This window comes from Streptomyces sp. NPDC059989 (assembly GCF_042736975.1).
Taxonomy (GTDB): domain Bacteria; phylum Actinomycetota; class Actinomycetes; order Streptomycetales; family Streptomycetaceae; genus Streptomyces.
Map to the genome: position 1 here is coordinate 110,088 of NZ_JBHWUO010000007.1, position 56,451 is coordinate 166,538.

Sequence of the window (56,451 nt, forward strand, 5' to 3'; positions counted from 1 at the left end):
TTCGGCCAGATGACCACGGCGGATCCCAGCCGCTCACCGGCCGGCACGGAATCGGCGTGGGCCTACACCCACCTCCCGCAGCACATCACCTCCGACGCCGGCCCCGACCGCATCACCGGCCGCTGGGACGCCCGCGAGCAGGAAGCATTGGCCGACCGCATCGAAGCGCAGGTGGAACGGTTCGCACCCGGTTTCCGTGCGCTGATCGGCGCCCGTCGCATCCTGGCCCCCACCACCCTCCAGGCCATGAACGAGAACCTCCACAACGGAGCGATCAACAACGGCACCGCCGCCCTCCACCAACAGGCGATCTTCCGCCCCACCCCCGGCACCGGCAGGCCCGAGACGCCCGTCAAGCGCCTCTACCTCGCCTCCGCGGCCGCCCACCCCGGCGGCGGCGTCCACGGCGCCCCGGGCGCGAACGCGGCCCGAGCCGCCCTGCGACCCCACGGACTCCACACCCTCCTCCACCGCGCCCAACGCGTCTGAACCGCCCGACCTGGGACGCTTTCCCGCCGGGCCCGCTGCACACCCGCCGTACAGCCCCCCGTCGAGGCACGAGAGCGCTCTCAGACTCTTGACAGGGGCATGTCCGGAAGGTTTCACTCCCCCCAGGTCAGGTCTGGACCACAAGGTGAAGAGAGGCCCCATGCCCCCCACGTCGCCCCCCACCCGTATCCGAGGCTTACGCCTGGCGGCCCTCGCCACGGCCGCCCTGACCGCAGTCCTCGGCTGGGGGCCCGCCACCGCCGCCGAGGCGCCCGGATCGCCGCCCGCCGCCACTTCGGCCGCCATGGCTTCGGCCGTCACCTTCGAGGACACCTTCGACGGCCCGGCCGGGGCGTCGGTGGACCCGGGCAGATGGCAGATCGAGACCGGCGACAACGTCAACAACCACGAGCGCCAGTGGTACACGGCCGGTGCCGCCAACGCCGCGCTGGACGGCCAGGGCAACCTGGTGATCACTGCCCGACGCGAGAATCCGGGCAACTACCAGTGCTGGTACGGCCGCTGCGAGTACACATCGGCCCGACTGAACACCGCCGGCCGCTTCACCCAGACGTACGGGCACGTCGAGGCCAGGATGAAGGTGCCGCGCGGGCAGGGCATGTGGCCGGCGTTCTGGATGCTCGGCCACGACATCGGCCAGGTCGGCTGGCCGAACAGCGGCGAGATCGACGTCATGGAGAACGTCGGCTACGAACCCTCCACCGTCCATGGGACCATCCACGGCCCCGGCTACTCGGGTGCCGGCGGTATCGGCGCCGCGTACACCCTCCCCGGCGGCCGGGTCTTCGCCGACGACTTCCACACCTTCGCCGTCGACTGGGAGCCCGGCTCGATCACCTGGTCCGTGGACGGTCAGGTCTATCAGCGCAGGACCCCGGCCGACCTCGGTGACCGCCCGTGGGCGTTCGACAAGCCGTTCTTCCTCATCCTCAACCTCGCCGTGGGCGGCGACTGGCCGGGCAACCCGGACGGCTCGACCCCGTTCCCCAACAGCCTGGTCGTCGACTACGTCCGCGTCACCACCCCGGGCGGCGCAGGCGGCACCACCGGGGCCTTCGTCGGCCTGGCCGGCAAGTGCCTGGACGTGGCCGGGTCCCAGACCGCCAACGGCACCCAGGTCCAGCTCTACGCCTGCAACGGCACGCCGGCCCAACGCTGGACCCTGCCGGGCGACGGCACGATCCGGGCGCTGGGCAAATGCCTCGACGTGAACGGCGGTTCGACGGAGCCGGGCGCCAAGGTCCAACTGTGGGAGTGCAACGGCACCGGGGCGCAGAGGTTCAACTACAACGCGGTCACCCGCGACCTGGTGAACATCCCGGCCGACAAGTGCGTGGACGTACGCGACCACAGCTCGGCGGACGCGACGCCCGTTCTTCTATGGTGGTGCACGGGGAACGCGAACCAGAAGTGGAACCTGGTCGCCTGACCTGCCCGCCCGCCATCCCGCGTGTTCGTGGACCCGTCGGCGGCCTGCGCCCAGCGGCGCTGGCCGCCGACGGAGCCTCACCCACCGTCTGAGGTGGACTCCATGGACCGCATCGCGTCCTCGGACCGCTTCTCCATCTCCTCCGGCGAAACGTCCTCGATGTGCGTGGCGACGTTCCAGCGGTGGCCGAAGGGGTCCTCGAACTGCCCGGTGCGGTCACCGTAGAACTCGTTCTTGACCGGCCTGAGCTGTGTGGCCCCCCGGGCGAGGGCCTCGGCGAAGACGGCGTCGACGTCTTCGACGTACACGTGCAGGGTGACGGGCGTGCCGCCCACCGCCTTCGGTGAGCGGAACCCGATGTCCGGGTACTCGTCCGCGAGCATGACGACCGAGTTCCCGAGCTCCAGCTCGGCGTGCCCGATCCTGCCGCCGGGCGCGGGCATCCTCATCCGCTCGCGGGCGCCGAGCACGGAGACGTAGAAGTCGATGGCGGCTGCGGCTCCATCGATGCAGAGGTACGGCGTGACGCGCGGATATCCCTCGGGAACGGGCTGGACGGTCACCGGGCTCCTGCCTTTCCAGACACGGACGGTTACGGTCATGGCCGACCGCCACCTGCCACCACAGATATCCCGAACCCGCGGCACAGCCGCGGCGCCGCGCTGCTTCCGGCCGGCGGATGCCCCGAAGAGCCGGTCCGCCGCGTCCCCTGCCGGGCGACTCGCACAACCGCACCGCGGGAAGGGGCGACTTGTGCAGTCAAGGTCGCTGTTCGGAGAAACGCGGTTCGTCGAGACCTCTCGGGGTCACCTGCCGAACATGAAGAAGCGAGCTGGGACGAACACCTCGTGACCGGTCGGGAAGCGGACAGTTACTCCGGCCTCCGTCCACGCGGTGGATTCGATGCCCTTCGCGCCCAGGGTGGTGTCGATGTCCACCCAGTGTCCGTAGGACACGCCGGAGTACCTGCCGATCACCATCTTGTAGGAGTGTCGCCCGGACAGGTTGTGTTCGTGCACCAGCGTCAGGAAGTGCGGCGACTCGTCGGCATAGGCCACGGATGAGGGAGCACTGCTGCGGTACGTCACCTCGCTCTGTGGCCACCACAGAACTGTCAGGAGTGCGACGGTCAGCAGGACACCCCCCACGCCGCCCAGCAGCACCCTGCCGATTCCGGTCGCCCGGCGGGGCCGTGCGGGCTGGGTGGGCCGGTCAGGGGTGAATGTACCGATGATGCCCCTCCAGGGGTGGTGTTGCTCCGCGCGAGGTGAGCCGGAGGCGGACAGCGAGAGTGCCCCGGCGCTCCGCGTGCCGAGGGCCATGCGGAGGGCCGCTCGAACCCACAGCGTGAGGCGGGTGGGGGCCGGAGGTCAACACGCGGGGGACGAGCCCTTCTGGCCGGTGAGATCGCGGTTGTACAGCCACCCGGTGGCGTTCGTGCCGTCCACGCGCACGTACGTCCACTGGTTGCCGTACGAGTTGACGGTGTAGCAGTGGTACCAGAGCTTCGTGCCGTCCTTGACCAGGGCACCGGCGGGGCATTGCTGGTACGGCGCGGCCAGCAGGTGGTGGTCGCCGGAAATGTAGCCGTAGGTGCCCGGCTTCGGGTCCTTGTGGGTCCAGCCGGCGCAGCCCGTCGGTACGGAGCTCGGCTGGGCCGGGGTGGGCGAGGACGCCGTCGCGGAGGGCGGTGCCGTGCCGGGCTTCTTCGAAGCGGAGGCGGAGGCGGACGGCTTGGCCTTGGGCCCGGAGCCGGAGGGAGAAGGCCCCGGGCTGTCCGCGGCGCCCGGCCGGCCGTCGGCGGGCGGGGAGTCGCTGCCGGACACCGACGGCGTCGGCGCCACAGCCTGCACCTCGCCGCCGCCCCCCGTGGTCACGGCGTAGGCGACACCGCCGGCGGCGAGAACGGCGACGGCCGCCACGGTTATCGCGATACGGCTGCGGCGGCGCGCCCGGTCCGCGACCTCGGGGTTCCCTGCGGCGGTCGGCGGCTGGCCCAGCTGGGGGAATCCGTTGTCGGGATTCGGGACATGGGGCTGCGGAAACGATACGGCGCCCACGCCGCCACCGACGACGGGCGGCGGCCCGAAGCCGACCGGCGGCCCCACGACGACGGACGGCGCCGTCGGGGTCGGTACCCCGGCGACGGGAACCGGCTGCACGGGCTGCGCGCCGGCCCCGCCCGCCGCCACCCGCTCCAGCATCGCGCGGGCCTGATCGGCGGTGGGCCGGCGCTCCGGCTCCTTCGCCATCAGCGCCAGCAGCACGGGGGCGAGGGGCCCCGCCCGCCTGGGCTCGGGCAGCGGTTCGGCGACGATCGCGGCCAGCGTGGACCACACCGAAGTGCGGCGGAACGGCGATACGCCCTCCACCGCCGCGTACAGGGTCATCCCGAGCGACCAGATGTCCGAGGCGGGGCCGGGCTCCCTGCCCTGCGCGCGCTCCGGCGGCAGGTAGTCGAGCGAGCCGACCAGCTCACCGCTGCGGGTCAGCTTGGCCATGGCCTCGTCGCCGGAAGCCTCCATGGTGGCGATGCCGAAGTCGGTGAGCACGACCCGGCCGCCCCGCTCCAGCAGCACGTTTCCCGGCTTCACGTCCCGGTGCAGGACGCCCGCCCGGTGCGCGGCGTCGAGCGCGTCCATCAGCTTGGCGCCGATCGCGGCGGCCTCGTACGGGTCGAGCGCGCCGCGCTGCGCCACCACATCGTCGAGCGAGGGTCCGTCGACGAGTTCCATGACGATGACCGGCAGGCCCCGCTCCTGGGTCACGTCGTGCACGGTGACCACCCCGCTGTGCCGGATGCGGGCGGCGGCCTGCGCCTCGCGTTCCATCCGATTGCGCAGGTCGGCCAGTTCGGACTCGCTCGCGTCGGTGTAGGCCCGCAGGACCTTGACGGCGACCTCCCGGGCCAGCAGTTCGTCGACGGCTCGTGCGACCACACCCATGCCGCCGCGGCCGACCACGGAGGTCACCCGGTAGCGCCCCCCGAGTACCTTGCCGACCAGCTCTCCGTCGTTCTCTTGCCCCGCTTGGCCCGCTGGCACCACATGCTCCGTTCCGCGACCGGTCATCCGTCTCGACGACCTGATGGGGCACAAGCGTAGATGCCTGAACGACGGGCAGCCCGCGCGGCCGGCCACGCGAGTGCGGGGGCCGAAGTGAGGCGGTGGTCAGCCCAGTGTGATGGTCCGGGTGACGGACGGCGGGGAGCTGCGTTTGAAGATCCAGGTGAGCCAGCGGTCGCCGGGCGTGTGGATTTCGATCTCGGCGACCACGTTGAGCCGGACGCCGCCGGAGTGGGTCCGGGGGCGTGCCAGGACCGCCAGCAGGCCGTCGGTGGTCAGCGGTAGCTCGCGGGAGCTGGTCGCGGTCAGACGCCAGCCCGCCTCGGGGGTGCCGGTCCCGAAGCTCTCCAGTGACACCTCGGTCCTGGTGAGCCTGGACTCCTCCGTGCGGGGGGTCAGTTCGGCGCTCACCACGGAGAACAGGGGATCGGAGAGGGAAGCGCCGAGCGTCGCCTTCGCCCTGGTCACATCGATCGTGTGGATGCGTTCGGACGGCTCCAGGCGGACGAAGAGCGCTTCCCGCAGGTCTCCCTGCGCGGCTTCTGCCAGGTTGTCCTCCGGGCCTTCCTCCGGGCCTTCCTCTGCCGTCAGGACGAGGTCGGCGGAGACGAAACGGCAGTGGCGGTCCGGGAGCAGAGTGAGGGACAGGGGGAGGAGGGACAGCGTGTGCGCCGGCGGCGGGTAGGCGCGCTCGAGGGCGGTCGCCGTCGCGGGGTCAAGGCGTCCGGCTGGGTCCGCGAGGGGCGCGTGGCCGATGGAGATGCGGTTGCGCTTGCCGCGGACGGTCTCCCAGATGGCCGTGCCCTCGCCCGAGCGCAGGGCTGCCTGGTCGATCGGTTCCAGGACGATCTCTTCGCCGTTCATGCCTTCCTTCCGTCGAACAGCTCCGGGCGGCCCACCAAGCGGAACGCCGCCCACTCCTGTGCGGGCCGCGTCCTTGCCCACTTGCGTTGGGTGCGGCTGAGCGCGCCTGCCGGTTCGAGGTGTCCGTTGTCTGCCGCGCGCCACAGTTCGCGGTAGAAGTCGAGCATGAACCGTTGGGTGGCCAAGTCGTCGATCTTCCACAGGGAGACCAGGACGGCCGCCGCGCCCGCTGCCAGCAGCCCGCGCGCCAGACCGAGGTAGTCGGTGGGCGAGGGACGGCCGAGGCCCGTCTCGCAGGCGCTGAGCACGATGAGCTGCGTGGTGATCCGCCGACTGGCGAAGTCCCGTAGCGACAGGACCCCGTGACGGTCGGGCACACCGGGCCCCGATGTCAGCAGCAACCCCGAGTCGAGTGGCCGTTCGACGTCGAAGAAGCCGTGGCAGGCGAAGTGCACGACGTCGGCGTCGGCCATCGCCCGGTGGATCCTCTCCTTGGGCAGTGTGCGACCGGACAGGCAGAGCCCGCCGTGCGCGATCGCCAGGGCGCGAGCCTCGTCGGGGAAGGCCACGCCTACGGTCAACAGGCTCGGCCACGCGCCCTCCGGGTGGGCTCGTGCTCGCCCGCGCAGTGCCGTGAATCCGGTGAGGTTCGGTGCGTGCACCACGTTGAACCGGCTCGCGAGGGTCCCGCCGCCGGGCAGTGGAACGGCGTGGACGGGCAGTTCCTGCACATCCGCGTCCAGTACCACGAGCAGCGTCCCCTCGTCCGGGAGGTGCGGCCCGACGGCGGCGAGGAGCGGCTGGGACAGCCGGATCCACGACCGGGATCCATGCCCGTGGAAGAGGTGGACCTCACGGCGGAAGACGCCCAGCAGCGCCTGCAGATCGACGGCGGACATGCCGGTCGGAACGGCGACGGGCTCTTCCTCGAACGGCCGCCGGTGGACGAAGCCGACGATCTCCCCTTCGATCTCGCCGAGGGCCAGTACGCCGTCGACCCCTTCGGCATCGATCGCGCGTCGGGCTTCCGGATGGTCCGGGGGCAGCAGGTCGCTGAACGCCGGGGCCTGGAGCGCGTCCCAGAGCTCGAAGGCCCGGGCGGTTTCGCCCCGCTGGAGGAGACGGGCGACCGCCACGCGCAGGTGCACGGTCATATGGTCGGCCAGCGCGATCCGCATCACGTCCGCCGACAGCTTGCGGCGCAGGTCCCGCCAGTCGGCGAGCAGTACCGGGATGAGCGCGTCGGCCCGATCGTCCCAGTTCTGGGCCAAGGCCATGTCGAGCTGGACCATGCGGCAGTCCGTGGCCAGCCGGGGCTGGGACGTGCGGTTCAGCGCCGCGGTGAGCGCCCGTTGCGCCAGGTCCCAGGCGTCCGCAGGGAAGGTCCCGGCGAGAATGCGGGCGGCCTCGACCTGTCCCACGACGGTGATCTCCGGGTTGCCCGCCCGTTCCAGGCCTGCGGCCATGGCCGACAGGAGGTCGCGAGCGAACTGGTGCTCACCGCCCTCGGCGAGCGACATCGCCAGGTGGAGATGCTCGAAGGTCCACGCGTTGCCGGCGAACTCCGAGGTCACCGTGGTACCGAGCGCGGTGAGTGCTGCCCGGATGTCGTCGGAGGGCGTCTGATCGCGCAGCCGTACCGCGAGCACCCGCAGGGCGAAGTCCGCGAGCTCGTCCAGGCCTTGGCCGACGAAGCCGCGGATGGCCTGCTCCATCACCGGGGTGGCCGCCTCCGGTCGGGCGAGCAGGATGAGGGACTGGGCCATGTTGAGCCGATTGAGCGCGGCGGTGGTGTGGTCCGCTCGCCTCTCGGCGACGTCGATCACGAACGTGTAGTGCTCCAGGGCCAGATCGGGGAGGTCGAGCAGGCGTAGGGTGACGGCCAGTCGGCCTCGGGCATCAGCCTCGCCGTCGATGTCGTGGAGCGCTCGGGCACAGGCCGCGCCGCGCTCGAAGTGGCCGCGCGCGGCTTCGAAGTCCCCGTCGAGTCGCACGAGCCGGCCGAGGCAGACGCTGGCGAGCCGCTCGGCGTCCAGCTCGCGAAACTTGCCGCTGGTCGCGATGTGCAGGGCGCGCCCGGCCAGGTCGATGGCGAGCGGGAGATCGCCGACGTAATCGGCGAGATCGGCGGCGACGAGTGCCGCCAACGCCCGCCGGCCCGGGGGGAGGATGAGCGGCAGGAGCCGGTCGACGTTCTCCAGGAAGTCGAGGATGTCCGCGGCGATCACCAGGCCGGGTGAGCGGGCGCGGTCGGCTTCGTCCACGGGGAGGAGGCGGCCTACCCGTTCCACCTCGGCCAGTGCCGCGGCCGATTCCCTGTCCCTGCGGCGCTGCCTCCGATACCGCAGGCGCCGCCAAACGGACGCCGTGCGCGGCGCGGGCTCCTCGGCCGGCCGGGTGCCGGCCCGGTCGCCGTGGTCGCCCGCCCGGTCGTTGGCGTGGTCGTCCCGCCTCTCGGCCGGGTTCTCGCCCCCCAACAGATCGAGGCTGCGGGTGACGGCGGCCACCGCCGTTTCGGGATCGTCCTCGACCCCGAGGATGCCGAGCTGGAGCAGCGCCAGGCCTTCACGCTCCGGGTCGTGCCGGGCCTGCTCCAGAGCGGACTCGTAGAACTCGCGGGCCGCCGTACGGTCCCCGGTGGCCATGCTGATGCGGCCCAGGCCCATGAGGATCGGCCACTGATCGGCCAGGCCGCTGGAGTACCGCGCGAGGAACAGCGCCGTCCGCCACGCCTCGGAGACCTGTGCGAGTTCGCCGCGGGAGGCGTGCGCGTTGCCGATCAGCACCCATTTCCTGATGGCCGAGGTGCTGTGGGCGGCGGGGACGAGTTCACGCAGCAGGGCCAGCGCCTCGTCCGTGCGCTCGTCCTCGATGAGCCGCTCTGCCCGGTCCAGGATGCCGCCCAGGTCGGCGGTGTCGGACTCCTCGACCGGGATGGAATCCAGGCGCCGCTCGACCGCGGCCGCCTCCGCGTGCCGGCCGAGCCTCTGGTGGACGACCACGAGTGAGACGAGGCCGTCGGCGAGCCAGGGATCGCCGTCCGCCAGTTCCTCCACGGCCGCGCCGAGCGTATCGGCGGCGGCCCCGAGGCGTCCGGTCCCGAACTGCGCGCGGCCGACGAGCAGCGCGGCGTGCGCCTCCCGTCCGACGGCGGCGAGCGCCGGACGCACCGTCTCCGCGATCACCAGGCCGGTGCCGGCGTCATTGCGGATGAACCGCCAGACCAGTTGGAGCAGCCTTTCCACGTCCCCCGCAGGGACCGGGATCCCGCCCGCGAGGAGGGCCGCCTCCGCGGCTCCCACCGATTGGTCCTGCCGCATCTCCGAGAGGTCGAGCAGCCGCTGGACGTGCGCGGCTCCTTGCGTCTCCCAGCCGGCGTCGCCGACGTCGGGATCGTCCAGCGCGATGTCCAGGATCACCCGGAGCCGAGCCGCCAGGAGGAACTTCCCCTGTCGTTGGAGGTTCTCGGCGACGAGCGCGATCATCTGGCCGGCGTCGTCGAGGGGCGCGTGCGTCCAGGCCTGCCGGATCTCCTCCGGCGAGCCCAGCGACAGAAGGTACTCGAAGAACTCGGTGGCACCGCCGGGCGGCTGTGCCGGCGCCCGGTCGTAGTCCGGATGGTCCTCCAGATCCCCGGCACTCATGATCTCCACATGCAGAGGGTCGAGCTCCACCGTCGGGTCGGACCGCTTGGCCAGGTGGTAGTGCAGTTTCGCCTCATGAGCCTTGCCCTGCCGCTGGAGCACGCGGCCGAGCATGTGGTGCAGGTCCGCCGACATGGACGTGTGTGAGTACAGCGCCAGCTGCATGTGGCGGGTGACGTAGCCGGGATCGTCGTTCAGCGCCCGCCGCAACCACTCCTCGGCCTCCGCCCAACGGCCGAGTTGCTCCAGGAGGAATCCGACCTGCCCCAGCGTGACCGGATTCTCGACTTCACGGACCAGCTCCAGCGCCTCTTCCAGCGCCTCGCCGAACCGCCCCTCGTCCGCCAGTTCCGCAATCCGCTCGACGCGCGAATGCCCCATCCCACCAATCTATGCGCGAGTGGGGGCGTTGTGGATGGGTACGGAGCAAGTCAACCGTGCCTCCTGCCCAGGTCGCTGATGGAGATACGGGAACCGGTGCCCGCCCTCGTCCACTTGGACAGCCCCCTTATCAACTTCCGTGACTTCGACTTCGACTTCGACTTCGCCGAGGGCTCCCACTGCTACCGCTGGGTCGACACCAAGCGCTTCCGACTGCAGGCCGATGTGCCCGCCTGAAGCCCAGGCATTCGTCTTCGCCGAGGACTGTTGACCTTGAGTTTCCGAGCCCTCGCAACCGGCTTGAACGTATTCCGATATAGGAATATGATGGCTGTCATGGCACGAGCAGCGACGACGTCGGACGCGTTCAACGCGATCGCCGAGCCGCAGCGCCGGGACATCCTGGCGCTGCTGCGGGCGGGCGAGTGGCCGGTGACCGACCTGGCCCAGGAGCTGGGGATGAGCCAGTCGGGAGCGTCCAAGCACCTGCGGGTGCTCCGGGAGGTGGGGCTGGTGCGGGTCCGCGGGGAGGGCAAACAGCGCCTCTACGGCCTGGACGCCCGCGGGCTGCGGCAGGTCCACGAGTGGGTCGGCGGATTCGAGCGGTTCTGGAACGAGAGTTTCGACCGGCTGGACACCTACGTGCAGGACCTCAAGCAGACACGGCAGGAGGAATGAGCGATGTCAGGGGCAAGGAGAGAAACGCGGCCGGAGCCAGCGACCGCCGACCGGGAGATCGTGATCTCCCGGGTCATCGACGCACCGCGGGAGCTGGTGTTCGAGGCGTTCACCGAGGTCCGGCACCTGTCGCGGTGGTGGGGTCCGGAGGGGTTCACCACCACCACGCGGTCCTTCGAGTTCCGCGAGGGCGGGGAGTGGGACTTCGTGCTGCACGGGCCGGACGGGACCGACTATTCCGAGTGGATCCGCTGGCTGCGGATCGTCCCGCCGGAGCGGATCGCGCTGCTGCACGGTGAGTCCCGCGACGACCCGAACGCCTTCGAGTCGGTCCTGACCTTCGCGCCGGACGGCGCGGCGACCCGGATCGTGATGCGCACGGTGTTCCCCACCAAGGAACTGCGCGACGAGGCGGTCGAGAAGTACCACGCGATCGAGGGCGGCCGGCAGACCCTGAGCAGCCTGGCGGCCTACGTCACCGAGCTCGCGAGGAAGGGGGCGGAGGGCTGATGGCCGGGAAAGTGTTCTTCAGCGTGTCGATGTCGCTGGACGGCTTCATCGCGCCCGAGTCCGTGCCCGTTGAGGACGAGCTCTTCGCGCCCGACAAGCAGGACGACCCGGACGTTCGGCGCTGGATGGCGCAGTGGATGGAGCTGCAGCAGTGGATGTTCCCGCTGCGGTTCATCCGGGAGAACCTGAAGCTGGGCGAGGGCGGCGAGGAAGGCCGCGACAACGAGGTGACGCGGGAGACGTTCGAGCGCACCGGCGCGAGCGTCATGGGCAAGCGCATGTTCGACCTCGGTGAGCAGGCATGGCCGGAGGAGGCGCCCTTCCACACCCCGGTTTTCGTCGTGACGCACACCAAGCGTGACCCCTGGGAGCGGCCCGGCGGCACCACGTTCCACTTCGTCAACGACGGCATCGAGCACGGCCTCGACCAGGCCCGCGAGGCCGCCGGCGACCGCGACGTCCGCATCGCCGGCGGCGGCGCGACGATCCTGGAACACCTGAACGCCGGCCTCGTCGACGAGTTCTCGATCACTCTGTCACCGGTGCTTTTCGGCGCCGGCACCCGCCTGTTCAACGGCGTGGACGCGTCCAGGGTCGCGCTGGAACAGGTCCGATCGCAGCCGTCGTCGCGGGTGACGCACCTGACCTACGCCGTCCACCGACGGTAGCCGCGCCACCACTCGCTCGAAGGTGGCGTCGGCGCGGGTCTGGGATGGAAGGTCGGCAGGACTGCACCGTCCCCTCACCGGGCTCCTCGGACACGGTGACGTGCCGACTGAGCGTTCTCGGGAGCCGCCGGCAGAGCCGATGAAGTCGGCTCCGCAGAGCAGACCGACTGCCTACCCGTTTCGCTGCCTCCGCTGCGGCAGGCCTGGCCTGCAGGCGTTGCCCCTTCCGCGTCCCCCGGTTCGCGACTCACCTAGCATCTTCTGTCATGAACGAATCGGAGCAGGCCCTCGGCTGGCTTCAGGACTGTTCCGCGCATGGGCGACCTCGAACCCCGCGTGAGCAGTCGCCTAGCCGCCGGACACCAGCCCGGTGAAGATCCGCTTCAGTTGCCGGCCGCTCGCTCCCAGGCCCGCGTGATCTCAGGAGGGATACGTCCGCGGTCCTCAACCGGGTAGCCGTTGTCGCGTGCCCAGGCGCGGATGAGCCGTGGGCTGGCGGAGCGCGGCGGTACGGACTCCGGGGCGGGTTCGCGGGCGGAAGCGGGGGTGAAGAAGAGGCCTCTGTCGAGGAGGCCCCCGGGGAAGATCGGGACCTGCGTGGTTCCGCTGAGGACGTGGAGGAGGAACGAGGTGAGGGAGCCGTCGTAGGTGAACCACGGTCGGCGCAGGGCCTCGTTGACAGCGACCTTCCATTCCTCGGGCTTGTCCTCGGGCCGGGTGACCCAGAAGAGGTAGTCGCCGTTCCCCGTGACACCCATGGAGAACAGGTGCGACGGATCGTGGGGTAGGGGCCAGGGGTTGCGGGCTGCCCGGCGGACCTCGTCGATCTGATCCCGGAGCCGGGCGGGCATGGGGCCGGTCAGATCCGCCCACTCGCGGCTGCCGTACGGCTGGTAGAGCGTGATGAAGCCGCAGAACTGGCCGGGTCCGTACGCCGTGATGCCGAGATCGGCCTCGACGGTGTCCCAATCCGGGCCTAGGGATGGGAATGCCGGAGGCGGGCAAAGCTTGGCGAGGGCGGTGAGAGCGGACACGGGCCTTCCAAGTGGCTGGGGGCGGCGGCGAGATCGGGGTTCGTGGTGGGGCGGGGTTGTCGAAGTAGTCCTCCTCGCCGATGATGCCCCGTTCGATCGCCTCCGACAGCTCGACTGCCGGGGTCGTTGGTCATCGACGCGATCTCCGGATCCTGGCCGTCCGCGCCCTTCTGTGGCCGGGGCGCAGCCAGGATCCGTGGGTCGCCGTCAGGTACAGCCGGAAGTCCGCCCGGATCCGCTGCTTGTCGAGGATCGCTGCCCAGGGCCGGCTTCCGGTCGCCGCTCAGAAGCGCTCCCACAGGGGTGGTAACAACTGTTACCATGCTGCTATGGCCAAAACGCAGCTGGGTGCACGGGTCGATCAGGATGTCGCAGAGCTTGCGAAGAAGCGTGCCGCCGATCTGGGGTTGAGCATCGGGGACTACCTTGCCCGCCTCGTTCAGGACGACGTGAGCGGTCTGCGGGCCCGCGCCGTGGACGCGGCCGCCCGGTTCCTTTCGGAGCACCAGGACGTCTTCGACGAGGCCGAGGACGCACAGGAAACTCGTCGCGGAGAGCGCGCCGCCTGATGGAACTGCACATCGACGTCCCCTGGATCCTGCAGGTCGCCCAGGCCGCCGGCGCCAACGATCCCGCCCCCGACGACTACGGCGTCCCCGTCTCGGCAGTCGCCCGCCACCGGGCCGAGCTCTTCGAGCAGCCGGTCTACAACGGCCCGTACGCCAAGGCAGCCGCCCTCGTGCACACCCTGGGGCGGTGCCACTGGCTGGAGCGCTCCAACCTCGCCGTCGCCGCCGCGACCGGCGTCATGTACCTCGAAGCCACCGGAATCGCGGTCAAGCCCACCCGCGACGACGCAGTCGCCCTGAGGGATCTCCTCCTGGACCCCACCTGCACCGCCGCGAAGATCGCCACGCTGCTGCGCTCCTGGCCCACTGCCAGCTGACGGGCGTGGGCTGCGCGGAGTGAGGCTTCTCCGAGCGCTACCGGGGCGGCCCCCTCCTCCCCCCGCCGGCACCGCGGCTGTGGACTCCCCGACCGCATCCACGGACCGCAGGCCCTCAGAGGGTGAGCCGCGTCTCATCGGGAGGCCGGGCGCTTGTTTATGCAACGAGTTGCATAGCAGTATCGGGGCATGGCGCTCGACCACGCGATCCTCGTCTCACTGCTGGAGATGCCCGGCTCAGGCTATGAACTGGCCCGGCGGTTCGACCGGTCCATCGGCTACTTCTGGACCGCCACACACCAGCAGATCTACCGAGTCCTGGGGCGCATGGAACGCGACGGCCTGCTCACCGTCCGCGAGGTCCCGCAGCAGGCGAGGCCGGACAAGAAGGAGTACTCCGTCGCCGCTCCCGGCCGCGAGGCCCTCGCCCGGTGGCTGCACGAGCCGATCGAACCCGAGAGCCTGCGTCACGACCTGGCCGTGAAGATCCGGGGCGCGGCCTTCGACGACCCGGCCGCACTGATCCGCGAGGTCGAACGGCACCACCAGGTGCACAGCGACCGGCTCGCGCACTACCTGGCCGGGGAACTGCGTGACTTCACCGGCCCCGATGCCCCTGCCCCGCTCGACGCAGGACAGGAGCTCCAGCACGTCGTGCTCCGCGGCGGCATCGCATTCGAACGGATGACGATCGCCTGGCTGGACGACGTCCTCGCCACCCTCCACCGCCTCGGCGTGACACCACCTTCAGCCTGAACCGCATCGCAGCGCGCCCCACCGGTCAGCGCACGCACCACCACACGACTCAGCTCTCACCTCTCCCCTCTACGTCTCCTCCGAAAGGTGAACTCCATGGCCGACTCCCTGCTGTTCAACCCGCACACCTACGACCCTGCACACTTCGACCCCGAGACCCGCAGGCTGCTCCGCGCGACCGTCGACTGGTTCGAGGAGCGCGGCAAGGGCAAGCTGATCGAGGACTACCGCTCCCGCGCCTGGCTCGGGGACTTCCTCGCCTTCGCCGCCAAGGAGGGCCTGTTCTCCACCTTCCTCACCCCGGCCTCCGCCGCCGGACAGGAGGACCAGCGCTGGGACACCGCGCGCATCGCAGCCCTCAACGAGATCTTCGGCTTCTACGGCCTCGACTACTGGTACGCGTGGCAGGTGACCATCCTCGGTCTCGGCCCGGTCTGGCAGAGCGACAACGCCACCGCCCGCAGCCGCGCGGCCGAACTCCTCTCGCAGGGAGAGGTCTTCGCCTTCGGGCTGTCCGAGCGGACCCACGGCGCCGACATCTACTCCACCGACATGCTGCTGGAGCCCGACGGCAACGGCGGCTTCCGCGCCACCGGCTCCAAGTACTACATCGGCAACGGCAACGCCGCCGGGCTGGTCTCCGTCTTCGGCCGGCGCACCGACATCGACGGCCCGGACGGGTACGTCTTCTTCGCGGCCGACAGCCGGCACCCGGCGTACCACCTGGTGCAGAACGTCGTCGACTCCTCCAAGTACGTCAGCGAGTTCCGCCTGGAGGACTACCCGGTGTCCCCGGACGATGTCCTGCACACCGGCCGCGCCGCCTTCGACGCGGCCCTGAACACCGTCAACGTCGGCAAGTTCAACCTCTGCACCGCCTCGATCGGCATCTGCGAGCACGCGATGTACGAGGCTGTCACCCACGCCCAGAACCGCATCCTCTACGGCCGCCCCGTCACCGCCTTCCCGCACGTGCGCCGTGAGCTGGCCGACGCGTACGTCCGCCTCGTCGGCATGAAGCTGTTCAGCGACCGCGCCGTCGACTACTTCCGGTCGGCCGGTCCCGAGGACCGCCGCTACCTCCTCTTCAACCCGATGACGAAGATGAAGGTGACCACGGAGGGCGAGAAGGTCATCGACCTGATGTGGGACGTCATCGCCGCCAAGGGCTTCGAGAAGGACACCTACTTCGCCGAGGCGGCCGTCGAGATCCGGAGCCTGCCCAAGCTCGAAGGCACGGTCCACGTCAACCTCGCGCTGATCCTCAAGTTCATGCGCAACCACCTGCTGGAGCCGGTCGAATACCCCGCGGTGCCGACCCGCCTCGACGCGGCCGACGACGCCTTCCTCTTCCGGCAGGGCCCCGCCCGCGGCCTCGGCTCGGTCCGCTTCCACGACTGGCGCCCCGCCTACGACGCGTACGCCGAACTGCCGAACGTCGCCCGCTTCCGGGAGCAGGCCGACGCCCTGAGCGAGTTCGTCGCCACCATGGCCCCCGACGAGGAGCAGAGCCGCGACCTCGACTTCCTGCTCTCCGTCGGCCAGCTGTTCGCGCTGGTGGTGCACGGTCAGCTGATCCTGGAACAGGCCCGCCTGACGGACCTGGACGAGTCGGTGCTCGACGAGCTCTTCTCCGTCCTCATACGCGACTTCTCCGGACACGCCGTCGAACTGCACGGCAAGGACTCCGCCACCGAAGCGCAGCAGGCCTGGGCGCTGGGCGCCGTACGCCGCCCCGTCGTCGATGAGGCCCGCGCGGCGCGGGTCTGGGAGCGTGTCGAAGCCCTGTCCGGGGCGTACGAGATGGCGCCGTAACAGCAGCGCTTGGATGCGGTGCGCGGCGGCTCCGCGATCCTGGAGCCGCCGCACTGCCCGGCCGGCAGAAGTCTCGCTCGGCTCGTTACCTCCCGCCGCCGGGGGAGGATCCCCAATCCAAGGTCACTTTGACGCGGTCGAACGATGTATCAACCGGTTCAAGCAGTGGCGCGGCCTGGCCATGCGAACGGACAAGCTCGCCGTCGCCTACCAGGCCGCACTCCACCTCGCCGCCATCCTTGTCTGGGCCCGGCGATAGCCCGCACCGTGGCGTTCAGCTGCGGGGATGGTTCACTTGCTGGACAGAGTGAGGCCGCAGGGGAGGGTGCGTGGAAGAGCCAGGATTCCGAGTCCTGCTCACGGAGTCAGGAGGTCGGAAGTCGGAGGCGATCCGTGCGATCCGAACGGTCACCGGCCTCAGCCTTTGGAACAGCAAGCTTCTGCTGGACAGTGCGCCCGTAGCGGTCACGGAACCCGACTGGCTCGAAGCCGCCCAGGACGCGGCCGGTGTCCTTGAGGCCGCAGGTGCCCACGTGACAGTGCTTTGCGACTGGTGCGACCGCACCATCACGCGAGTGGCCGGCCCGCTTGACCCCACCCCGTGTAGTGGGCCATGGCCCCCCGGGACCTGTCGAGCGAGTTGCCCACCGGCAACGGACTGGGTACGGCCACTGCTGACGGACTCACAGCCAGACCTGAAAGACACGCTCTAGTCCTGTGGTCGCCCGCCACTCGCCAGGACCGCATTTCAGAGACACCCGCGCTGTCAGCCGATGGTGAACACCGGCCCGACCGGACTCGACGATCACTACATTCGGGTCTCATGACGACGGTTACCACGCGCACGGTGGAGTACCCGGCCGACGACCTGACGATGATCGGGCACCTCGCGCTCCCTGCCGGTGTCGACCGCCGGCCTGCGGTCCTGATCGGGCCCGAGGGGCCGGGGCTGAACGACTTCCAGCGCCGCCGGGCCGACGCTCTCGCCGAACTGGGCTACGTGGCACTGGCCTTCGACCTCCATGGGGGGCACTGGTTCACCGACCCGCAGGAGATGCTGGCGCGTGTGGCCCCGCTGCTCGCCGACCCCGACCGGATGCGGGGTATCGGCCATGCGGCACTCGATGTGCTGCGCGCCGAACCGCGGACCGACCCCGACCGGATCGCCGCCATCGGCTACGGCACCGGGGGCGCGATCGTGCTGGAACTCGGGCGCGCCGGTGTCGACCTGCGCGCGATCGGGACGGTCAACGCACTGACCACGGGCCGACCGGGCGAGGCGGCCCGCATTCGCTGCCCCGTGTGGGCAGGGGTCGGGTCGGAAGACCCGATCATGCCGCCCGCGCAACGGGACGCGTTCACCGCCGAGATGCAGGCCGCGGGCGTCGACTGGCGCCTCGTGGTCTACGGCGGGGCATTGCACGCCTTCCACCACCCGCCGGTCGACCAGACCGTACTCCCCGGCGTCGGCTACCACCCGCGGCAGGCGCAGCGGGCCTGGCGCGACGTCACCGACCTGCTCGCCGAGTGCCTGCCCGTGCCGGAGTGACCGACCTGCCCAACCGCCACAGCAAACACCGTTGTTGCAGTACTAGGGCGCAGATCGTTTGGCCCCGTAGTAGCCGTGACGCATCCGGAATTTCATGGCGTCGGTGCCGACTGCTTGGACGTGCCTGATCAGTATCTTCTTCAGCGGCTTCGGCAGCTTTTTGCCGTGTGCTTTGGTCCACGCCAGTGAGCCGAACAGTTCGGCCGCACCGTCGAGTTGGCCCGGACTCGGGGGCTGTGTGGAGATCGCGGCGATGACGGAGTCGCGGTCTTCGCTCAGGAGCTGTTGTTGCACCGCGATGTCGTACCACATCAGGCCTCCAGCAGACTCCCTGGAGGGAATTCCTGCCCAGGCCAGAAGGGCGCGGATCCGCTCGGTCCTGACCGGATAGCGGCTTCGGGTGAGAGCGGCGAGCCGGTCTTTGGCGCCCTCCAAATGGCGCGACCATGCCGCATGGTCGCGCCCCGGCGGGTGGGCCACGGCTGCGGCCGCCTCCGACAGCCCAAGGGGCGCCGCCCGGACCCAACGCATCCGGCGCCGGTCGGCCTCGGCCTCTTGTGCGGCCAGCTCCGCCTGAACATCCCGGGACCGGGTCAGGCCCCTCTCCGCCAGCCACTCGGTGAGTGCGGGACCGTCTTGCAGATCGGCGTCGCAATCACCGAGCCCGCGGAGTCCGGATTGGTGATGCAGCGTCCAGCGGGTGATCTGTTCGCCGCTCGCGCCGTGCACCGTGATCGTCGGCCATCCGGTGCACCGGCACCGGTCGCCTGTGCCACCGTCGACGATGGCCAGCAGTTGGGCCAAGCCCGCGATTTCGGCACCGGTGACGACAATCCGCGCCAGGTCGGGGGAGTCGGCCATGGCCGGAGGCCCTTCGACGATCACGACGCGTGTGGCACGGTCCAGTACGTCCCACAGTCCAGCCGTTGTCGGGGCGTCCCCGCTCATGCCCATCGCTTCCTCGTCGATCATCTGCGCGAGCATACCCGGCAGGTCCGAAGGGGCTGAAGAGCGATCAGCCCGGCCTTCCACGTATGTCTTTCTGAGGACTCAGTTACTGCTCGGCTCCGGCCTCACCGACGGACCACTGCCGGATCAGCCACTTCTCCGTCTGCCCGGGACGCGCCGCCCGAGCCGGGCCCGAACCCCCTGACGATCAGCCACCCGGCCAGCCCCAACTCCCAGGCGAAGACCGGGAGCGCGGCGACCGACCCCGCCACGGAGAGCTGCGCATAGGCCCCGAACATCACGGCGACGGCCGAGGCGCAGATCAGCGGCCCGCCGACCAGCCCGAGAACGGCGATGAAGCGCGGCACGAGCCGTGCGCGGTACGCCAGGTACGCGAGCAGGACGGTGTTCAGACCGAGGGCGATGTTGGGCCCGAGCAGGAACGTCCAGTCATGCACGGCAGCCAGCGCGAGGTCGGCGCCCTCCGCCGCCCCCGCGTCCCGCCGCAGGGTGACGAGCGCCAGGACGGCGACGATCCCGAGGGCGATGACGGCCGCCTCCAGCAGCCGCCCGAAGGCGTACCCGAGCGCGAGCCCCTCGCCGTGGCGCCGCAGGACGGGGAACAGCGCCGCCCCGGTACCGGTCACCGCCACGACCAGCACCACCTCGCAGAGCACCCCGAGCAGTGCCCGGGTGTCGGCGCCCTGCGCGAGCCGGCCGTCCGCCGCGCCCAGCAGGGGGCGGTACAGAACCGCCCCGGCTATCGCGGCGACCTCGGTCAGCAGGAACAGCGACCCGGCGGCCACCGCGGTTCTCCGGTCCGGACTCATCTTGTCGTACCCCTCGCTCGATGGTGGTGTACGTCGTACACCTGGCGGCCACCATAGGTGTACGTCGTACACTCGTCAAGGAGAGGGTGCTGTCGAGGAGGGAAGGGGCCGAACCGGAATGACCCGGCAGGAAACCACGCACACACAACGGATCCCCCTGAACAGGGACCGCGTCCTGCGCGCCGCCGTCGCGCTCGCCGACGCCACCGGCATCGACGCGCTCAGCATGCGCAGGCTCGCGCAGGAGCTGGACGTCGTACCGATGGCCCTCTACAAGCACGTGGCCAACAAGGAGGAGCTGCTCGACGGCATGGCCGACGCCGTCGTCGACGAGATCGACCCGCCGGGCGCGGGCCCCGACTGGCAGTCCGTGGTCCGCGGGCGGATCCTCTCGGCCCGGCGGGTCCTGCTGCGCCACCCGTGGGCGGCTCGGGTCATCGAGTCGCGGACCGGCCCCACCCCGGCCGTGCTGGCGTACCTGGACTCGATGGCCGGGAGCTTTCGGGACGGCGGCCTCTCCGCCGACCTCACGCACCACGTCATGCACGCGATGGGCAGCCGCCTGCTCGGCTTCAGCCAGGAACTGTTCGACACCTCGGGCGGCCCCTCCGGCCCGCCGGACCCCGGGCTGGCGGCGCGCTACCCGCACATCGCGGAACTGGCCGCGACGGCCGCACACGACGGGGGTTCCACGGTCGGTGGCGGCTGCGACGACCAGTTCGAGTTCGAATTCGCCCTGGACCTCCTCCTGGACGGCTTCGAAAGCCTCCGCCGCCAGGGCTGGACGTCCGCGCGGAAGGCGTAGCGGGTGTGCGGGAGGCGGGGGTGTGTCGCGAACCGACCGTTCACCCGCAGGCCCGTCCGGCCACGACACCCGGCCCCCGGGGTTTCGCGGCGAGTTCAACCATCGGCCATCATTCAGTCGCGGACATGACAATCGGCGCGGCGAGCGTGTTCCCCATCAGGGCAAACTCCTTATAAAGGAACAAGCATGACGATACGTTTGGCCGCTCGCGCCTCCGCGCTCGTGCTCTGCACGGCACTCGCGGCCTCCGTCGCGCTCCCGGCACAAGCCTCCTCGATCAGCAGCATCCGGCCCAAGGCCGAGACCGCGCCGCTGTACGACGACGAGGCGGGCGGCGACGCCAACGCGGACGACCCGGCGATCTGGCGCAACGCCGCCGACCCGGGCCGCAGCCTGGTGATCGCGACCGCCAAGCAGGGCGGTCTGCGGGTCTACGACCTGGAGGCCCGGCAGGTGCAGTCGCTGCCCGCCCCGGCCGGACCCGGCGCCGACGACGCACCCGGCCGCTTCAACAACGTCGACCTGGTCCACGGCCTGCGACTGGGCGGCGGGCGCGCCGATGTCGCGGTGGTCAGCGACCGGGGCAACGACCGGCTGCGGATCTACCGGATCGACCGGGACCGGCCCGGCGGCCCGCTCACCGACGTCACCGACCCGGGAGTGCGCCCGGTCTTCTCCGCCGACCAGGCCGAGATCAACGAGCAGAAGACCGCGTACGGCCTGGCCACCTGGACGGACCGGACGACCGGCCGGTCCTACGCGGTGGTCAGCCAGCGCAACCGCACCCGGATCGCCCTGCTGGAGCTGGTCGTCACCCCCGCCGGCACGGTCGACTACCGCCAGGTGCGCACGCTCGACCTGCCGTCCTCCTTCCGCCTGCCGAACGGCGCCGGCTGGACGCCCTGCGCCGAGCCGGGCGAGCTGCCGCAGGTCGAGGGCATGGTCGTCGACCCCGCGGACGGCACCCTGTACGCGGGGCAGGAGGACGTCGGCATCTGGCGCATCGACGCGGGCCTCACCGGCACGCCGAAGCTGATCGACAAGGTGCGCGAGTACGGCGTGCCCGGCACCTACGCCGAGGAGACCGAGGAGTGCACGCCCGGCACCGACCCCGGCTACGGCGGCAAGCGCCTGAGGGCCGACGTCGAGGGCCTGACCCTGGTTACCGAACCTGACGGCGACGGCTACCTGCTCGCCTCCAGCCAGGGCGACAACACCTTCGTCGCCTACGATCGCGAGCGCGACGACCACAACGCGTTCGAGGGCGCCTTCCGCATCACCGCGGCCTCCGCCGCCCTCGACGGCTCCGAAGTCTGCGACGGCGCCGCCGCCCTCAACGCCCCCCTCGGCAGGCGCTACCCCCACGGCCTGCTCGTCGTGCAGGACGGCCAGGAAACCCCCGGCGACGGCGACCGCGAGGCGACCGGCTTCAAGTTCATCGACTTGGGCGAGGTACTCAACGCCATCGACTGACCCCCCGCGGCGGGCGCACGGTGTCCCCGCCATGCGCCCGCCGCACCGCCAACGGGCTGCGCTCCCGGCCTACGGTGAGTTGCGGGGCGGCGGATAGCGTACGGGCATGGCGATATCGGGGAAGCGACGGGTCCTGTACCGGCAGGGCAGCGGATTCTGGCGGATGACGGCGAAGTGGGTTCTGGTCTTCGGGGCCCTGTCCCTGCTGGACGGCGGGCTGCTCCGGTCGTGGGGCGACGCTCTGGTCTGGCCGATGATCGGGATCCTGCTGTGGGTGCCGTTCGGGATCGGCGTCGTCTGGTACCCGAAGAAGGACCAGAGGGTCGAGCTGACGGCGCGTGAACTGCGGGTGCGGCGCAAGCGGCTGCCGATGGAGAAGGTGAACCTGCTGCACGTGGCACGGCTGTGGCTGGAGGGGCGGTCAACCGCGGACAGCGAGCCGGTGCTGGAATGGACACGGATCGACCGGGTGGTGTGGGTGCCGCTGCGGGACGGCCGCGCCTTCGGCGTGGAGTTCCGCGACCCGGCCGCGTTCGCCAAGGTTTTCGGCGCCTTCGCGATCGCGGCCTGCGGCGGACCCGACATCGTCCGCGCGAGGGCCACAACGGAGACCTACCCGGATCCGCTCCCGATGCGGCCCCGGCGCACCGAGGACGCAGGGTCCTGGACGGACGTCCTGGACATCTTCAACTGACAGCCGGAAACGCCGGCAAGGGGCAGCGCTCCGTCAGGCACGCGGGGAACTGGACGTGCCGTGAGTCCACTCCAGGGGCGTGACCGGCACCTCGCCGCACGGCCCCTGGCAGAATCTCCGCGTGATGCAGAAGAAGCTCGACGCGCTCGCGCAGATGATGGACGAGTACAGGGCCACGCCGTTCCCGAACGGGTTCCGCGGCCTGGACGTTGAGGACCAGGACATGGTCATGCTCGACGCGGACACCGCCGGCTACGTCTATCGCGTCCTCGATGGCCCCCTCCCCGAACCGTCCCGAGGAGGCTTGATCCGGTTGCTGGGGGCATTCGAGAAGGTACTTCCGGCGATCAGCGACGAGTACGCGAGAAAGTTCTACACGCAGGCACGCGACGTGGCCGTGCTGGCCGCCGAGATCGAAGCCATGCGCGACAAGTAGTCCTCCGGCGTGGAATGTTCGCCTGGCCGGAGCTGCCCGGTTGCTCGGACGGTGTTCGAGGCCGACGCGGAATGGGTGCGTCGGCTGCTGAGCGACGACCGGCTCCTGGCGGGCGAGTCACTGCGCGAGGACGAACGCGCGACGCTGCTCCGGGCCGCCGGACGGCAGAAGGGCCCGGATCGTTGATGATCCAGGCCCTTCCGGGTAGTAGCGGGGACAGGATTTGAACCTGCGACCTCTGGGTTATGAGCCCAGCGAGCTACCGAGCTGCTCCACCCCGCGTCGGTGAACCCCACCCTACGGCATCGCAGGACCGCCCCTGACCAGCTATGACCCGCTCAGGTGTCGTGCTGTGAGGCGCGCGCCGGGGGAGTTCGCCTGTGCGGCATGAAACCAGGGCCCGTTCCACTCGCGGTGACCGTCCGTTGCGCGGCCGGTTAGTCTCGGGGCATGCGGATCTGCGTTTCCTCGGACATGGACGAACCCGTGGCTCGCGCCCTCCTCCGGCAACTGCGCGACCGCGGTCACGACGTGGTGACGTACGGGGCGCTGAGCCCCGGCGACGATCCGCAGTGGGCCGCCTGCTCGGAGGCGGCGGCCCGCGAGGTCGCCGCCGGGAACGCCGACCAGGCCGTCGTGTGCTGCTGGACCGGCACAGGCGCGTCCATCGCCGCGAACAAGGTTCCCGGCGTACGAGCGGCCCTGTGCACCGACGCCTACACCGCGGACGGTGCTCGCCGCTGGAATGACGCCAACGTCCTCGCCCTCAGCCTGCGCCTGACCTCGGAACCGCTCCTCGAAGAGATCCTCGATGCCTGGTTCGCCGCCGAGGCGAGCACGGAACCCGAGGACCGGGGGAACGTGGCACGCCTCGAACGGCTCGACAACACCAGAACCACTCCCTGAACGAAGGCAGTCACGCCGACCGGGGAGTGCAGAGGGCGCAGTAGCGGGCTGGCCTGCGATGATGACGGCGTGCCAGAGCCAGGGACCACCGCCGTCGTCATTGTGTTGCCCGATGCCGCCCCGCTCCTCGATGCGGCGTGGCGTATCGACCCGGCTCTGGTGCGTCGTGGGCTGCCGGCGCACGTCTCGCTCCTCTACCCGTTCGTGCCGGAATCGGCGCTGACAAGTCAGGACGAGAAGGACGTGCGTTCCCTGGCAGCGCGTTTTCCGGCAGCTGATCTGCTCTTGGAGGAGGTCGTGACGGCGTCCGGCTTCGTCGCCGTCACCGTTCCGGGACTCCAGCCGATCGTCGATGCGTTCCGCGGCCAGTGGCCCGGCTTGCGCCCGTACAGGGGCCGCTTCGGGGCGCGGTCCGCCGCCCACGTCACGGTCGCCATGGGTGCCGACAATCCGGCGGCTGCCGCCCATGTCCGCGCGGCGATCGGCGGCCTGCTGCCGCTGCGCACCCGTGCGGCGGCGGTCCAGCTGGTGGTGCTGACGGAGAAAGGCTGGCAGTCGCGGTTCACCGTGCCGCTCGGCGTCCCGGACGGGCCGTGAACACCGCGCGCCAATGCCGGTGACCTGTGGTTCGGCCACGCGCCCAGCCGGCGGTGAGCGCACTCACCCGGTGGGACCACCGGCGGCGGCCTCCCGCCGCACGGTCTCGGCAACGCTGGAAAGCGCCGCGCCGAAGTGGCGGCGCTGTGCAGCGGTGAGGGAGTCGAACACGAGTCGGCGCACCTGCGCGACGTGCCCCGGCGCGCTGTCGACCATCTTCTGCCGACCTGTGTCGGTCAGCGTGGCCAGGGTGTAGCGACCGTCGCTCGGGTCAACTCGACGAACGATCCACTCTCGCGCCTCGAAGCGGTCCATCAGTTTCGACAGTCGTGGGAGAGTGCTGTTGCAGTCCCGGGCCAACTCGCTGAGCCGCATGGTCACCTGATGCGCCATCGACAACCGGGCGAGCACGCCGTACTCGAAGTTCGAGATGCCCGCGTCGCGCTGCAACTGACGGTCCAGGGCGGCAGGCAGCGCGATCACGACGGTGAGAAGGTCCTGCCAGAGTTCCTGCTGCTCGGCGTCGAGCCACGGTGACGGTGCATCCATGCGATCCATCCTACTTGCCCAGGCAAGAGATGTCCCTTGCCTGGGCAAGTAGGAGTCGTCTACGTTATGAGTTGCTCAGGCAAGTCAATCTCGGCTTCAAGGAGTCAACTGTGATCAAGATCAGCATCTTCCTGACCCGGCGGGCAGACCTCACCCATGGAGAGTTCCTGGACTACTGGCAGAAGCACACCGCGCTGATCACGAGCCTGCCCGGCGGAGAGGTCCCGGTCCGGCGCTACGTCCAACTCCTGCCCACCGACGACGAGATCCCCGGCGTAAGCACAGCCGTCTACGACGGTGTCGCCGAGGTGTGGGTCGACAGCATCGCCGACGCCGCCGGCTGGTTCACCTCCGACACCTACACCACGACCGTCGCCGCGGACGAGGAGAACTTCCTCGACCGCTCCAAGACCCGTTTCCTCTACGCCACCGAGCACCCGATCTTCGGCTGAGCACCGCCGCCGGAACCCGTGGCACGCAGGGGCCGCGCCGGGAGCGGCGCCGCTAAAGTTTTTGGTGTAATTGGGTCGGTCTGTCGGGTCGGATTCGGTTGTTGGTGAGGCGGCCGTCGAAGGCGCCGGACCCGCTTCCATCGGCTGGTCCAGCGTTTGCGGCCCGGTACCGGTACCGGTCGCGTCGTCCGCGGCGCGGAGAGGCGGGTTGCAGATGGTGGCCGCACGCTATGTCACTGGGCTGATCGGTGCGTTCGAGCGGTATGCGGGACGTCCCGCGATCGGGGCCGGCCCTCCCGTCATGAGGTTCTCCGAGGTACTGGAGGCCGTGTACCGGCTGGCCGGGGTACTCGCGGAGGCCGGGGTCGGGCCGGGGTCGGGGCTGGCCTGTGTGACGGGCGGGAACCGGGCCGAGGTGCTGCTGGTACGGCTCGCCGCGCATGTGCTGGGTGCCCGGCTGACGCAGGTCGTTGTCGGGCCGGCCACGCACGGACTGGACTTCATCCTGCGGGACTGCCGCCCGGAACTGGTAGTGCACGACGTTCCGGTGCCGTGCACCGGCTCGCCCCTGCTCGACCTGGACGAGGCGGGCCGACGGGCCGCCGGCCGGGACCCCACCGCAGTGGCTGTGCGGGCCCGGGAGGACGACGTGGCGCGGGTGACCTATACCGGCGGGACCACCGGGCTCCCCAAGGGGGTCGCCTCCACCTTCGGCGCCATGGCCGCGCGCAACGCCGTACGCCCCCGTGGGTGGGCGGAGCTTGCCTACCTCTCGGTCACCTCGCTGGCGCAGCGGTCCGGTGGCCGCTGCCTGGAGCAGTTGCGGGCCGGGGGCCGCGTAGAGATCCTCGACCCGTTCGGACCACCGGAGTTCGCGACCGCCTGCCTGCGGCTGGGGCAGGTTTCGACGTACCTGACGCCGTCGATGCTGTACCGGCTGCTGGGCGACCCCGCGACCGTCGGGGGAGTGCCAGGGCTGCACGTGATCTCGTACGGCAATTCACCCATCCACCCCGAACGGCTGCGCCAGGCCGTGACCCGTTGGGGCGGGCGCTGGCAGCAGGGTTACGGCATGAGCGAGATCGGGGTGATCTGCCGCCTCTCCCCGACCGACCACGATGCGGCGGTGGCCGACCGGCCGGAACTTCTGTCCTCCGTCGGCCGGCCGGTCGCGGGGGTGGAGGTGCAGGTGCGGGACGAGCACGGCGTAGCGGTGCGCGCCGGGGCCACCGGCGAGGTGTGGGCGCGGTCCAAGTCGATGATGGCCAGATACTGGAACCAGCCGGCGCTGACGACCGAGGCGATGCGGGAGGGCTGGCTGCGGACCGGAGACCTCGGGCACCTCGGCGAGGACGGGTACCTCTACCTCGACGGCCGCAGCAAAGACGTCGTGGTGGTCGACGGCGTCAACATCTATTGCGTACCGGTCGAGGCGGCGCTTACCCGCCACCCGGCCGTGGCCGAGGCGGTGGTCGTCGGCCGGGACAGTGGCCTCACCGGTGAGGAGGTCTGCGCCTTCCTCGTGCCCGTTGCGGGGTATGCGCCCGACGACGCGCTGGCAGGCGAGGCCTGCGCCTTGGTGGAGGAGGCGCTGGCCCCGGCGCACCGGCCCACCGCGGTGTTCTGGGTTCCGGAGATCCCGCTGACCGCCCTGGGGAAGCCGGACAAGCGGCGTCTGCGGGAACACGCGGCGACAGGCAGCGGCGTTCCTCGCGCCTTCTGATCCTTCAGGAGGCCGTGATCACACCAGCCATACCAAGATCATCTCTCCCGCGACCGGCAGTTCCTGGACAGCCTTGTGTCGACCGTAGAGTGCGGTCATGGATGAGATCCCCTGGTTCGAGTACGAAGAGGACGACCTGGACGTCGCCCAACGCGCGTTCGTGGACGTTCTGGCCGAACGCGCGGGATCCTGGCTGGTGGACCCGCTCGATACCGTCGTGCTGCCCTCGGCGCACACCCGCGACGGCCAGCTGATCGTCTATCTGGACATCGGTGACCCGCAACGCAACCAGGGAGTTCTGACCGTGGGCGCCCACTTCGACGGGTCCGTCGTCCGTGGCGGCGAACTCCACAACCAGGACTTCACTATCGAGCAGGCCGCGAGTGAGTTCATCTTCGGAGCCGCGGGCAGCCCTACGGAGCTGGGGAACAGAGCGGCAGAGTGGTTCGAAGCGGTCCTCGCGCGACCTCTGGTTCGCCTGGAATGGCATCACGAGGGAAGGATGTACGCGGTCCGCTACGAGTACGCAGACACGGGGCGAGGCCTCAGCGAGGGCTTCGAGACTCCCCTGGCACCCGACGCACTGCGGAAAAGACTGGCCGCAGACGGCGTGATCCGAGGCCGAGGCCGGATCAACCGTGCCGGCCTGGGCCAACCAGACGTGATCGCACACGTCCGAGGCGTCCGCCCCGATCAGTAGGTGCGGAACATCTCTCGACCCCGTGAAACGGGGTCCGAGCCTTCTGCCCGTTGGGGTGGGTCCCCTCTTCGCGCGCTCCACCACCCAACGGCGGGGCAGCTCCACGAACTCCGCTACGTCGTCGATGCGTTTGACGACGTCCAGGGTGAGCACGGTGGCCTCCGCCCACGAATCAAGGGCCTGACCTGCCCATACGAGGGGTTCAGAAACACGTACTCTCCACGCCGATGCGCGACGTGCGCCTCCTCGGAGGGAAGGGAACGACGCGGCCCCCTGGGCGGGCGCGTCGGTGGTGAGCACCACCCACGGCTGCCAGGGGGCCGCACCTCCTAGGGGCTCAGGTCATCCTCGCCGAGGGCTCACTCCTCCGCGGGCCAGCCCGGGTTGCACTTGGCCTGCAGCCACTTGGCGGAGTCCCAGGCCCAGTTGGGACGCCAGGTCTCCAGGTCCCAGGTCGGTCCGCCGAAGCGGTCGCCGCTGGTGGGGTCGCGGAACGCGAAGACCGAGTGGCAGTAGAGCTGTTTGCTGACGACGTCCTGCTCGTCGGCACTGAACGCGGGCGAGGGCGACGGGATGACCGACCACACCTGGTTCCACAACTCCTGCAGGTGGTCGTCCGCGTGGCTGAACCCGACCTCGGTCGGCGTCACATGGACGGAGCGCTTGCCCGCGTACGGGTCCGGGGTGGAGGCCAGGCTGTGGTAGATCTCGGTCTTCGCCACCCACAGCTTGTTGGTCATGGCGCCGTAGCCGACGCATTCGCTGCGGCAGACGTAGTAGCCGTCGCTGTGGCCGCTGCTCCAGACGATGAACCTGGTGTTCTCGTAGTTCTGGCGTACACCCGTGTGCTGGGACCCGAAGCCGCCGATGGCGTCGGTGACGTACTCGTCGGACGTCGGATAGCCGAAGGCCCCGCGCTCATATCCCCACTGCGCCCAGAGCTGGCCGATCCGGCCGGTCACCCCGTACGCCCGCGCGGTCTTCGTGGGGTGCCAGTAGAGCGTCCCGCCTTGGAACTGCTGCCGGATGCCCTGGCCGTCCGGGTTCCGTAACTCGTCGCCGACCGGGTAGCCGAACTTGCCGCCCTCCCAGCCCTGGCGCGCCCAGGCGTCACGCACCGCGCCCCACACCGGGTGCGCGCCCGTGGCGGCCGACCAGTAGATCGACCCTCCCTCGAACACCGTGAACGCGCCCCGGCCGTCCGGCGTGGGCAGCTCTTCCGTGGTCGGGCACTTCAGCGGCGAGTTCCAGCCACCCATGCTGAGGTACTTGTCGAGGATTGCATCGCGGACCAGGTGCCCGCAGATCTCCTGCTCCGCCGCCGCGGCCGGGACCGCGCTCAGCGTGGTGAGCGTGACGAACGCCGCAGCCAGCACGGCCACAAGTCTGGCCAGGACGCGCGGAGCGCGGGGCCTGCGGCGGCCCGAGCGAACAGTAGGTCGCATTGGTGTCGTTGCTCCTTGTCAGATGGCCTGTCGAGGCCAGGTACGGAGCGCGGCCAGCGGAAACACGGGCCGCGGCCGTCGACCACCAAGCAACCAGCCGAACGCTTGGCGATCTTGGCGCCAGTCAGATTGACACGTCCGACCATGAATGGAAAGGACTCCTTCCCAAGCTAAGTGGAAGTCGACCTTCTGCGGCTTGGACGTACTCCCCGTGTGCGCCGCCCCGACCACTGCACCCGAACGCCGTGGCGCACCAGACGGAGCGCCCCGGGCAGGTGGAGCTCACCGCCGAGCTTGCTCCGCGTCAGGGTGCTGCTGATCTCCCGTCTCTCTCGGCCTCCATCCCTCCTTGTGGGAGGTTTATACCGTTTCTTGACATTTTAGAATGAATTGGAGTACTGTCAACGTGCCATGAAAGAGAAGCGCGCGTACGAGAGTCCGCTGCGTGCCGGCCAGCTTGAGCAGACCCGGCAGCTGATCCTCGCCGCGCTCACCGAGGCCATCGCCGACGAAAGCGTCCAGGAGCTGACCATCCCGCTCGTGGCGGAGCGCGCAGGCGTCGCCGTCCGCACCGTCTACCGGCACTTCCCGACCAGGGAGGCGCTCTTCGCGGCCTGGAGCGGGTGGGCGCAGGAGAATCTGCACGTGCTCATGCAGTCCTATCCGGACACCCTGGACGGGCTGCGCCGCATGGCGCCGGAGCTCTACCGCTCGTACGACGAGCACGCGCCCCTGATGCTCGCCATGCTGAACTCCAAGGCGGCCCGGCCGCTGCGGGAGCAGGGCCGCAGGCACCGGTTCCACTCGGTGGAGGCGGCGCTGGCCGAGCTCACGGCGGACGCCGACCCGGTAGCCCGCCGCCGCGCGGTCGCCGTGCTGTACCTGCTGGTGAGCGCCCCGGCCTGGCAGGCCATGCGGCTGCAGGCGGGGCTCGACGGGGTAGAGGCCGGCGCGGCCGCCGCCTGGGCGGTGCGGGTGCTCACGGACGAGCTGCGGCGAGACCCGGACGGTCCGCTACGCCACCCGGGCAGATGACCGGCGAGGAGGAGAGCCATGAGCATCGCCACGGAACGCACTTTCGCTCCACCGGGGCCGGGTACCTGGTTCCTGGACCCGACCCACTTCACCCGCCCGGTGACCAGGTTCCACGCCGAGATCTTCATCGAGGAGATGCACCGCGGCTTCGGAGAGAGCCTCCGCCGGTACGGGTCGCTGCTCGAACGGCTGGACTGGGCCTTCGTCAACGGTTTCTGCTACTACCATCCCCAGCCGCTGGGAGCCCCGCCCGACGCCACGGACCACCCGCCGAGAGAGGTCTGGGAACGCCTTGCCGCCGATCATCCCGAGATCCGCACCAGGCTCGCGACCAGCGCGACCGTCTTCGAGCGCAAGCTGTGGCGCGAGGACCTGCGCCGCTGGGACGAGGAGGTCAGACCCGGGCTACAGCGCGAGCGGCGCGAACTACAGCAGGTCGAGCCCGGACTCCTCGATACCGGCAGTCTGCTCGCGTACCTCGACCGGTGCCGGGAGCACCAGCGCCGAGCCGGCTACCTGCACCACCTGTTCAACATGCCGGCACTGCTGCCGATGGGCGATCTGATCGCACACTGTCAGGAGTGGACCGGGCGCACCACCGGCGAGATCCTGGCCCCGCTGGCCGGATCGAGCCCCGACCCGCTGGCGGACCGGGAGGAACTGGCCGAGCTGGCTGCCGCCGTAGCGGCGGACCCCCGGGCGAGCGAGCTGCTCGCCTCCCCGGCGCGACCCCAGGAGCTGCTGGCGGCGCTGGGGGCCGTCGCGGGACGTACGAGTACCGCCCTCGCCGAGTACCTGGAGACGGCGGGCTGGCGCCCCGTCAATGGCGAGGACGTGGGCGATCCCTGCGTGGCGGAGTTGCCCGCCGTCGTGCTCGCGGCCATTCGCTCGGCGGTCTCCTCCTCGACGCGGCCCCAGGCGGACGCCCCCGCCGACCAGCGCGCCGACGCGGCGGCCGACCTTCGCGACGCCGTACCCGCGCCGCACCGCTCCCACTTCGACGAGCTGCTCGCCGAGGCGCGGTTGGTCTCCCGGCTGCGCGACGAGCGCGGGTCGTGCGCGGACCTGCCGGCCATCGGCCTCACCCGGCGCGCCATCCTGGCGGCCGGCCGACGGCTCACCGAGCAGGGCCGGATCCACGCACCCGCCCACCTGGCCGAGGCGGGCTACGCCGAGCTGCGCGACCTGGTCCGTACGGGTTCCGGGCCCGACGCCGCAGAACTCGCCGCCCGGGCGCACTACCGTGACCACGCCCGGTACGCGGACGCGCCGCCGATGCTGGGTCCACCGCCGGGCGACCCGCTGCCGCCCGAGTGGCTGCCGCCCGCCGCGGCACGCCTGGAACGCGCCCTCGGGGCCGTCGTCCTCGCCATGTTCAGCAACCCGGCAGCCCGGACCGAGGGGCGGACCGTGCACGGGCTCGGCGCGAGCCCGGGCGTGTACGAGGGCACGGCACGGGTGATCAGCGGCGTGCCCGAGTTCGACCGCATCCAGCCCGGCGACGTCCTGGTCACCGGCGCGACCACCACGGCCTTCAACATCGTCCTGCCCCTGCTCGGCGCGATCGTCACCGATCGCGGCGGGGCGCTCTCCCACGCCGCCATCGTCGCCCGGGAGTTCGCCATCCCCGGCGTCGTCGGATGCACGGATGCCACGGCGGTGATACCCGACGGCGCCTGGGTGCGGGTCGACGGCCGGGCCGGAGAGGCGGCGGTGGTCCGATGACCGGTTCGCTGTCGCCGAGCACGTGGTCCGCCCCGGTGCCGCTCCGCCTGGCCACCGACGAGAGCCGGTACGGCGGCAAGGCCTCGCAGCTCGGGGCCGCCGCCCGGGCGGGTCTACCGGTACCGGAAGGAATCGCCCTGGAATGGCTGTTCGTCGACGCCGTCGCAGCAGGCGACGACGAGGCGCTCGCCGCCCTGCACGTGTCGACCGCCGACTTGCAGGGCGGCGGGCTGGCCGTGCGTTCATCCGCGCTGGGCGAGGACTCGGCCGCGGCGAGCTTCGCCGGACAGCACCTCACCTGCCTCAACGTACGGGGTCCGGACGGGCTGACCGAGGCGGTCCGAAGGGTGAGGGATTCGGCGCACTCGGCCGCCGCGGTCGCCTACCGTGAGCGGCTCGGGCTGCCCGGCCGGCCCAGAGTGGCAGTGGTGGTACAGGAGTTGGTGGTACCCGAGTGCGCCGGAGTCCTGTTCTCCCGAGACCCCCTCGACGGCTCCGACGTCCTGGTGATCGAGGCGAGTTGGGGCCTGGGCGAAGCCGTGGTCAGCGGCCTGGTCGTACCGGATCACTACCGGGTCGGCCGCGACGGCCGGGTGATCGAGCGCACGCCCGGCATGAAGGACCTTTCCGTGGAGCCCACGCCGGCCGGCGGAACGAGCCAGGTCCCGGTCCCCGCCGACCGAATCCACCGACTCTGCCTCGACGAGACGCGGTTGGAGAGCCTGCGGGAACTCACCGCCCGCTGCGAGCAGGTCTTCGGCGGGACGCAGGACCTGGAATGGGCCTTCGTCGCCGACCGTCTCCGTCTGCTCCAGCGCCGGCCCATGACCGGGGCCGTGCCCCCGCACTGACCCCGGCCCCCCGGCCGGGCCGGCGGCGTATGGCGGGTGTGCCCGTCAGGAGGCCGGGGGCGGGGCTCCCGGGTCTTTGCGGTCGGGGTCGTCCTTCGTTGCCCCGGGTGCCTCGTCCTGAGCGGGGCCGATGCGGATCTCGAACTCGCCCGCGTACTTCTCGTGGCCGGCGATCACGGCTTCCTCCATCGCCTCCTCGGCGAGTTCTCCGCGGACGATCATCGGGTCCTGGCGGAGGTCCCGCAAGAGGGCCCAGCACATGCCGATCATCACCAGGACGAACGGGGCCGCGACGAGGATCGTCAAGTGTTGCAGGCCCGCGAGGGCGTCGCCCTTGCCCTCACCGACGAGGAGCATCACGGCCGCCACGCCACCGGTCACCACGCCCCAGAAGACGACGATGAACCGGGCCGGTTCGAAGGTGCCCTTCTGGGAGAGGGTGCCCATCACGATCGACGCCGCGTCGGCGCCGGAGACGAAGAAGATGCCGACCAGGATCATCACGAGCAGGCTCATCACGCCGGCGATCGGGAACTCCTGGAGCACGCCGAAGAGCTGCGCCTCGGGCGTGGTGGCCTCCCCGAGGTCTCCCTGCTCCTTCAGGCGCATGGCCGTACCGCCGAAGATGGCGAACCAGACCAGGCTCACGGCGCTGGGCACCAGGATGACGCCGCCGACGAACTGGCGGATCGTTCGGCCCCGGCTGATGCGGGCGATGAACATGCCGACGAACGGCGTCCACGAGATCCACCAGGCCCAGTAGAAGACCGTCCAGCTGCTCAGCCAGTCGGCTACGTCACCGCCGCCGGTGGACGCCTCGGTGCGGCCGATCAGCTGGGGCAGCTCGTCGAAGTACGCGGCGAGGGAGGTGGGGATCAGGTCGAGGACCAGGATGGTGGGGCCGACGACGAACACGAAGACCGCGAGGATGACGGCCAGCACCATGTTGATGTTGGAGAGCCACTGGATGCCCTTCTCCACCCCGGAGACGGCGGAGAAGACGAAGCAGACGGTCAGCACGGCGATGATGGCGACGAGCAGCCCCGTCCCGGCCTTGCCCAGCCAGCCCACCTCGTGCATGCCGCTGCCGATCTGGAGCGCCCCGAGTCCCAGGGACGTGGCGGAGCCGAAGAGCGTGGCGAAGATCGCCAGGATGTCGATCACCCGGCCGGGTGCGCCCTCGGCGCGCTTCTTCCCCAGGAGCGGGACGAAGACGGCGCTGATCGTCTGCCGCCTGCGGCGCCGGAAGGTGCTGTACGCGATGGCCAGGCCGACCACCGCGTAGATGGCCCACGGGTGCAGCGTCCAGTGGAAGAGCGTGGTGGCGAGCGCCGTCTGCATTCTGTCCGCCGAGTCGTCCGGGTCGGTGCCCGGCGGCGGAGTGGTGTAATGCGCGAGGGGTTCGCTGACGCCGTAGAACATCAGGCCGATGCCCATGCCGGCGCTGAACATCATGGCGACCCAGGAGACGGTGCTGAACTCCGGCTTCTCGTGCTCCTGGCCCAGCTCGATTCGTCCGTACCGGCTGATCGCGAGCCAGAGCGCGAAGACGACGAACCCCGAGGCAACCAGGACGAACGCCCAGCCGCCGTTGTGCATCAGGCCGTTCAGCAGGGTGTCGGAGACGCTTTCCAGCCCGCTGGTGGCCGTGGCACCCCAGATCACGAAACCCAAGGTCAGTACGGCCGTCACGCCGAAGACCACCCGGTCGGTGACGGGCGCCTCGTCCTCGTGCGGGTGGCGGCCGGGCAGGGCCGCCTTCACGGGCAGCCGCAGCCTTTGCCCCCGTTTACGTTGCTCCTGAGACACAGGCGCCACCCTTTCGCGATCATGGCCGGATTCGGCTTCTGCTATCCCGTACCACGGCGCGCACACTTGTCCCGGCATCAACAGGCGTCGATCGGGCCCCCTTCTGCGAGGCGATAGGCCACACGGGTGTCGAGGAGGAGCGGCACGCGAGCCGGCCGCGACCTCCCGCCCCATGATCATGGACCAAACGCCAGGCCGTGAGGCCGGATCCGTGGAGCTGTGCGGGAGTGGATGACGCCTGCCCGGCCCGGCACGCGATGTGCCGGGCCGGGCGAGGGGTCAGAAGTCCCAGCTCTGGCTCCGTGCGCCGTTGCAGCTCCAGCTCACCAGGAGTTGGCCGTTCTCAGGCCGGCCGCCCAGGATGTCGAGGCACTTTCCGTTCACCCGGTTACGGATCTCGCTGCCGTTCCGGAACCACTTCTGGTGGCGACCGCCGTTGCAGTCCCACGTAGCCACCGAGCCCTGGTCACCCAGATGGGGACCGTAGATCTCCAGGCACTTTCCGTTCATGCTCGAGCGGATCTGCTCACCGTCCCAGAACCACTGCTGGTTGGTGTCGCCGGTGCAGTCCCACGTCACGGTGGTGGCGCCGTTGTTCTGATGCCACATGAAGATGTCGGCGCACCTTCCGTTCAGGTTGGACTTGAGCAGCGGTGCCGCGGCAAAGGCGGGCCCGCCGGTCAAGGTCGCGCCGGCCAGCAGACCGGTGGCCGCCGCCAGCAGCATCAGTCGTCGCACAGACCTCATGGTTCTCCTTCGTTTCGCCGTTGCGCGGTTGCGCTGGCCCCTGTCTAGCCGCCGGTTGATGTCCGGCGCCGGGACGGGGATTCCGGACATCAAAAGCTGGACAAACACCACCCATCACGGCTGCGGAAAGACGCAGGAAGGAAGGCCATGCCACGCCCCGAACGCCCGCTCGACCTGGACTCCGGTCCCCTGACGCGGTTTGCGGCCGACCTTCGGAAGCTGCGTGAGACGGCGGGACGGCCGCCTTATCGGGCGCTGGCCAAAAGGGCGCACTATTCGTCCACGACACTGTCGGACGCTGCGGGCGGGCACACGTTTCCGAGCCTTGCCGTCACGCTCGCGTACGTGGAGGCGTGCCGGGGTGACCGCCGCGTATGGGAAACCCGGTGGCACGCGGTCGCCGCCGAGATTGCCGCGAGCGCGCGGGTCGACGAGCCTGGAGAGAGCAGCCGACAGAGCGCACCGTACGCGGGACTGTCGGCGTTCCAGCCGGAAGACGCCGACCGCTTCTTCGGGCGCGAGCGGCTGACCGGCGAGGTGCTCGAGACGGTGCGCGAGCGCCGGTTCCTGGCGGTCTTCGGGCCGTCCGGATCGGGGAAGTCCTCGTTGCTGCGGGCGGGGCTCGTCGCCCGCGCGCGGGCATCGGGGTGGCCGGTGATGCTGTTCACGCCGGGCCCGCACCCCGTGGAGGAGTGCGCGGTCCGCCTGGCCGCGGTGACGGGAGAGGCTCCCGGCGCGCTGCTGGCCGAGCTGCGCGACGATGCCGCGGCGCTGCACCTGCGGATCCGGCGAGCCATGATCGACCGCACGCCGGACATCGACGCGCTGATCGTGGTCGACCAGTTCGAGGAGGTCTTCACCCTCTGCAGGGACCGGGACGAACGGGACACGTTCATCGCCCTGCTGATCGCCGCCGCCACGGCGACGACCAGCCGGACCCGGGTGGTGCTCGGCGTACGCGCCGACTTCTACGGCCACTGCGTCCAGGACCCCCGGCTGGTCGAGGCGATGCGCGATGCGCAGATCGCGGTCGGTCCGATGAGCAGCCAGGAGCTGCGCGAGGCCATCACCCGGCCGGCCCTGCTCGCCGACTGCACGGTGACCGGCCCGCTGCTGGCGGCCGTGGTCGCGGACGCGACCGGTCAGCCGGGTGCGTTGCCACTGGTCTCGCACGCGATGGTCGAGACCTGGCGCCGTCGCAGCGGCAGCCGCCTGACCCTGGACGGGTATCTGGCGGCCGGCGGCATCCAGCACGCGCTCGCACACACCGCTGAGGCCGCCTACCGGGCGCTGTCGCCGGTGCAACAGGACCTCGCCAGATCACTGTTCCTCCGACTGACCGCGCTGGGCGACGGTACCGAGGACACCAGGCGCCGGATCACCAGGAACGAGCTGGACCCGAATCCCGACACTGCCTTCGTGCTCGAATCCCTGGCCCGGCAACGGCTGGTGACGCTGGACGAGGAGTGCGTCGAGATCACCCACGAGGCGATCATCCGGTGCTGGCCGAGGCTGCGCGGCTGGCTGACCGAAGACCGGGACCAGCTGCTCTTGCACCGGCAGCTCACCGACGCGACCGCCGACTGGGAGGAGCAGGACCGCGACCCGCACGCCTTGTACCGGGGTGCCCGCCTGGCCGCGGCGCTGGACCTGGCCGCCGCGGACGGCAGCCGGCTGACCTCCAGGGAACGGCACTTCCTCGACGCGAGCCGGGAAGCGCAGGCCGGCGAGATGGCGGCGGTCAGGCGTCGGACGGTCCGCCTGCGGCAGTTGGTCACCCTGCTCACCGTGCTGGTGGTCATCGCGGCGACCGCGGGCGGGCTGGCCGTCGACTCGCGCGACTCGGCCATCCGGCAGCGCAACGTGGCCATCGCACGGAAGGCCGCCGCGGACGCGGCCGAGACGAGGCAGCAGAACCCCGCGCTCGCCGCGCAGTTGAACCTGGCCGCGTACCGGCTGGCAGCCACCGGCGACATCCGCGACCAGCTCATGAGCGCGTTCGCGACGCCGTACACGAGCCGGTTCACCGGCCACACCTCCGATGTGGTCTCGATCTCCTTCGCCCCGAAAAGCACGGTCCTGGCCACCGCGAGCTGGGACCGCACGGTCCGGCTGTGGGACATCGCGGACGCCCACCACCCCGTACAGCTGGCCGTCTTGAATCAGCCGGAGCGGCTGATGTCGGTGGCGTTCGGTGAGGGCGGCCGGGTCCTGGCCACGGCGAGCGAACGCTCGGTGCGGCTGTGGGACGTGGCGAACCCGCGTGCGCCCGCCGAGCTGAGCACGCTGCCGGAACAGCCGTCCGCGCCATCGTGGGTGGCCTACCGGCCCGGCGGCGTGATCGCCACCGGCCACACCGACGGCGCGGCGCGGCTGTGGAACGTGAACGATCCCCGCCACCCGCGACTGCTGGCCACCTTGCCGGGCCACACCCACACGGTCACCTCGGTGACGTTCAGCCCGGACGGCCGCACGCTGGCGACCACCGGGGACACCACCGCCCGGCTGTGGGACGTCATCGACCCCGCGCATCCGCTCCTCCTCGACGTCCTGCGCGGACACACCGACACGCTGACCTCGGCCGCCTTCAGCCCCGACGGCCGGACCGTGGCGACCGGGAGCTGGGATCGCACAGCACGGGTCTGGGACATCGGCAGCGGCACGCGCACGCGGCCACCGGCCGTCCTGCTCGGGCATCCCGCGATCGTCTGGTCGGTGGCATTCAGTCCGGACGGCAGCACGCTCGTCTCGGTGGGCGGGTCCACCCTGTTCTGGGATGTCGCCGCCCCGGCAAAACCCAAGCGGATCAGTACGATTCAGGGCGGGTTCTACCAAGCCGCGTTCAGCCCGGACGGCCGCACGCTGGCCAACTCCGACCGGCTCCTGGACCTGCGGGATCTGTCGCTCGGGACCCACGACGACGTGGTCACGTCCCTGGCGTTCGGCCCCGGCGGCCACCTGCTCGCCAGCGCCAGCTGGGACGGCACCGCACGGCTGTGGCAGGTCACCGGCGGCCGGGCACTGTGGCCGCTGTCGGTCCTGCACGGGCACACCAGGTTCGTCCGGTGCGTGGCGTTCAGCCCTGACGGGCGCACCCTCGTCACCGCCAGTGAGGACGCCACCGTCCGCGTCTGGGACGTGACCGATCCGCGGAGGCCACGGCTGACATCGGTCCTCACCCCCGGCGGCGGCGAAGTCGCCGGCGCCGCCTTCGGCCCGGGTGGCGACCTGCTGGCCGTCTGGGCACAAGACACGGCCGGACTGTGGGACCTGACCGATCCCGGCAATCCCCGGCCGCTGAGCCGGATCGCCGAGGACGGGCCGCACGTCACGATGGCCTCGTTCCGGCCGGACGGCCGGACGCTGGTGACGAGCACCGGCGAGTCCGGTTCGCTGCGGTTCTGGGACATCAGCGATCCGCGCAGTCCCCGGGAACTGCCGTCCCCGTTCCGGTCCGACCCGCTGACCGGCGGCGTATTCAGCCCCGACAACCGGCGATTGGCCGCCTTCCACCGAACGGACAAGACGATCTGGCTGATCGACGTCAACGACATCAGCCGCCCGGCGAAAGTGACGCAGCTACCGGCGTCCGGCTCCTGGCTCTACACAGTGACCTTCGACGCGGACGGCCGCCGACTGGCAGCCGGCGCCGCGGACGGCAAGGCCCTGCTATGGGACGTGAGCGGTGCGGCCACTCCAACCGTCCTCACCGGCCACTCGAACCCCGTACCGGCCGTGGCATTCAGCCCGGACGGCAACACCCTGGCCACCGGCGGCAACGACTTCACGATCCGGCTGCGGGACACCGGCCTGGACAGGGTCGCCACCCGCATCTGCGACAGCGCGTACCCCCGTATCACCAGAGCCCAATGGGCCCAGTACTTCACGGCAGTCGACTTCAACCCGCCCTGCCCCTCCACATGACATCCGTCACCACCCATCCCGAGTCCGTCCGCCCGGAAAACCACGGGCCGCCCCGCCGCACCGCCCGCTACGATCGGGCCCTCACCTTGATCACGGCGGTCCGACGGAGGCACCGATGGCACAGGCCCCCGCGCGGACCCCCGCCCACCCCGAACGGCTCGAACGGGGACACCCGTTCCGCCAGTGGAAGACCTGGCGCATGCCCGGCACCGAGCTGACCCTCACCGGGTACTCGCGCGCCAACGACAAGACGTTCTTCCACATTCCCGAACTGCGCTGCGCGCTCGACGCCGGCCTCGCGGAAGGCCGTCAGCCGGAGACCGTCTTCCTCACCCACACCCACCACGACCACTCCAAGGACCTCGACTACCTCGCCGCCAGACCCGCCGGCGTCGACATCCACCTGCCCGCCCCCGCCGTCCCGTACGTGGAGCGCTACCTGCGGGCCTCCGCCGAACTCAACCACGGCACGGCCTACGACCCCGCCCTCGCCGCGAACTGCCGGCTGCACGGAGTGCGCGGCGGCGACGAGTTCACCTTCGGCCGCCGCGGGCACCACGTACGGGTGGTGGAGTGCGCGCACAAGGTGCCGTGCGTGGGCTACGCGTTCTCCGAGCGCCGCAGGGAACTGCTGCCCGAGTACGAGGAGCTGCGCCGCTCCCTCGCCGCACAGGGTCGGGGCGGCGCCGAGTTCGGGCGTGTCCTCGCGCAGCGCCGCAAGGAGGGCGCCGAGGTGGAACACGAGGTGCTGAGGCCGCTGTTCGCGTTCCTCGGTGACACCCACGTGAGCGTCTTCGAGGACAACCCGTGGCTCTTCGCGTACCCGGTGCTCATCACCGAATGCACCTACCTCGACGACGCCGAACTCGACCGGGCCGACCGGGTCGGGCACACCGTGTGGAGCCGGCTGCGGCCCGTCGTCGAGGCCCACCCGGACACGCTCTTCGTCCTCACCCACTTCAGCCTGCGCCACTCGGACCAGGACGTCCTCGACTTCTTCGGCGACGCGCGCCCCGACAACGTGCTGTTGTGGGCGCACCCCGACAGCCGGCTGCCCGAACAGCACCAGCACGGCGGCGGTCGGCATGACGGCTGACAGCGGCTGGTCGCCGTACCCCAAGATCCCCTCCCGGGCCCGGCTGGGCGAGGCGCGGGCGGCCCGGGAGTGGGTCGCGCTGGAGAAGGTCCACGGGGCGAACTTCGCCGTCGTGTGCGACCGGGCCGGAGTGCGCCCGGCCAAGCGCCGCGAACTGCTCGGCGAGAGCGGACTCGACGACTTCTTCGGCGTGGGCCGGATCTGGCCGGCCCTGGCCGTCGCCGCGGACCGCTGCGCCGCCGCCCTGCGCCGCGCGTACGGCGTCGGTCCCTCGGCACCGGTCACGGTCTACGGTGAACTGGCCGGCGGGCGCTACCCGCACCCGGACGTACCGCCCTCGCCGGGTACCGATCCGGTGCAGACCGGCGTCTGGTACGCGCCGGGCCTGCTCTGGATGCCGTTCGACGCCACGGTCGAGACGGCGGGTGGCGGCACCCGCTGGGTCGGCGACCGGGCGCTGCGGGAGGCCGCCGACGCCGCGGGCCTGCACTGCGCCCCGCTGATCGCGCGCGGGACGCTCGCCCAGGTACAGGAGCGGACGCCGGTGTTCCCGACCCGGGTACCGGCTCTGCTGGGCCTGCCGGAACTACCCGGCAACCTCGCGGAGGGGCTCGTCGTCAAGCCCGCAGAGGAATGGGGGACCACCGACGGCGCCGACACCGGCCCGGCCGCCCGCCCGGTGGCCAAGTTCAAGCACCCCGCCTTCGCCGAGGACGAACGCTTCGACGGCTCGCGCCCGTACCGGGCGCCCGCCGAAGGCGCGGCCGGGGTTCCGGGCTGGCTCCTCGGCCAGGTCGCCGCGCTGCTCACCCCGGCCCGGGCGGCGGCAGCCGTCAGCAAGCTGGGCCCGCGCACCCCGGCCGAGGAGGTCGCCGCCGAGATCGCCCGGGACGCGGTAGAGGAGGCCGCCGAGGCCCTCGGCGGCCTCGACGACGGCCTCGCCCCGGCCTTGGAGCGGGCGCTGCGCGCCGGCGCCCTCGCACTCGCCCGCTTCGACGCGGCCGACCGCCGGGCCCCGTGATCTCAGAGCCCGGCCAGCGTGTCGCGCAGCCGTCGGGCCTCCTTGAGCAGGCGGGACGACCCTGACCGCTGAGCCAGAGCGGTCACCTCGGGTATGTCCCCGCGCGCGCCCGACACCCGTGCGGAGTCCGCCGCGACGGCCAGCAGCGCCCCGTGCGCCTGCGGCCGGGTGCAGGCCAGGAGGCCCGGGAGTCCGGCGGCCAGGACCGCCCAGACCGGGGCGCCGCCCTGCGGAGCGACGGCCGCCGCCCTCAGCGACTCGGTCACCAGGGTCACCTTGAGCGTGCCCAGCCCCACGAGCTCGGCGAGTTCCCTGCCCAGCAGCTCCCCGTCCAGCCTGCCGCGCGCGGCCAGCAGGATCAGCGCCCGTACGGCTGCGTTCCGGTCCTCCTGGGGAACCGAGGCGAGTCCGTAGGCGAGGGCGAGGTGCACGGCCGGTCCGGCCGGGCCGTCGGCCGCGGCGAGCGCTTCCAGGAAGGCGGGCGCGCCCCGGCCGCCGTCCTTGTCGGCCGCCGACGCGACCCCCGTCAGCAACCGGGCCGCCGCGATCTCCGGGTGCCAGGGCAGGGTCGCGACCGTGTGCGCGTCCCGGAAGTCCGGCAGGGACCAGTGAGGGCAGGAGATGCCCGGCTCGAACTTCCGGAACAGCGACCAGAACTGCCGGGGGAACGCGCCGCGGCCCTCGATCGCCTCGTGCCCCACCAGGATCCGGCGGCCGACGCGTGCTCCCCGGCGTCTGCTGGGACGTTCGGGCGCACCGGACTCGCGCTCCCGCCACCCCGCCGGCTGCGGCAGCCCACCCTGCCGCAGCCAGTCGGCCACCCGGGGCCCCTCCGCCAGCTCCAGCTTCTCGGCGGCGCGCACGGCTTCGGCGTCGACCGGGCCGCCGCAGCGCAGCAGTGCCTGCCCCAGATCCGCCGGGCCGGGCCGGACGCCGAGGCGTCCGTACTCCGCGAGCCGCTCGACCAGATGGCGCGGCTCCACCGCACCGGTCGGCCCGCTGGGCACGGACAGCGGGAACGGGAGGGGGTCGCCGGCCCGCAGCCGTGCGTGGAGTTCGTCCACACGCGCCCCCGCGATGTAGTCCAGCGCCACGTGCTGGCACAGTTCGAGCCAGCCCGCCCCGGCGTTCTCCCAGGACTCCTCGGCCCGTACGGGCTCCACCGCGGCGCCGACGATGCCCGCGAGGCACGCCACCTGCGAGCTTGGCCGTACCGCGAACTCGCGCGGGACGGACTTCAGCGCGGCGGTCAGCGCCTCCCGGTCCCGGTAGGCGTGCACCACCACGGCGCTGAGCAGCCGTTCGAACGTCTCCACGCCCGGGTCGCGGCGGTCGGCCAGCACGGCCGCGACCTCGTCGGCGAGCGCACGGGTTGACGGTGCGGCGTATTCCCCTTCGATCATGGAACGCAGGCTAGACGGTCCCACCGACACCGACACCGCCGCTGCAGTACGGACGTTTGGCCCATGTCTGGATCTGCCACAAAGTCGTCATTGCTGCCAGTCGGCGGGGAAGTAACGATGGACGAGTGCCCGGCGCTCGCCTTACTGCGAGGAAGCGAATCGCGGGCATCATCGCGAACTTGATTCCTGTTCCGTTCGGCGTGCGCCCTGATGAAGCGCACCACACAAGGAGAGACCATGCACGGCAAAGCGAGGAAGACATCCGCGGTTGTGGCTGCCACGGCTTTGGCCACCCTGCTGGCGTCCTGCTCGTCCGGTGCGCAGGCGACGGACGGCGCGAACGCAGCCGCGTCGGCGTCCCCGACCGCGATGACGAGCCAGGCACATCAGGCCCGGTCCGAGTTCCTTTCCTTCCCCGAGCCCAGCCGCAAGTGGCAGGAACTCCCGGAGTCCGGCGGGGTGAAGTACGCGAACGTGCGGGGCGATCTCGCAGGGAGCGGTGACTACGAGGCGTTCGTGTCCTTCCCTGCGGGGAAGGACAACCCGGAGCATTACCACAAGCAGGACCTCCCCACGGTCGTACTCAAGGGAACCTTTTACGCGGAGATCGACGGAAAGCGCGTCCAGTACCCCGCCGGCTCCTACTACAGGCTCCCGGCGGACAAGCCGCACCTGAGCGGTTGCGAGAAGGGAGACGACTGCCTGCTCTTCCAGTACCAGCGGGACCACTTCGACCTGATTCCCGCCAAGTCCGATAAGTAGGGGCTGTGTTGGCGCGGCTGTCAGCCCTGGTCGACGCCTGCCGCAGCCACATAGGTCGAGAAGATCTCTGAAGGCCGCACGAAGATGCGCACCGGAAAGGCCTGCCGGTCAGGCGGCCTCCCGGCGCTCGGGCGCCTTCCGCGTCTTCACCCCGCCGACGATGAGCGCCAGCCCCACGACGACGATGCCGAGGTAAGCGGGGGACGGAAGGTCGACGACCTTGTGCATCCAGCCCCACTCCGTGCCGAAGAAGGTCTGCGAAGCGAAGCTGACAAGCCCCTGGGCTCCTACGACGTAGCCGATGCTTTCGACGGTGTATCCGATGGTTGTTCGCACGGATCAACCCTCTCGCGGCGGTGCCGCAAGATCGTCCTCCGCAGGGCCGAAAACACAGTAGGCCAAAGGATGCAGTCGCTGGCTGCGGACGGCTGTCGATTCTGTGTCAGCGCGCCGCGGCAACCGAGTCGATGGTGCCGTGCCAGGTCCTGCGGTATCCCTCGCGGAGAGGGCCGCCGACGAGGTCGAGCACCTTCAACGCTGCGCTGATCAGTTCAGCGGGGTCGCCCGACCCGCACAAGTGGTGGTGTCCTTCGAGAAGGGCGGCTCCGCGCTGCGGGTCGGCTGCCAGCAGGCGGCGGGGCAACCACTTCCCGCCGCCGATCCACGCGTGATGGTGGTCGCAGAGGAGATCGGCGGCGGCATTGACCACGTACCCGGCCACGGCCAGACGCTCGATGGGGTCAATCGCGTCCGTGAGGTCGTCCAGGGCGTCCGTCAGACCGTAGCGCTTCGTGTCGACGGTCTCCGCTTCCAGCGCGGGCGGACCTTCACGAAGGTCCGCTTCGGCCAGGGCGCGAGCGCGCCCGGCCTCGCCCTTGGAATCGACCAGAACGAGACCGGAGGCGTACATGTTCTGAAGGACCGCCCGCCGTGCGGCGACGTCTGCGGCGAAGAGCTCCAGGAGACCGGTACGGGTGTGGACGAAGAGTTCAACGACACGTCCCTCGAACCGGATCGTTTCCCGGCAGGTCACGCCGCCGTCCTCGATGAGCACCGCGATGTCCAGGTCGCTGCCGGCAGTGTCTCGTCCGGTGGCCGTGGAGCCTGCGAGGACCACGGAGAGCGCGTCGGGGAAGCGGCCGCGGACGAGACGTCGCGCCTGGTCGATGGGTCTGCATGCACGAGGGGCAGGGTGCCAGGATCCTTGATCAGAGGCGAGTCGATTCCGCACGGCGCGGGCCGCCCGACGGCATCGCGGTCACGCTGCCCCCTGGCGAGTTACTTGCCGGTAATGGATGATGGCCGGAGACCATTCATACGGCCGGGGGCTGAGGTAGCGGTGTCGACTTTCGAGAAAGCAACCACGGTGCACGCCTTCCGGGATGACGCCCTCGGGGAGCATGACGCCGTTGGTCTCGCCGAGGCGATACGGCGGGGCGAGATCAGCGCCGGCGAGGTGGCCCGGGACGCGGCGGAGCGGGTCCGTACGGTCGAGGCGCGGCTCCACGCGATCCAGGTGCACATCGACGTCCCGGCGCACGCCACCGGGGCGGGCGGGGCCTTCGCCGGGGTGCCGACCTTCATCAAGGACAACACCGACTACACCGGACTGCCGACCGGCCACGGCAGTGCCGCCTTCAACCCCCGGCCGGCGCGGCGGCACGCGCCGTTCACCCGGCAGTTCCTCAGCAGCGGGTGCGTGGTGCTGGGCAAGACCCGGCTGCCCGAGTTCGGTTTCAGTCCGACCACGGAGTACGAGGGCGCCGAGCCGGTCCGCAACCCGTGGAACACGGGCTACTCGGCGGGTGGTTCGTCGGGCGGCAGCGCCGCGCTCGTCGCTTCGGGCGCGGTACCGATCGCACACGCCAACGACGGCGGCGGCTCCATCCGGATCCCCGCCGCCTGCTGCGGGCTCGTCGGGCTCAAGCCGACCCGTGGCCGGGTCGTGGCGAACGCCCAGAGTCGTCAACTGCCGCTCGACCTCGTCTCCGACGGCATCGTCAGCCGCTCGGTGCGGGACACCGCCACGTTCCTCGCCGCCGCCGAGACGTACTGGCGCAACCCGAAACTGCCGCCGCTGGGCCTGGTCGAAGGGCCCTCGGAGCGCCGGCTGCGCGTCGGGTTCCTGCTGGACTCGCCGAACGGCGTCCCCTGCGACACGGTCACCCGGGAGGCCGTGATGGGCACCGTGGCCACGCTCGAACGGCTCGGCCACACGGTGGAGCCGGTGGAGCCGGCCATCGACCCCCGGTTTACGCAGGACTTCCTCACCTATTGGGGGATGTTGTCGTTCCTCCTCGGCGTCACGGGCCGGACCCTCGGCGCGGACTTCGACCGGAGCGGCATGGACGCCCTCAGCCGGGGGCTGCGCGAGACGTATCTCGAGAGCTGGCGCCGCACGCCGGGCGTGCTGCGCAGACTCAAGCGCACGAGGGAGGCTTACGCGGCGGGGTTCCGCGGACTCGACCTCGTCCTTTCCCCCGTGCTCGCCCACACCACACCGCCCATCGGCCACCTCAGCCCGGCCGTTCCCTACCAGACACTGATCGAACGGATCCTGGCGTACGTCGCGTTCACGCCCCTCGACAACGTCGTCGGTACCCCGTCGATCTCGGTGCCCTCCACGAGCGTGACGGAGGACGGCCTGCCCGTCGGCGTCATGTTCTCCGGCCGCCCCGGCAGTGAACGGGGGCTCCTGGAACTCGCCTTCGAGCTGGAAGCGGACCGCCCTTTCCGCCGCATCCAGGACGCGTGACATCCCGGGTGCACAGCACCCGCGCTCCGGCCGGAATACCCGCACGAGAACGTCCGATTATCGACCCTGCCAGGGGAACGGAATGTAAGTTCCCGGTAGTTCTCCGAGGGAAAGTGGCGAGTTCGTGTGAATCGCCCCGACCGGCACAACACTTGGCAGGGAGAAAACGTGCGCATTCTCTTCACCGGACCGGCTGCGGCCGGCCACCTCTTCCCGATGATCCCGACTGCGCAGGCCCTGCGTGCGGCCGGTCACGAGGTGCTGTTCGCGAACGCGCAGCCGCTGAAGCAGCTCCGCGAGACCGGTTTCCCCATCGTTGAGATCGGTGACGGCAGCACCCTCTTTGAGGCGTTCGAGCGGTCCACCGGCGGAGACACGCGCTACGTCACCCCGGACCTGACCCCGGACGAGATCCGCGACAGGGCGGCCCGCGCTTTCGCGTTCGCTTCCCGCCCCACCGTGGAGGGCCTGCTGAAGGCCGCCGAAAACTGGGGCGCCGACCTGCTGGTCCACGACGCCTTTCAGGCCTCCGCTCCGCTGGTCGCGGCCAAACTCAAGATCCCGTCGGTGATCCAGAACTTCGGTGTCAGCTCCGGCCTCGACATGGCCGGCCGGCTCGCCGCCAACTTCACCGACGTGTACGAGACGTACAAGGTGTCCGGCCCGGCGGAGTCCACTGCGCTGAACGTCGTGCCCGCCTCGCTCGGCGGCGATCCGGGCGGGTTGCGGATGCGCTACGTCCCCTACAACGGCGGCGGCATCGTCCCCGCCGAGCTGCTCCGCCGCGGCACCCGGCGGCGCGTCACCGTCACGTTGGGCACCGTGCTCACCCAGCTGGACGGTGTCCGCGCCATCGTCCGCCTGATCGAGGCCGCCGCCGAGGTGGATGCCGAGTTCCTGCTCGCCGTCGGCGACGCCGACCTCACGCCGCTCGGCACCCTTCCGGACAACGTCCGCCCGCTACCCTGGGTCCCGCTCGCCGAGCTGCTGACCGCCTCCGACGCGCTGATCCACCACGGGGGCTCGGGCACCCTGCTCACCGCCCTGCAGGCCGGCCTGCCCCAGCTCCTGCTGCCCCAAGGCGCCGACCACTTCACCAACGCCGACGCCCTCACCGCGACCGGCGCCGCCCTGCGCTCCGCCTCCGACGACGTCGACGCCCGGCTCCTGACCCGCCTCATCACCGACCCGGACCTGGGCGAGGCCGCCGTCCGCCTTCGCGCGGAGAACGCCGCCCTGCCGACCCCGGCCGAAACGGTCCCCGCCCTGGAGGCCCTGGCCGCCTCCTAGGGCGAGGACGGAGCGGGCTCGCCCTGCCGCACGGTGTCGTGGGCGGCCAGCGCGGCGTGCAGCGTCAGCAGGTCGGGGCCCCGCGCCGCGTCCAGTTTCGTGAGCTCCGTCGCCTTGCGCAGGCGGTAGTCCACCGTGTTGGGGTGGACCTGGAGCCGGGCGGCGGCCCGGCGCCGGTCCAGGCCACAGGCGAGGAAGGTACGCAGGGTGTCGAGCAGCTCCGGGCGCCCGGCCAGCGGGCCGAGCAGCGCGGCGAGCCCGTCCCTGGCCGGGCCCGGGCGGCTCAGCTGGTACTCCAGCAGCACATCGTCGAGCAGGTAGAGTCCGGGCCCCCGGCCGGACGCCTCCGCCACCCTCCGTACCTCGCCGACCATCCGGGCGGCGTCCGCGACGCCGTCCGGTGCGGCCGCGGCCGCCGCCACCAGCAGCTCGGCGCCGCACATCCGGCTGAGCTGCTCGACAAGCCGGGTGAGCCGCTGCCGGTCCGCGGTGCCGAAGTCGGCGGCCGCCGTCTCGCGCGGGATCAGCACCAGCCCGCCGTCGCCGGACAGCACGGACAACAGTGGGACATCGGGCGTGTGGCGTTGCAATTCGTTGCGCAGCCGCCGGAGCTTGCGGCGAGCGGCGACAGAGTGGTTCACACCGGGCCGCACCTCATCCGGGTGCGGTCCCATGGTGATGCCCAGGACGAGGTAGGACGGAGGCAGCCGGATGCCGGCCCGGTCGGCCGCGGCCTGCGGGTTGCCGCCCTCCAGCAGCCGGGACATCAGGGACTGCCGGGCGACCTGCTCGTCACCAAGGGCCGCCTGTCGCTCCTGTACGTACCCTGCCGCGACCGCGCAGCTCACCAGTCGGAGGTAGTCGAGCAGCCGGTGCTGGACCAGTAACACGTCCGGCAGGTCGCCCGGCTCGGCCGTCGACAGGACCTGGGCCGCGCACTCTTCCGCACCGAAGTGGTAGGCGCCGACAACGGCCTCCAGCGGCACGCCCTCGTCAGCGCGCCGAGCCGAGGACTCACTGATCCTCGCCAGCTCGGCCTCCTCCGGCGGTCCGCCGCCGCGCAGCACCTGGACGAAGGCCCGGATCCCGCGGTCCACCTCCCTGCTGATCTCGCCGCGGAGCTGTTCCGAAGGCAGTGCTCCGTAGGCGGGCAACTGCTCGGCGAGCCGGGCCATCACCGCGGGTGTCAGGGCCGGCGCGGCGGCCAGGAGCCGCTCGTGCACAGGGATACCGCCGAACCGCGGCTCCACGGAGCTTTCCGCGGGTTTGGACGCGGTCACAATCCACCTCACGAATCTCTGTTGTCCCCACCGGAGACACGGCCCCGTATCGCCCCCATGCTGGTTTCCGGGACGTTACTTACTAGTTGGTAACACGTTTACCTGGTGGATCGCCAGATGCGTTCGGACCTCGACCGCATCCTCCACCGGATCCCCACGCCCCCACCCGCACCGGAGGACCGCCGTGCCCGCGCAACAGGCCGCCTCCGGGACCGCTGTACCGGCGAGGGCGAGCCGCCCGCTGACACCTTCCATTTCCGACAAGTCGAGCGTTCCCATTCCACGATTCGGGGGAGTCATGTCCAGAAAAGCTGTTCGTCTACTGGCCACCGGCCTTGTCGCCGTGCTGGCCGTGACCGCCGCTCCGGTGGCCACGGCCGCCGCGGCCACTCCGGCGAGTGCTACCGCGAGCGACCCGTTCTACCGCTACTCGGGAAGCGAGCCCCTGTCTGCCTTCGCGCCGGGCACCGTGCTGAAGACGCGGACGCTTCAGTACCACCTCGTGGGCCTTCCCACGCCGGTCACGGCGATCCAGCTGCTGTATCGCACGACCGACGCCCAGGGCCGTCCGTCCGCCAACGTGACCACGGTGGTGCGCAGCCTGACGGGCGATGGCAGCAAGGCCGTTTCCTACCAGTCGTTCTACGATTCGCTCAGCCCCGAGGACGGTCCCTCCCGGGCCATCGCCGGTGACCTCAGCCTGGGCGGCGCCATCGCGAACGTCGAGGCCGTCTTCCTGGTGCCGCTGCTGCTGCAGGGCTACAACCTCGTCATCCCGGACACTGAGGGACAGGCCGCCAACTTCGCGGCCGGCCCGGAGTACGCGACCAACACGTTGGATTCGATCCGTGCCGCGACCAGGTCCGCGGCGACCGGCATGAACGCCGACACCAGGTTCGGTCTGATGGGGTACTCCGGCGGCGCCATCGCGACCAACTGGGCGGCCGCGCTCGCACCGGCCTACGCGCCCGAGGTCAACAGGCGGCTGGTGGGCTTCGCCGAGGGCGGTCTGCTCGTGGACCCGGCGCACAACCTCAAGTACGTGGACGGCTCCCTCGTGTGGTCGGGTGTCATCCCCATGGCGATCATCGGCGTCTCCCGGTCGTACGGCATCGACCTCAAGCCCTACCTGAGTAGCTACGGCCTGGAGGTGTACCAGAAGCTGGAGCACGGGTCGATCGTTGACGCGCTGGGCCACTACCCCGGGCTGACCTGGAAGAAGCTGGCGAAGCCCCAGTACGCCGACCCGAATTCGGTGCCCGCCTTCGTCGAGGTGGTGAACAGGATCAACCTCGGCTCGGCGCCGACCCCGGCGATCCCGGGGTACATCGCGCAGGGCAACGGCGGCGTCCTGGAAGGAACCTTCAGCAATCGCCCGGGCATCGGCACCGGTGACGGGGTCATGATCGCCGGCGACGTGCGGACGCTCGCCCGGCAGTACTGCGGGGCCGGTAACGGATCGATCAAGTACCAGCAGTTCGACCTGCTCAGCCACGTCGGCGTGCCCGTCGTCTGGGCACCCCTCGCGATGAGCTGGCTGGGCGATCGGTTCGAGGGCAGGAGCGCCCCGTCCGACTGCGGCAAGATCCCCGCAGGCAACTCGCTGGCGCCGGAAAAGCCGGTGCCGGCGTCCTGAAGCCTCACGCGTCCCGGCCCCGCCGCATCCGATCCCGCGGCGGGGCCTCGGCTGTTCCGGGCGGCTCGCCGCCCGCGCCCGCGCCACGCCGGTGGACTTACCCGCGCACGTTCATTCCTCCGGGTGAGGCCGGGGAGCCTGGGTGGGATACGCAGTCCGGGAGTGTCTAACGTGAGCCCGAGGCGGCGGGGGAGCCGCTGCCGTGGGTGCGTGGTCTCAGGCTCGGGAGCTTTCAATGGCGGGGCAGCACAGGACGTCCCTCCGGCTGCGCCTGCGGTACAGGTTCGACCATCTGGTGGCCGGGGGAACCACGGCACTGGTCGGCTGGCTGGCACTGGCCTGCCTGAGCGTCGTGGTCCCGGCAAGCATGGTGCTCGTCTGGGCCGATCGCACGGCGCCGACGACCCTTTCCGGTCGGCTCACGGCAGTGTGGGTCAGCGTGGGCCAGACGCTCAAGATCGGGGGAGCGGTCGGGACTCCCCTGTACGTACTGGCCTCCGTGACGCTCGCCCTGGTGGCCCTGCTGTTCGTGTCGACACTGGTCAGTCTGATCACCACGGGCATCAACCGGCGCATCATGGCCCTTCGCCTGGGCCACTCCACGGTGGTCGAGACGCGGCACACGGTCATCCTGGGCTGGTCCGACCAGATCTTTCCCGTGATCGAGGAGTTGGTGGAAGCCAACGCCAACCAACGCCGGTCCGCCCTCGCCGTCCTCGCTCCGAGGGACAAGACGGAGATGGAAGAGGAGATCTCCACCCACATCACCGACACCGGCAGGACCCGCATCATCTGCCGCAGCGGCCGCACCACCGACCCCACGGAGCTGGCCAGGGTGAGTCCGCAGACGGCGAAGGCCGTGCTCGTCCTGCCGCCCGACGGGGAAGCCGGTGACTCCCACGTGGTGAAAACCCTGCTGGCCCTCGGCGCGGCGGTCCCAGGTGCCGGGAACGCGGGGCTGGTCGTCGCCGCGGTCCGCGACACCCGCAACCTCGTCACGGCGCGGCTGGCAGCCGGGCCGGGAGGGCAGGTCCTGTGCGTCGACGACATCGTCGCCCGGCTCCTCGTCCAGACCGCCCGCCAGCCAGGCCTCTCGCTCGTGTACCAGGAACTGCTCGACTTCAAGGGCGACGAGTTCTACACCACGCCCGCCCTGGATCTCGCAGGGCGGACCTTCGGGGACGCTCTCCAGTCGTTCGCCACGTCCTCGGTGGTCGGTCTGCTCGGCGCCGACGGAAGCGTCCTGCTCAACCCGGATCCCGACACCGTGATCGGTACGAGCGACGGGATCATCGTGATCTGCCAGGACGACGACACGGCCGTGCCGGCGGACGCGGCCCCCTGGGTCGACGAGGACGCGATCGTGAGGACGGACGCACGGTCGCCCGGCGCCGAACGCCTGCTGCTCCTCGGCTGGAACCGCCGGGCTCCCCTCATCGTGGAACAGCTCGACGAGTACGTGAGTCCCGGAACCACCCTGGACGTCGTGGCCCTCGGCGACGAGGCGACGACACACAGGGATTGGGCCGTCGCGATGAGCCGGCGCCATCTCGAAGTGGCCTTCCACAGCGGGGACATCACCGACCCCGGCGTCCTGGCCAAGCTGGACGTGCCGTCGTACGACGGCGTGATCGTCATCGGTGAGACGGGGCGCACCGCCACCGACGGCCTCGCTCCGCGGACGGAGGCCGAGCCGGCGGCAGAGGCGGACGACAGAACGCTCGTCACCCTGCTGCACCTGAGGGCGATCGGGGAGGCCGCGCACCGGGAACTCGCGCTCACCACCGAGATGGCCGACGACGGCAACCGGCTGCTCGCGCCCGCCCGGGAGGGTGCCGACTTCATCGTCAGCGGTCGGCTGATCAGTCTCCTCATGACCCAGATCTCGGAGAGCCGGTACCTCGCCGCCGTCTTCGAGGAGTTGTTCAGGGCGGAGGGGAACGAGATCCACCTGAAGCCGGCCACCGACTATGTCCGGGCGGGCCGCGAGGTCGCGTTCGCCACCGTCGTCGAGTCGGCGCGGCGGCGACGCGAGTGCGCGATCGGATACCGGCTGCGCGCGGAGGCCGCCACCGGCCCCGCCTACGGTGTGCGGATCAATCCCGACAAGCGGCAACGGATCCGGTTCGCCGAAGGCGACTGGCTCATCGTGCTCGCCGAGGGCTGACGCCACCCGGCACGCGGGCGGGGCCGGCGGGCACGGGAGCCCGGGCGCGGCGGCTTCGCGGCTCCCGCCCCCGGCTCCCGTGCGGCTCCGCCTACGGCGCCGAGTTGACCTCCAGCGCGGTGCGTACCGCCGATTCCAGGGCGCCCTCGATCCAGGCGGGCTTGACGGAGGTGTGACACCCGCCGAAGTGCAGGTTCCCCTCGGCCTTGCGGACGTGCGGGAAGAGCTCGGTGTGCTGGCCGGGCAGCAGCACGGAGGCCTCACCGTAGGCGTAGGGGTCGCGCATCCAGGACTGGGTGCGTCCGACGCCGGTGTAGAACACCTCGATCCGCTGCCCGAACACCTCCTGCACGCCGGCGAGCGCGCGGGGGTAGCGCTCGGCGTCGTCGAGGGAATCCCACTTCAGGGCGTCGTCCGACCAGCTGTAGGAGGCGAGGACCACTCCGCCGGGGCTTCCCTCGACGGGGTAGGAGGGCTGGAACATGAAGCGGTTGGGGTTGTCGGTCGCCGAGCCGCCGCCGATGACGTGGGCCGCTTGGGGCTGATCGCGGGTGACGGGGCGGCAGGCGGCATAGTGGGCGCGCTGCGCGCCGGAGACCAGGCCCCTGGGTACGGAGGAGTGCGCGCCCATCAGGCTCCCGTCCTCCGGGGTCTGGCCGAGCTGGTACTTCCGGTAGAGGCCGGGCCGTACGGCTTCCAGCTCGCGCTTCCAGTCGGCCTCGTCGAACTCCCACCAGCGGCGGCTGAACTCCAGCAACACCTTGGTGGCGGCGTCGTAGTGCAGTTCGGTGACCGCGCGCCGCTTGCCGTACGAGAGCGCGGGGGTCACCGGGATGTGGCGCAGTCCGGAGAACGGGACGGTGATGATCGCGGCGTCGCCGGTGAACGTCTCGCGCCGTACGGGGGCGCCGTCGCGGCCCTCGGAAACGGTGTCGACGGTGACCTTGCCCTCGCCGTGCGTGATGCGGGTGGCGCGGCGGTCGAGCCTGACCAGGTCCTTGACCCGGGCGTAGAGCGCGTCGGCCAGGGTGGCGGTGCCGCCGGGGAGTTCGAAGAAGGCCGTGTCGGGGCTGATGAGCGAAGCCCCGATGAAGCTGTGGACGAAAGCGAGGTGCAGACGGGAGGTGAGGTTCTCGACGGTTCCGATGAGGTCGATGGTCCGCTCGTCCAGCCGCGCCTCCTCGGTCAGGAAGCGGTACATCGACATGTGGCCGTAACGCTGGATCACGCGGGCCCAGCCCTCGACGAGCTCCTTGTCCTTCTTGCCCTCGATCTCCTTGCGCACGGGAGCGAAGGCATTGCGCACGATCTGCGCAGCGGGGAGGGACTCGTAGGCCGCCGGGACTCCGAAGGAGCGGTTGAGCTCCTGCGGGCTGCGCGCGTAGTCGGCCCGGCGTACGCGGATGCCGTTGACGTAGATCCACGTGCGGTAGGCGGGGCGCCCGGCCCCGTCGACGTCGACCAGGTGGAAGCGCCTGCGCTTGAGGCCGAGGCTGTCGATCAGTCCGGTCACCAGCGGGTGACTGTCGGGGATGCGCATGGCCCCGGCCTCGGCGTACTGCTTCGGGTCGGCGAAGGGTGCGGGGGAGTTCTCGTGGCCGCCGGTACGGAAGGTCTTGATCCGGCCGCCCACGCGGTTGCCGTTGGCTTCGACGACGGTGACCTGGTGTCCGGCTTCGCGCAACAGGTGGGCGGCGGTGAGCCCGGCGGGCCCGGCGCCGACGATCAGCACCTTCTTGCGGGCACGGGACCGGGGCAGACCGCTCTTCAGGAGGATGTCCGTGTAGCGGGGCACCAGGGGCTGATCGTCGTCATCCCGTACGAGGATGGCGCGGGCGAGGGTGAGGCAGGTCTCCCAATCGGGGCGAGCGGTGCCGGCCGGCGTCTGCGGGGTCTCGGCGGACGCGGCCGCGATGCTCAGCGCACCGGCTCCCGCGACGGCGGCCGCACCGGCGATGACGGTACGACGGGAAGGCCTGGGGCGCGCGGGCGCCGGTGCCGGCTCGTCGGAGGAATCGGGTGTGGAAGGCGGGTTGGTGATCATGCGGCAACTCTTGCGGCCGGTCTCGGCCGACAGCACCGAAATCCGTCCGGGCGGGAAAGATCCACCCGGACGTGCGGCCCACGCTCCAGGCCGTTGACGAACTGGGTTTCGTACGGCGGACAGGTTCCCCGCCCGGTCCCGGTGTGCGGAGCGCTCCGGGACCGGGACGGCCCGAGCCGACGTGACGATCCGGCATTTCGCACGCGCCGCGCGTCAGCCGCTGCGATGCTTCCGCCGGTATCACTGGGCCGTCGCTCCGGCGAGCGGTCCTCGATATCGGCGAACGGAGGGCGCCGCCGTGCGGGACGGCGTTCCGGTTCGTCGTGCCGGAGCGTCCGGCCGCGGCTTCCCAGGAGTCTTCGCCTCCGGCCGCCGTCGGGCGCAGCTGAGAGGGGAGACTTTGATGTCATCGACTGCCGTGTTACGCGGGCCAAGACCCTGGTGGCACAACCGCCTGCCGGCGGTGGCCGCGTCGGCCGTACTGGCCGCGGGCGGCCTGACGGTTCTGGCGGTTCCGGCGGCGGCGGAAGGGGTGTGCGCCGCCCCGGTCGTGGCGGATGCCGTCACCACGATCACCTGCACGGCGGGTGGTTCCGGAAGCCTCACCGTGCCGGACGGCGTGTCCAGCGCTCTGGTCACCCTCGACGGCGCCGGAGGCGGGAACGCCTATGACGGCACGCCGGGCGGCAAGGGCGCGCACCTCGTGGCGACCGTGCCCGCGACTCCCGGGCAGACGTTCAACGTCACCGTCGGCAAACGTGGCGCCCATGCCGCAGCGAACCCGCAGTTCGGCGCACCCGGGTTCGGCGGCGCCCTCGTCGCGGTGACCACGGCCTCCAACACCCCCTTGCTGACCGCCGGTTCGGGCGGCGGCGCGGGCGGAGCGGGCATCGGCTCCCCGGCCTTCCCGGGAGCGGCCGGCGGTGACAGCGGCAGCGCGGGAGCCGACGGCAACGGCCTGGTCCCGGACGCGCAGGGCGGTACGGGCGGAGGCCCGGGCACCGACACCGCCGGCGGGGCGGCAGGGACCGGAGGGCCCGGCGCGGACAACGAGGGCGCGAACGGTTCCCCGGGCGCCTACCCGAACGGCTCGGGCGGCTCCGCCGCACAGGGAGTCTTCAATCCGACCGGCGCCGGCGGGCGCGGCGGAGCCGGGTACGGCGGCGGAGGCCGGGGCGGAGCCGGCGGCCGGTACGGAACCACCGGTGGCGGAGGCGGTGGCGGAGGCGGCGGATCCAGCCTGGTCTCCGGCACGGTGCCGGGCTCGCCGGTCACCCTGACCAACGGGGCCAACGCCGCGGACGGCCGGATCGTGTTCGCCTTCCACCGGGACGCGCCCACGGTCACCGCCATCGGCCCGGACACCGGACTCGCGGCGGGCGGCACAGCGGTGACGGTCACCGGCACGAATCTGGCGGGCGCCGCCATCACCTTCGGCGCGGGCAACCCCGCCACCGGCGTCTCCTGCACCCCGACGGCCTGCACCGCCACCGCACCGG

General features: G+C 71.0%; 51 protein-coding genes, 1 tRNA gene and 1 pseudogene (2 of these 53 running past the window's edge). 35 read left to right on the forward strand and 18 right to left on the reverse strand.

From position 1 onward, the window contains the following. Together ACFWBN_RS08800 and ACFWBN_RS08805 are read left to right on the forward strand one after the other, a co-directional pair. A protein-coding gene (locus tag ACFWBN_RS08800; RefSeq protein WP_385172737.1) for a phytoene desaturase family protein crosses the window boundary here: on the forward strand, positions 1 to 489 show its 3' end. It extends 1,101 nt beyond the left edge of the window; only the last 489 of its 1,590 coding nucleotides appear in the window; its start codon lies off the left edge, out of view; its stop codon occupies positions 487 to 489. Between the two features lie 160 nt (positions 490 to 649). Further along, positions 650 to 1,939 (forward strand): ricin-type beta-trefoil lectin domain protein, encoded by a 1,290-nt coding sequence (locus ACFWBN_RS08805; protein ID WP_385172740.1) that lies wholly within the window; start codon positions 650 to 652, stop codon positions 1,937 to 1,939. A gap of 77 nt (positions 1,940 to 2,016) precedes the next feature. Here ACFWBN_RS08805 and ACFWBN_RS08810 read toward each other — a convergent pair whose 3' ends face one another. The 5 genes from ACFWBN_RS08810 to ACFWBN_RS08830 form a co-directional block, all read right to left on the reverse strand. Then, entirely contained in the window at positions 2,017 to 2,502 is a 486-nt protein-coding gene (locus ACFWBN_RS08810) for a VOC family protein (RefSeq protein WP_385172743.1), read from the reverse strand. Positions 2,503 to 2,745: 243 nt separating this feature from the next. Then, positions 2,746 to 3,087: a hypothetical protein gene (locus tag ACFWBN_RS08815; protein ID WP_385172745.1), complete on the reverse strand. Its 342-nt coding sequence runs from the start codon at positions 3,085 to 3,087 to the stop codon at positions 2,746 to 2,748. 222 nt (positions 3,088 to 3,309) lie between these two features. Further along, positions 3,310 to 4,983, reverse strand: a complete 1,674-nt coding sequence (locus ACFWBN_RS08820) for a protein kinase (protein WP_385172747.1) — start codon at positions 4,981 to 4,983, stop codon at positions 3,310 to 3,312. 126 nt (positions 4,984 to 5,109) lie between these two features. Further along, positions 5,110 to 5,868 (reverse strand): hypothetical protein, encoded by a 759-nt coding sequence (locus ACFWBN_RS08825; protein WP_385172751.1) that lies wholly within the window; start codon positions 5,866 to 5,868, stop codon positions 5,110 to 5,112. Beyond that, positions 5,865 to 9,893, reverse strand: a complete 4,029-nt coding sequence (locus ACFWBN_RS08830; RefSeq protein ID WP_385172754.1) for a CHAT domain-containing protein — start codon at positions 9,891 to 9,893, stop codon at positions 5,865 to 5,867. The genes ACFWBN_RS08825 and ACFWBN_RS08830 overlap by 4 nt, the downstream gene beginning before the upstream one ends. 114 nt (positions 9,894 to 10,007) lie before the next feature. Between ACFWBN_RS08830 and ACFWBN_RS08835 the strand changes: the two genes are divergently transcribed. From ACFWBN_RS08835 to ACFWBN_RS08850, 4 genes are all read left to right on the forward strand, one after another. Then, positions 10,008 to 10,130, forward strand: a complete 123-nt coding sequence (locus ACFWBN_RS08835) for a hypothetical protein (RefSeq protein ID WP_385172757.1) — start codon at positions 10,008 to 10,010, stop codon at positions 10,128 to 10,130. Between the two features lie 99 nt (positions 10,131 to 10,229). Continuing rightward, positions 10,230 to 10,571 carry an ArsR/SmtB family transcription factor gene (locus ACFWBN_RS08840; RefSeq protein ID WP_385172759.1) on the forward strand — a complete coding sequence of 114 codons (342 nt, stop codon included), beginning with the start codon at positions 10,230 to 10,232 and terminating at the stop codon, positions 10,569 to 10,571. Positions 10,572 to 10,574: 3 nt separating this feature from the next. Continuing rightward, positions 10,575 to 11,081: an SRPBCC family protein gene (locus tag ACFWBN_RS08845; protein ID WP_385172765.1), complete on the forward strand. Its 507-nt coding sequence runs from the start codon at positions 10,575 to 10,577 to the stop codon at positions 11,079 to 11,081. Beyond that, entirely contained in the window at positions 11,081 to 11,749 is a 669-nt protein-coding gene (locus ACFWBN_RS08850) for a dihydrofolate reductase family protein (RefSeq protein ID WP_385172770.1), read from the forward strand. The genes ACFWBN_RS08845 and ACFWBN_RS08850 overlap by 1 nt, the downstream gene beginning before the upstream one ends. A gap of 383 nt (positions 11,750 to 12,132) precedes the next feature. On the opposite strand, the gene ACFWBN_RS08855 is transcribed toward ACFWBN_RS08850, so the two are convergent. After that, on the reverse strand, positions 12,133 to 12,783 hold the full coding sequence (locus ACFWBN_RS08855; protein ID WP_385172773.1) for a histone-like nucleoid-structuring protein Lsr2: 651 nt from the start codon (positions 12,781 to 12,783) through the stop codon (positions 12,133 to 12,135). Positions 12,784 to 13,112: 329 nt separating this feature from the next. Between ACFWBN_RS08855 and ACFWBN_RS08860 the strand changes: the two genes are divergently transcribed. The 7 genes and pseudogenes from ACFWBN_RS08860 (at position 13,113) to ACFWBN_RS08890 (ending at position 17,849) form a co-directional block, all read left to right on the forward strand. Beyond that, positions 13,113 to 13,352, forward strand: coding sequence for a hypothetical protein (locus ACFWBN_RS08860; RefSeq protein WP_385172776.1), 240 nt, complete (start codon positions 13,113 to 13,115; stop codon positions 13,350 to 13,352). Beyond that, a complete protein-coding gene (locus ACFWBN_RS08865) occupies positions 13,352 to 13,729 on the forward strand; it encodes a fic family toxin-antitoxin system, toxin component (protein ID WP_385172778.1) in 378 nt (125 codons plus the stop codon). Before ACFWBN_RS08860 ends, ACFWBN_RS08865 begins: the two co-directional genes overlap by 1 nt. A 189-nt stretch (positions 13,730 to 13,918) precedes the next feature. After that, positions 13,919 to 14,485, forward strand: a complete 567-nt coding sequence (locus ACFWBN_RS08870; protein ID WP_385172781.1) for a PadR family transcriptional regulator — start codon at positions 13,919 to 13,921, stop codon at positions 14,483 to 14,485. A 96-nt stretch (positions 14,486 to 14,581) separates the two neighbouring features. Continuing rightward, positions 14,582 to 16,300, forward strand: a complete 1,719-nt coding sequence (locus ACFWBN_RS08875; RefSeq protein ID WP_385172784.1) for an acyl-CoA dehydrogenase family protein — start codon at positions 14,582 to 14,584, stop codon at positions 16,298 to 16,300. Positions 16,301 to 16,430: 130 nt separating this feature from the next. After that, positions 16,431 to 16,559: pseudogene (locus tag ACFWBN_RS08880) on the forward strand (IS5/IS1182 family transposase); the annotation flags it as partial. A gap of 70 nt (positions 16,560 to 16,629) precedes the next feature. Beyond that, entirely contained in the window at positions 16,630 to 17,013 is a 384-nt protein-coding gene (locus ACFWBN_RS08885) for a ribosomal protein L7/L12 (protein WP_385172787.1), read from the forward strand. 110 nt (positions 17,014 to 17,123) lie between these two features. Then, the gene (locus ACFWBN_RS08890) at positions 17,124 to 17,849 is read left to right on the forward strand and encodes a dienelactone hydrolase family protein (RefSeq protein ID WP_385172789.1); all 726 of its coding nucleotides are present in this window, start codon (positions 17,124 to 17,126) and stop codon (positions 17,847 to 17,849) included. A 42-nt stretch (positions 17,850 to 17,891) separates the two neighbouring features. Here the strand turns inward: ACFWBN_RS08890 and ACFWBN_RS08895 are convergent, their stop codons facing one another. Both ACFWBN_RS08895 and ACFWBN_RS08900 read right to left on the reverse strand, forming a co-directional pair. Continuing rightward, positions 17,892 to 18,821 (reverse strand): hypothetical protein, encoded by a 930-nt coding sequence (locus tag ACFWBN_RS08895; protein ID WP_385172792.1) that lies wholly within the window; start codon positions 18,819 to 18,821, stop codon positions 17,892 to 17,894. A 101-nt stretch (positions 18,822 to 18,922) separates the two neighbouring features. After that, a complete protein-coding gene (locus ACFWBN_RS08900; RefSeq protein ID WP_385172795.1) occupies positions 18,923 to 19,627 on the reverse strand; it encodes a DUF4386 domain-containing protein in 705 nt (234 codons plus the stop codon). Between the two features lie 118 nt (positions 19,628 to 19,745). Here ACFWBN_RS08900 and ACFWBN_RS08905 point away from each other — a divergent pair, with 118 nt between their 5' ends. From ACFWBN_RS08905 to ACFWBN_RS08925, 5 genes are all read left to right on the forward strand, one after another. Continuing rightward, complete coding sequence (locus ACFWBN_RS08905; protein WP_385172798.1) at positions 19,746 to 20,432, forward strand: TetR/AcrR family transcriptional regulator C-terminal domain-containing protein; 687 nt, start codon at positions 19,746 to 19,748, stop codon at positions 20,430 to 20,432. Between the two features lie 186 nt (positions 20,433 to 20,618). Continuing rightward, positions 20,619 to 21,905, forward strand: coding sequence for a phytase (locus ACFWBN_RS08910; RefSeq protein WP_385172801.1), 1,287 nt, complete (start codon positions 20,619 to 20,621; stop codon positions 21,903 to 21,905). A gap of 106 nt (positions 21,906 to 22,011) precedes the next feature. Beyond that, on the forward strand, positions 22,012 to 22,599 hold the full coding sequence (locus tag ACFWBN_RS08915) for a hypothetical protein (protein ID WP_385172804.1): 588 nt from the start codon (positions 22,012 to 22,014) through the stop codon (positions 22,597 to 22,599). A 79-nt stretch (positions 22,600 to 22,678) separates the two neighbouring features. Then, positions 22,679 to 23,035, forward strand: a complete 357-nt coding sequence (locus ACFWBN_RS08920; protein ID WP_385172806.1) for a hypothetical protein — start codon at positions 22,679 to 22,681, stop codon at positions 23,033 to 23,035. A gap of 51 nt (positions 23,036 to 23,086) precedes the next feature. Next, entirely contained in the window at positions 23,087 to 23,221 is a 135-nt protein-coding gene (locus tag ACFWBN_RS08925; protein ID WP_385172808.1) for a hypothetical protein, read from the forward strand. 22 nt (positions 23,222 to 23,243) lie between these two features. Here ACFWBN_RS08925 and ACFWBN_RS08930 read toward each other — a convergent pair. Continuing rightward, positions 23,244 to 23,317, reverse strand: a tRNA-Met gene (locus ACFWBN_RS08930). Positions 23,318 to 23,485: 168 nt separating this feature from the next. On the opposite strand from ACFWBN_RS08930, the gene ACFWBN_RS08935 reads away from it, so the two are divergent. Together ACFWBN_RS08935 and ACFWBN_RS08940 are read left to right on the forward strand one after the other, a co-directional pair. After that, positions 23,486 to 23,941, forward strand: a complete 456-nt coding sequence (locus tag ACFWBN_RS08935; RefSeq protein WP_385172811.1) for an RpiB/LacA/LacB family sugar-phosphate isomerase — start codon at positions 23,486 to 23,488, stop codon at positions 23,939 to 23,941. 69 nt (positions 23,942 to 24,010) lie between these two features. Beyond that, positions 24,011 to 24,538, forward strand: a complete 528-nt coding sequence (locus tag ACFWBN_RS08940; RefSeq protein WP_385172815.1) for a 2'-5' RNA ligase family protein — start codon at positions 24,011 to 24,013, stop codon at positions 24,536 to 24,538. 63 nt (positions 24,539 to 24,601) lie between these two features. Here ACFWBN_RS08940 and ACFWBN_RS08945 read toward each other — a convergent pair whose 3' ends face one another. After that, on the reverse strand, positions 24,602 to 25,087 hold the full coding sequence (locus ACFWBN_RS08945) for a MarR family winged helix-turn-helix transcriptional regulator (protein WP_385172817.1): 486 nt from the start codon (positions 25,085 to 25,087) through the stop codon (positions 24,602 to 24,604). Positions 25,088 to 25,197: 110 nt separating this feature from the next. Here ACFWBN_RS08945 and ACFWBN_RS08950 point away from each other — a divergent pair, with 110 nt between their 5' ends. The 3 genes from ACFWBN_RS08950 (at position 25,198) to ACFWBN_RS08960 (ending at position 27,962) form a co-directional block, all read left to right on the forward strand. Then, positions 25,198 to 25,539 carry an EthD domain-containing protein gene (locus ACFWBN_RS08950; protein ID WP_385172820.1) on the forward strand — a complete coding sequence of 114 codons (342 nt, stop codon included), beginning with the start codon at positions 25,198 to 25,200 and terminating at the stop codon, positions 25,537 to 25,539. A gap of 214 nt (positions 25,540 to 25,753) precedes the next feature. Further along, positions 25,754 to 27,262: a class I adenylate-forming enzyme family protein gene (locus ACFWBN_RS08955; protein ID WP_385172823.1), complete on the forward strand. Its 1,509-nt coding sequence runs from the start codon at positions 25,754 to 25,756 to the stop codon at positions 27,260 to 27,262. 97 nt (positions 27,263 to 27,359) lie between these two features. Continuing rightward, entirely contained in the window at positions 27,360 to 27,962 is a 603-nt protein-coding gene (locus tag ACFWBN_RS08960; protein WP_385172826.1) for a hypothetical protein, read from the forward strand. A gap of 359 nt (positions 27,963 to 28,321) precedes the next feature. Here the strand turns inward: ACFWBN_RS08960 and ACFWBN_RS08965 are convergent, their stop codons facing one another. Continuing rightward, on the reverse strand, positions 28,322 to 29,338 hold the full coding sequence (locus ACFWBN_RS08965) for a DUF2599 domain-containing protein (RefSeq protein ID WP_385172830.1): 1,017 nt from the start codon (positions 29,336 to 29,338) through the stop codon (positions 28,322 to 28,324). 480 nt (positions 29,339 to 29,818) lie between these two features. On the opposite strand from ACFWBN_RS08965, the gene ACFWBN_RS08970 reads away from it, so the two are divergent. The 3 genes from ACFWBN_RS08970 to ACFWBN_RS08980 are packed head-to-tail and all read left to right on the forward strand — an operon-like array spanning position 29,819 to position 33,018. Then, positions 29,819 to 30,442 carry a TetR/AcrR family transcriptional regulator gene (locus ACFWBN_RS08970; protein WP_385172833.1) on the forward strand — a complete coding sequence of 208 codons (624 nt, stop codon included), beginning with the start codon at positions 29,819 to 29,821 and terminating at the stop codon, positions 30,440 to 30,442. Positions 30,443 to 30,460: 18 nt separating this feature from the next. Continuing rightward, positions 30,461 to 32,167: a PEP-utilizing enzyme gene (locus ACFWBN_RS08975; protein WP_385172837.1), complete on the forward strand. Its 1,707-nt coding sequence runs from the start codon at positions 30,461 to 30,463 to the stop codon at positions 32,165 to 32,167. Continuing rightward, entirely contained in the window at positions 32,164 to 33,018 is an 855-nt protein-coding gene (locus ACFWBN_RS08980) for a PEP/pyruvate-binding domain-containing protein (RefSeq protein ID WP_385172840.1), read from the forward strand. The genes ACFWBN_RS08975 and ACFWBN_RS08980 overlap by 4 nt, the downstream gene beginning before the upstream one ends. A gap of 45 nt (positions 33,019 to 33,063) precedes the next feature. On the opposite strand, the gene ACFWBN_RS08985 is transcribed toward ACFWBN_RS08980, so the two are convergent. Both ACFWBN_RS08985 and ACFWBN_RS08990 read right to left on the reverse strand, forming a co-directional pair. After that, entirely contained in the window at positions 33,064 to 34,788 is a 1,725-nt protein-coding gene (locus ACFWBN_RS08985; protein WP_385173099.1) for a BCCT family transporter, read from the reverse strand. Positions 34,789 to 35,106: 318 nt separating this feature from the next. Then, entirely contained in the window at positions 35,107 to 35,574 is a 468-nt protein-coding gene (locus tag ACFWBN_RS08990; RefSeq protein WP_385172843.1) for an RICIN domain-containing protein, read from the reverse strand. Between the two features lie 147 nt (positions 35,575 to 35,721). On the opposite strand from ACFWBN_RS08990, the gene ACFWBN_RS08995 reads away from it, so the two are divergent. The 3 genes from ACFWBN_RS08995 to ACFWBN_RS09005 all read left to right on the forward strand — a co-directional run bounded on the left by ACFWBN_RS08995 (position 35,722) and on the right by ACFWBN_RS09005 (position 41,615). Beyond that, the gene (locus tag ACFWBN_RS08995) at positions 35,722 to 39,498 is read left to right on the forward strand and encodes a hypothetical protein (protein ID WP_385172846.1); all 3,777 of its coding nucleotides are present in this window, start codon (positions 35,722 to 35,724) and stop codon (positions 39,496 to 39,498) included. A 115-nt stretch (positions 39,499 to 39,613) separates the two neighbouring features. Further along, entirely contained in the window at positions 39,614 to 40,594 is a 981-nt protein-coding gene (locus ACFWBN_RS09000) for an MBL fold metallo-hydrolase (protein ID WP_385172849.1), read from the forward strand. Beyond that, complete coding sequence (locus ACFWBN_RS09005; protein ID WP_385172852.1) at positions 40,584 to 41,615, forward strand: RNA ligase family protein; 1,032 nt, start codon at positions 40,584 to 40,586, stop codon at positions 41,613 to 41,615. The genes ACFWBN_RS09000 and ACFWBN_RS09005 overlap by 11 nt, the downstream gene beginning before the upstream one ends. Before the next feature lie 2 nt (positions 41,616 to 41,617). On the opposite strand, the gene ACFWBN_RS09010 is transcribed toward ACFWBN_RS09005, so the two are convergent. Then, entirely contained in the window at positions 41,618 to 43,018 is a 1,401-nt protein-coding gene (locus tag ACFWBN_RS09010) for a hypothetical protein (RefSeq protein ID WP_385172855.1), read from the reverse strand. A gap of 237 nt (positions 43,019 to 43,255) precedes the next feature. Here ACFWBN_RS09010 and ACFWBN_RS09015 point away from each other — a divergent pair, with 237 nt between their 5' ends. Then, positions 43,256 to 43,780, forward strand: a complete 525-nt coding sequence (locus tag ACFWBN_RS09015) for a cupin domain-containing protein (protein WP_385172858.1) — start codon at positions 43,256 to 43,258, stop codon at positions 43,778 to 43,780. A gap of 108 nt (positions 43,781 to 43,888) precedes the next feature. Here ACFWBN_RS09015 and ACFWBN_RS09020 read toward each other — a convergent pair whose 3' ends face one another. Together ACFWBN_RS09020 and ACFWBN_RS09025 are read right to left on the reverse strand one after the other, a co-directional pair. Then, complete coding sequence (locus ACFWBN_RS09020) at positions 43,889 to 44,116, reverse strand: hypothetical protein (RefSeq protein ID WP_385172861.1); 228 nt, start codon at positions 44,114 to 44,116, stop codon at positions 43,889 to 43,891. Between the two features lie 106 nt (positions 44,117 to 44,222). Beyond that, positions 44,223 to 45,011: a nucleotidyltransferase domain-containing protein gene (locus tag ACFWBN_RS09025; RefSeq protein WP_385172863.1), complete on the reverse strand. Its 789-nt coding sequence runs from the start codon at positions 45,009 to 45,011 to the stop codon at positions 44,223 to 44,225. Positions 45,012 to 45,119: 108 nt separating this feature from the next. On the opposite strand from ACFWBN_RS09025, the gene ACFWBN_RS09030 reads away from it, so the two are divergent. Together ACFWBN_RS09030 and ACFWBN_RS09035 are read left to right on the forward strand one after the other, a co-directional pair. Continuing rightward, positions 45,120 to 46,535 carry an amidase gene (locus ACFWBN_RS09030; RefSeq protein ID WP_385172866.1) on the forward strand — a complete coding sequence of 472 codons (1,416 nt, stop codon included), beginning with the start codon at positions 45,120 to 45,122 and terminating at the stop codon, positions 46,533 to 46,535. A 168-nt stretch (positions 46,536 to 46,703) separates the two neighbouring features. After that, positions 46,704 to 47,825, forward strand: a complete 1,122-nt coding sequence (locus ACFWBN_RS09035; protein ID WP_385172870.1) for a nucleotide disphospho-sugar-binding domain-containing protein — start codon at positions 46,704 to 46,706, stop codon at positions 47,823 to 47,825. On the opposite strand, the gene ACFWBN_RS09040 is transcribed toward ACFWBN_RS09035, so the two are convergent. Then, on the reverse strand, positions 47,822 to 49,105 hold the full coding sequence (locus ACFWBN_RS09040) for a PucR family transcriptional regulator (RefSeq protein ID WP_385172873.1): 1,284 nt from the start codon (positions 49,103 to 49,105) through the stop codon (positions 47,822 to 47,824). The genes ACFWBN_RS09035 and ACFWBN_RS09040 overlap by 4 nt on opposite strands. 298 nt (positions 49,106 to 49,403) lie before the next feature. Here ACFWBN_RS09040 and ACFWBN_RS09045 point away from each other — a divergent pair, with 298 nt between their 5' ends. Both ACFWBN_RS09045 and ACFWBN_RS09050 read left to right on the forward strand, forming a co-directional pair. Further along, the gene (locus tag ACFWBN_RS09045; protein WP_385172876.1) at positions 49,404 to 50,741 is read left to right on the forward strand and encodes a lipase family protein; all 1,338 of its coding nucleotides are present in this window, start codon (positions 49,404 to 49,406) and stop codon (positions 50,739 to 50,741) included. A gap of 235 nt (positions 50,742 to 50,976) precedes the next feature. Further along, positions 50,977 to 52,908: an NAD-binding lipoprotein gene (locus ACFWBN_RS09050; protein WP_385172879.1), complete on the forward strand. Its 1,932-nt coding sequence runs from the start codon at positions 50,977 to 50,979 to the stop codon at positions 52,906 to 52,908. A gap of 91 nt (positions 52,909 to 52,999) precedes the next feature. Here the strand turns inward: ACFWBN_RS09050 and ACFWBN_RS09055 are convergent, their stop codons facing one another. Continuing rightward, positions 53,000 to 54,952, reverse strand: a complete 1,953-nt coding sequence (locus tag ACFWBN_RS09055) for a flavin monoamine oxidase family protein (RefSeq protein ID WP_385172882.1) — start codon at positions 54,950 to 54,952, stop codon at positions 53,000 to 53,002. A gap of 403 nt (positions 54,953 to 55,355) precedes the next feature. Here ACFWBN_RS09055 and ACFWBN_RS09060 point away from each other — a divergent pair, with 403 nt between their 5' ends. Next, on the forward strand, positions 55,356 to 56,451 hold the 5' portion of the coding sequence (locus ACFWBN_RS09060) for an IPT/TIG domain-containing protein (RefSeq protein WP_385172886.1). The gene runs 737 nt beyond the window's last position; only the first 1,096 of its 1,833 coding nucleotides appear in the window; the start codon lies at positions 55,356 to 55,358; its stop codon lies beyond the right edge, outside the window.

Bases quoted from the DNA above. Each gene is read 5' to 3' on its own strand.
- ACFWBN_RS08805 (WP_385172740.1), top strand. From the start codon at position 650: ATGCCCCCCACGTCGCCCCCCACCCGTATCCGAGGCTTACGCCTGGCG.
- ACFWBN_RS08825 (WP_385172751.1), bottom strand. From the start codon at position 5,868: ATGAACGGCGAAGAGATCGTCCTGGAACCGATCGACCAGGCAGCCCTG.
- ACFWBN_RS08830 (WP_385172754.1), bottom strand. From the start codon at position 9,893: ATGGGGCATTCGCGCGTCGAGCGGATTGCGGAACTGGCGGACGAGGGG.
- ACFWBN_RS08840 (WP_385172759.1), top strand. From the start codon at position 10,230: ATGGCACGAGCAGCGACGACGTCGGACGCGTTCAACGCGATCGCCGAG.
- ACFWBN_RS08845 (WP_385172765.1), top strand. From the start codon at position 10,575: ATGTCAGGGGCAAGGAGAGAAACGCGGCCGGAGCCAGCGACCGCCGAC.
- ACFWBN_RS08850 (WP_385172770.1), top strand. From the start codon at position 11,081: ATGGCCGGGAAAGTGTTCTTCAGCGTGTCGATGTCGCTGGACGGCTTC.
- ACFWBN_RS08860 (WP_385172776.1), top strand. From the start codon at position 13,113: ATGGCCAAAACGCAGCTGGGTGCACGGGTCGATCAGGATGTCGCAGAG.
- ACFWBN_RS08865 (WP_385172778.1), top strand. From the start codon at position 13,352: ATGGAACTGCACATCGACGTCCCCTGGATCCTGCAGGTCGCCCAGGCC.
- ACFWBN_RS08870 (WP_385172781.1), top strand. From the start codon at position 13,919: ATGGCGCTCGACCACGCGATCCTCGTCTCACTGCTGGAGATGCCCGGC.
- ACFWBN_RS08875 (WP_385172784.1), top strand. From the start codon at position 14,582: ATGGCCGACTCCCTGCTGTTCAACCCGCACACCTACGACCCTGCACAC.
- ACFWBN_RS08890 (WP_385172789.1), top strand. From the start codon at position 17,124: ATGACGACGGTTACCACGCGCACGGTGGAGTACCCGGCCGACGACCTG.
- ACFWBN_RS08895 (WP_385172792.1), bottom strand. From the start codon at position 18,821: ATGATCGACGAGGAAGCGATGGGCATGAGCGGGGACGCCCCGACAACG.
- ACFWBN_RS08900 (WP_385172795.1), bottom strand. From the start codon at position 19,627: ATGAGTCCGGACCGGAGAACCGCGGTGGCCGCCGGGTCGCTGTTCCTG.
- ACFWBN_RS08905 (WP_385172798.1), top strand. From the start codon at position 19,746: ATGACCCGGCAGGAAACCACGCACACACAACGGATCCCCCTGAACAGG.
- ACFWBN_RS08910 (WP_385172801.1), top strand. From the start codon at position 20,619: ATGACGATACGTTTGGCCGCTCGCGCCTCCGCGCTCGTGCTCTGCACG.
- ACFWBN_RS08915 (WP_385172804.1), top strand. From the start codon at position 22,012: ATGGCGATATCGGGGAAGCGACGGGTCCTGTACCGGCAGGGCAGCGGA.
- ACFWBN_RS08935 (WP_385172811.1), top strand. From the start codon at position 23,486: ATGCGGATCTGCGTTTCCTCGGACATGGACGAACCCGTGGCTCGCGCC.
- ACFWBN_RS08945 (WP_385172817.1), bottom strand. From the start codon at position 25,087: ATGGATGCACCGTCACCGTGGCTCGACGCCGAGCAGCAGGAACTCTGG.
- ACFWBN_RS08955 (WP_385172823.1), top strand. From the start codon at position 25,754: ATGGTGGCCGCACGCTATGTCACTGGGCTGATCGGTGCGTTCGAGCGG.
- ACFWBN_RS08960 (WP_385172826.1), top strand. From the start codon at position 27,360: ATGGATGAGATCCCCTGGTTCGAGTACGAAGAGGACGACCTGGACGTC.
- ACFWBN_RS08970 (WP_385172833.1), top strand. From the start codon at position 29,819: ATGAAAGAGAAGCGCGCGTACGAGAGTCCGCTGCGTGCCGGCCAGCTT.
- ACFWBN_RS08975 (WP_385172837.1), top strand. From the start codon at position 30,461: ATGAGCATCGCCACGGAACGCACTTTCGCTCCACCGGGGCCGGGTACC.
- ACFWBN_RS08980 (WP_385172840.1), top strand. From the start codon at position 32,164: ATGACCGGTTCGCTGTCGCCGAGCACGTGGTCCGCCCCGGTGCCGCTC.
- ACFWBN_RS08990 (WP_385172843.1), bottom strand. From the start codon at position 35,574: ATGAGGTCTGTGCGACGACTGATGCTGCTGGCGGCGGCCACCGGTCTG.
- ACFWBN_RS08995 (WP_385172846.1), top strand. From the start codon at position 35,722: ATGCCACGCCCCGAACGCCCGCTCGACCTGGACTCCGGTCCCCTGACG.
- ACFWBN_RS09000 (WP_385172849.1), top strand. From the start codon at position 39,614: ATGGCACAGGCCCCCGCGCGGACCCCCGCCCACCCCGAACGGCTCGAA.
- ACFWBN_RS09005 (WP_385172852.1), top strand. From the start codon at position 40,584: ATGACGGCTGACAGCGGCTGGTCGCCGTACCCCAAGATCCCCTCCCGG.
- ACFWBN_RS09010 (WP_385172855.1), bottom strand. From the start codon at position 43,018: ATGATCGAAGGGGAATACGCCGCACCGTCAACCCGTGCGCTCGCCGAC.
- ACFWBN_RS09015 (WP_385172858.1), top strand. From the start codon at position 43,256: ATGCACGGCAAAGCGAGGAAGACATCCGCGGTTGTGGCTGCCACGGCT.
- ACFWBN_RS09045 (WP_385172876.1), top strand. From the start codon at position 49,404: ATGTCCAGAAAAGCTGTTCGTCTACTGGCCACCGGCCTTGTCGCCGTG.
- ACFWBN_RS09050 (WP_385172879.1), top strand. From the start codon at position 50,977: ATGGCGGGGCAGCACAGGACGTCCCTCCGGCTGCGCCTGCGGTACAGG.
- ACFWBN_RS09055 (WP_385172882.1), bottom strand. From the start codon at position 54,952: ATGATCACCAACCCGCCTTCCACACCCGATTCCTCCGACGAGCCGGCA.